At 70.2% G+C, this 57,275-nt stretch carries 51 protein-coding genes (2 of these 51 only partly in view); 18 read left to right on the top strand and 33 right to left on the bottom strand.

The annotated features are described in order from the left end of the window. On the bottom strand, positions 1-341 hold the 5' portion of the coding sequence (locus tag ACLBWP_RS09635; protein ID WP_243562382.1) for a sortase. It extends 208 nt beyond the left edge of the window; the window shows 341 of its 549 coding nt (coding positions 1-341); it begins with the start codon at positions 339-341; its stop codon lies off the left edge, out of view. 431 nt (positions 342-772) lie between these two features. Further along, complete coding sequence (locus ACLBWP_RS09630) at positions 773-2,590, bottom strand: DUF4012 domain-containing protein (RefSeq protein ID WP_447654996.1); 1,818 nt, start codon at positions 2,588-2,590, stop codon at positions 773-775. Between the two features lie 188 nt (positions 2,591-2,778). On the opposite strand from ACLBWP_RS09630, the gene ACLBWP_RS09625 reads away from it, so the two are divergent. Next, positions 2,779-4,032 (top strand): O-antigen ligase family protein, encoded by a 1,254-nt coding sequence (locus ACLBWP_RS09625; RefSeq protein WP_447654995.1) that lies wholly within the window; start codon positions 2,779-2,781, stop codon positions 4,030-4,032. Between the two features lie 411 nt (positions 4,033-4,443). Here the strand turns inward: ACLBWP_RS09625 and ACLBWP_RS09620 are convergent, their stop codons facing one another. The 3 genes from ACLBWP_RS09620 to ACLBWP_RS09610 form a co-directional block, all read right to left on the bottom strand. After that, complete coding sequence (locus tag ACLBWP_RS09620) at positions 4,444-5,415, bottom strand: GDP-L-fucose synthase family protein (protein WP_447654994.1); 972 nt, start codon at positions 5,413-5,415, stop codon at positions 4,444-4,446. Beyond that, positions 5,415-6,443 (bottom strand): GDP-mannose 4,6-dehydratase, encoded by a 1,029-nt coding sequence (gene gmd, locus ACLBWP_RS09615; protein WP_447654993.1) that lies wholly within the window; start codon positions 6,441-6,443, stop codon positions 5,415-5,417. Before gmd ends, ACLBWP_RS09620 begins: the two co-directional genes overlap by 1 nt. A gap of 120 nt (positions 6,444-6,563) precedes the next feature. After that, the gene (locus tag ACLBWP_RS09610; RefSeq protein WP_447654992.1) at positions 6,564-7,481 is read right to left on the bottom strand and encodes a polysaccharide pyruvyl transferase family protein; all 918 of its coding nucleotides are present in this window, start codon (positions 7,479-7,481) and stop codon (positions 6,564-6,566) included. Positions 7,482-7,661: 180 nt separating this feature from the next. Between ACLBWP_RS09610 and ACLBWP_RS09605 the strand changes: the two genes are divergently transcribed. Beyond that, entirely contained in the window at positions 7,662-8,498 is an 837-nt protein-coding gene (locus ACLBWP_RS09605; protein WP_447655134.1) for a glycosyltransferase family 2 protein, read from the top strand. A 73-nt stretch (positions 8,499-8,571) separates the two neighbouring features. On the opposite strand, the gene ACLBWP_RS09600 is transcribed toward ACLBWP_RS09605, so the two are convergent. The 8 genes from ACLBWP_RS09600 to ACLBWP_RS09565 all read right to left on the bottom strand — a co-directional run bounded on the left by ACLBWP_RS09600 (position 8,572) and on the right by ACLBWP_RS09565 (position 17,360). Next, positions 8,572-9,768, bottom strand: coding sequence for an oligosaccharide flippase family protein (locus tag ACLBWP_RS09600; RefSeq protein WP_447654991.1), 1,197 nt, complete (start codon positions 9,766-9,768; stop codon positions 8,572-8,574). Positions 9,769-9,834: 66 nt separating this feature from the next. Next, positions 9,835-10,977, bottom strand: a complete 1,143-nt coding sequence (locus tag ACLBWP_RS09595) for a glycosyltransferase (protein ID WP_243562368.1) — start codon at positions 10,975-10,977, stop codon at positions 9,835-9,837. After that, positions 10,974-11,540: a serine O-acetyltransferase gene (locus tag ACLBWP_RS09590; protein WP_243562366.1), complete on the bottom strand. Its 567-nt coding sequence runs from the start codon at positions 11,538-11,540 to the stop codon at positions 10,974-10,976. The genes ACLBWP_RS09595 and ACLBWP_RS09590 overlap by 4 nt, the downstream gene beginning before the upstream one ends. After that, positions 11,537-12,598: a glycosyltransferase family 4 protein gene (locus ACLBWP_RS09585; RefSeq protein WP_447654990.1), complete on the bottom strand. Its 1,062-nt coding sequence runs from the start codon at positions 12,596-12,598 to the stop codon at positions 11,537-11,539. The genes ACLBWP_RS09590 and ACLBWP_RS09585 overlap by 4 nt, the downstream gene beginning before the upstream one ends. 63 nt (positions 12,599-12,661) lie before the next feature. Then, entirely contained in the window at positions 12,662-13,288 is a 627-nt protein-coding gene (locus tag ACLBWP_RS09580) for a WecB/TagA/CpsF family glycosyltransferase (protein WP_243562364.1), read from the bottom strand. A gap of 171 nt (positions 13,289-13,459) precedes the next feature. After that, entirely contained in the window at positions 13,460-14,926 is a 1,467-nt protein-coding gene (locus ACLBWP_RS09575) for a sugar transferase (RefSeq protein ID WP_447654989.1), read from the bottom strand. Positions 14,927-14,939: 13 nt separating this feature from the next. Continuing rightward, positions 14,940-15,833, bottom strand: a complete 894-nt coding sequence (locus tag ACLBWP_RS09570; RefSeq protein ID WP_447654988.1) for a hypothetical protein — start codon at positions 15,831-15,833, stop codon at positions 14,940-14,942. Between the two features lie 72 nt (positions 15,834-15,905). Further along, entirely contained in the window at positions 15,906-17,360 is a 1,455-nt protein-coding gene (locus tag ACLBWP_RS09565) for a polysaccharide biosynthesis tyrosine autokinase (RefSeq protein ID WP_447654987.1), read from the bottom strand. 152 nt (positions 17,361-17,512) lie between these two features. Between ACLBWP_RS09565 and ACLBWP_RS09560 the strand changes: the two genes are divergently transcribed. The 3 genes from ACLBWP_RS09560 to ACLBWP_RS09550 all read left to right on the top strand — a co-directional run bounded on the left by ACLBWP_RS09560 (position 17,513) and on the right by ACLBWP_RS09550 (position 20,600). Further along, the gene (locus ACLBWP_RS09560; RefSeq protein ID WP_447654986.1) at positions 17,513-18,235 is read left to right on the top strand and encodes a CPBP family intramembrane glutamic endopeptidase; all 723 of its coding nucleotides are present in this window, start codon (positions 17,513-17,515) and stop codon (positions 18,233-18,235) included. Between the two features lie 44 nt (positions 18,236-18,279). After that, a complete protein-coding gene (locus tag ACLBWP_RS09555; RefSeq protein ID WP_447654985.1) occupies positions 18,280-19,629 on the top strand; it encodes a PP2C family protein-serine/threonine phosphatase in 1,350 nt (449 codons plus the stop codon). 83 nt (positions 19,630-19,712) lie between these two features. Continuing rightward, positions 19,713-20,600, top strand: coding sequence for an alpha/beta hydrolase (locus tag ACLBWP_RS09550; RefSeq protein ID WP_447654984.1), 888 nt, complete (start codon positions 19,713-19,715; stop codon positions 20,598-20,600). 605 nt (positions 20,601-21,205) lie between these two features. Here ACLBWP_RS09550 and ACLBWP_RS09545 read toward each other — a convergent pair. From ACLBWP_RS09545 to ACLBWP_RS09525, 5 genes are all read right to left on the bottom strand, one after another. Further along, positions 21,206-21,526: a hypothetical protein gene (locus ACLBWP_RS09545; RefSeq protein ID WP_447654983.1), complete on the bottom strand. Its 321-nt coding sequence runs from the start codon at positions 21,524-21,526 to the stop codon at positions 21,206-21,208. 196 nt (positions 21,527-21,722) lie between these two features. Then, on the bottom strand, positions 21,723-22,280 hold the full coding sequence (locus ACLBWP_RS09540; protein WP_447654982.1) for an arsenate reductase/protein-tyrosine-phosphatase family protein: 558 nt from the start codon (positions 22,278-22,280) through the stop codon (positions 21,723-21,725). A 2-nt stretch (positions 22,281-22,282) separates the two neighbouring features. Continuing rightward, complete coding sequence (locus tag ACLBWP_RS09535; RefSeq protein WP_447654981.1) at positions 22,283-23,572, bottom strand: adenylosuccinate synthase; 1,290 nt, start codon at positions 23,570-23,572, stop codon at positions 22,283-22,285. 163 nt (positions 23,573-23,735) lie between these two features. Continuing rightward, complete coding sequence (locus ACLBWP_RS09530) at positions 23,736-23,906, bottom strand: hypothetical protein (RefSeq protein WP_447654980.1); 171 nt, start codon at positions 23,904-23,906, stop codon at positions 23,736-23,738. Between the two features lie 131 nt (positions 23,907-24,037). Next, positions 24,038-27,664, bottom strand: coding sequence for a S8 family serine peptidase (locus ACLBWP_RS09525; protein WP_447654979.1), 3,627 nt, complete (start codon positions 27,662-27,664; stop codon positions 24,038-24,040). A gap of 153 nt (positions 27,665-27,817) precedes the next feature. Here ACLBWP_RS09525 and ACLBWP_RS09520 point away from each other — a divergent pair, with 153 nt between their 5' ends. The 4 genes from ACLBWP_RS09520 (at position 27,818) to ACLBWP_RS09505 (ending at position 32,481) form a co-directional block, all read left to right on the top strand. Beyond that, positions 27,818-28,468, top strand: a complete 651-nt coding sequence (locus tag ACLBWP_RS09520) for a TetR/AcrR family transcriptional regulator (protein ID WP_447654978.1) — start codon at positions 27,818-27,820, stop codon at positions 28,466-28,468. Beyond that, positions 28,465-29,193, top strand: coding sequence for a hypothetical protein (locus ACLBWP_RS09515; RefSeq protein ID WP_447654977.1), 729 nt, complete (start codon positions 28,465-28,467; stop codon positions 29,191-29,193). Before ACLBWP_RS09520 ends, ACLBWP_RS09515 begins: the two co-directional genes overlap by 4 nt. Then, positions 29,190-31,259 carry a YhgE/Pip family protein gene (locus ACLBWP_RS09510; protein ID WP_447654976.1) on the top strand — a complete coding sequence of 690 codons (2,070 nt, stop codon included), beginning with the start codon at positions 29,190-29,192 and terminating at the stop codon, positions 31,257-31,259. The genes ACLBWP_RS09515 and ACLBWP_RS09510 overlap by 4 nt, the downstream gene beginning before the upstream one ends. A gap of 223 nt (positions 31,260-31,482) precedes the next feature. After that, positions 31,483-32,481, top strand: coding sequence for a LacI family DNA-binding transcriptional regulator (locus ACLBWP_RS09505; RefSeq protein ID WP_447654975.1), 999 nt, complete (start codon positions 31,483-31,485; stop codon positions 32,479-32,481). Positions 32,482-32,545: 64 nt separating this feature from the next. Here the strand turns inward: ACLBWP_RS09505 and ACLBWP_RS09500 are convergent, their stop codons facing one another. Genes ACLBWP_RS09500 through ACLBWP_RS09485 form a run of 4 tightly spaced genes read right to left on the bottom strand, consistent with a single transcriptional unit; the run spans position 32,546 to position 34,974 of the window. Continuing rightward, positions 32,546-33,241, bottom strand: coding sequence for a TrmH family RNA methyltransferase (locus ACLBWP_RS09500; protein ID WP_447654974.1), 696 nt, complete (start codon positions 33,239-33,241; stop codon positions 32,546-32,548). 18 nt (positions 33,242-33,259) lie between these two features. Then, positions 33,260-33,544 (bottom strand): hypothetical protein, encoded by a 285-nt coding sequence (locus ACLBWP_RS09495; RefSeq protein ID WP_243562334.1) that lies wholly within the window; start codon positions 33,542-33,544, stop codon positions 33,260-33,262. A gap of 53 nt (positions 33,545-33,597) precedes the next feature. Further along, a complete protein-coding gene (locus ACLBWP_RS09490) occupies positions 33,598-34,263 on the bottom strand; it encodes a hypothetical protein (protein ID WP_447654973.1) in 666 nt (221 codons plus the stop codon). 36 nt (positions 34,264-34,299) lie between these two features. After that, entirely contained in the window at positions 34,300-34,974 is a 675-nt protein-coding gene (locus tag ACLBWP_RS09485; RefSeq protein WP_447654972.1) for a TetR/AcrR family transcriptional regulator C-terminal domain-containing protein, read from the bottom strand. A gap of 92 nt (positions 34,975-35,066) precedes the next feature. On the opposite strand from ACLBWP_RS09485, the gene ACLBWP_RS09480 reads away from it, so the two are divergent. Together ACLBWP_RS09480 and ACLBWP_RS09475 are read left to right on the top strand one after the other, a co-directional pair. Beyond that, positions 35,067-35,864, top strand: a complete 798-nt coding sequence (locus ACLBWP_RS09480; protein ID WP_243562331.1) for an HAD-IIA family hydrolase — start codon at positions 35,067-35,069, stop codon at positions 35,862-35,864. 2 nt (positions 35,865-35,866) lie between these two features. Beyond that, positions 35,867-36,655 carry a trans-aconitate 2-methyltransferase gene (locus ACLBWP_RS09475; RefSeq protein WP_447654971.1) on the top strand — a complete coding sequence of 263 codons (789 nt, stop codon included), beginning with the start codon at positions 35,867-35,869 and terminating at the stop codon, positions 36,653-36,655. Between the two features lie 7 nt (positions 36,656-36,662). Here ACLBWP_RS09475 and ACLBWP_RS09470 read toward each other — a convergent pair whose 3' ends face one another. The 3 genes from ACLBWP_RS09470 to ACLBWP_RS09460 form a co-directional block, all read right to left on the bottom strand. Then, positions 36,663-37,535, bottom strand: coding sequence for a L,D-transpeptidase (locus tag ACLBWP_RS09470; protein ID WP_447654970.1), 873 nt, complete (start codon positions 37,533-37,535; stop codon positions 36,663-36,665). Between the two features lie 137 nt (positions 37,536-37,672). Beyond that, on the bottom strand, positions 37,673-39,439 hold the full coding sequence (locus ACLBWP_RS09465) for a phosphatase PAP2 family protein (RefSeq protein WP_447654969.1): 1,767 nt from the start codon (positions 39,437-39,439) through the stop codon (positions 37,673-37,675). A 170-nt stretch (positions 39,440-39,609) separates the two neighbouring features. After that, positions 39,610-40,599, bottom strand: a complete 990-nt coding sequence (locus tag ACLBWP_RS09460) for a CPBP family intramembrane glutamic endopeptidase (RefSeq protein WP_447654968.1) — start codon at positions 40,597-40,599, stop codon at positions 39,610-39,612. A gap of 21 nt (positions 40,600-40,620) precedes the next feature. On the opposite strand from ACLBWP_RS09460, the gene ACLBWP_RS09455 reads away from it, so the two are divergent. Next, positions 40,621-41,310, top strand: a complete 690-nt coding sequence (locus ACLBWP_RS09455; RefSeq protein WP_447654967.1) for a metal-dependent transcriptional regulator — start codon at positions 40,621-40,623, stop codon at positions 41,308-41,310. 325 nt (positions 41,311-41,635) lie between these two features. On the opposite strand, the gene ACLBWP_RS09450 is transcribed toward ACLBWP_RS09455, so the two are convergent. Then, positions 41,636-42,928 (bottom strand): sodium/calcium exchanger protein, encoded by a 1,293-nt coding sequence (locus tag ACLBWP_RS09450; RefSeq protein WP_447654966.1) that lies wholly within the window; start codon positions 42,926-42,928, stop codon positions 41,636-41,638. 436 nt (positions 42,929-43,364) lie between these two features. After that, positions 43,365-44,009 (bottom strand): HEAT repeat domain-containing protein, encoded by a 645-nt coding sequence (locus ACLBWP_RS09445; protein ID WP_447654965.1) that lies wholly within the window; start codon positions 44,007-44,009, stop codon positions 43,365-43,367. A 90-nt stretch (positions 44,010-44,099) separates the two neighbouring features. Between ACLBWP_RS09445 and ACLBWP_RS09440 the strand changes: the two genes are divergently transcribed. Further along, complete coding sequence (locus ACLBWP_RS09440; RefSeq protein WP_447654964.1) at positions 44,100-45,053, top strand: aldo/keto reductase; 954 nt, start codon at positions 44,100-44,102, stop codon at positions 45,051-45,053. A gap of 143 nt (positions 45,054-45,196) precedes the next feature. Here the strand turns inward: ACLBWP_RS09440 and ACLBWP_RS09435 are convergent, their stop codons facing one another. Next, a complete protein-coding gene (locus ACLBWP_RS09435; protein ID WP_447654963.1) occupies positions 45,197-47,557 on the bottom strand; it encodes a septum formation family protein in 2,361 nt (786 codons plus the stop codon). Further along, the gene (pyrE, locus tag ACLBWP_RS09430; RefSeq protein ID WP_243562316.1) at positions 47,554-48,105 is read right to left on the bottom strand and encodes an orotate phosphoribosyltransferase; all 552 of its coding nucleotides are present in this window, start codon (positions 48,103-48,105) and stop codon (positions 47,554-47,556) included. Before pyrE ends, ACLBWP_RS09435 begins: the two co-directional genes overlap by 4 nt. A gap of 75 nt (positions 48,106-48,180) precedes the next feature. Between pyrE and ACLBWP_RS09425 the strand changes: the two genes are divergently transcribed. After that, the gene (locus ACLBWP_RS09425) at positions 48,181-49,794 is read left to right on the top strand and encodes a hypothetical protein (protein ID WP_447654962.1); all 1,614 of its coding nucleotides are present in this window, start codon (positions 48,181-48,183) and stop codon (positions 49,792-49,794) included. A 67-nt stretch (positions 49,795-49,861) separates the two neighbouring features. Further along, positions 49,862-51,211, top strand: a complete 1,350-nt coding sequence (locus tag ACLBWP_RS09420) for a M23 family metallopeptidase (RefSeq protein ID WP_447654961.1) — start codon at positions 49,862-49,864, stop codon at positions 51,209-51,211. Here ACLBWP_RS09420 and ACLBWP_RS09415 read toward each other — a convergent pair. Next, on the bottom strand, positions 51,208-52,032 hold the full coding sequence (locus ACLBWP_RS09415) for a phosphotransferase (RefSeq protein WP_447654960.1): 825 nt from the start codon (positions 52,030-52,032) through the stop codon (positions 51,208-51,210). The genes ACLBWP_RS09420 and ACLBWP_RS09415 overlap by 4 nt on opposite strands. A 97-nt stretch (positions 52,033-52,129) precedes the next feature. On the opposite strand from ACLBWP_RS09415, the gene ACLBWP_RS09410 reads away from it, so the two are divergent. Further along, positions 52,130-52,966 carry an exodeoxyribonuclease III gene (locus ACLBWP_RS09410; protein ID WP_447654959.1) on the top strand — a complete coding sequence of 279 codons (837 nt, stop codon included), beginning with the start codon at positions 52,130-52,132 and terminating at the stop codon, positions 52,964-52,966. Between the two features lie 522 nt (positions 52,967-53,488). Here ACLBWP_RS09410 and ACLBWP_RS09405 read toward each other — a convergent pair. Beyond that, on the bottom strand, positions 53,489-54,412 hold the full coding sequence (locus ACLBWP_RS09405) for an AEC family transporter (protein WP_243562309.1): 924 nt from the start codon (positions 54,410-54,412) through the stop codon (positions 53,489-53,491). 94 nt (positions 54,413-54,506) lie between these two features. Between ACLBWP_RS09405 and ACLBWP_RS09400 the strand changes: the two genes are divergently transcribed. Continuing rightward, complete coding sequence (locus ACLBWP_RS09400; protein WP_447654958.1) at positions 54,507-55,097, top strand: nitroreductase family protein; 591 nt, start codon at positions 54,507-54,509, stop codon at positions 55,095-55,097. Positions 55,098-55,241: 144 nt separating this feature from the next. Then, positions 55,242-56,012 (top strand): HAD-IIB family hydrolase, encoded by a 771-nt coding sequence (locus tag ACLBWP_RS09395; RefSeq protein WP_447654957.1) that lies wholly within the window; start codon positions 55,242-55,244, stop codon positions 56,010-56,012. Between the two features lie 56 nt (positions 56,013-56,068). Here the strand turns inward: ACLBWP_RS09395 and ACLBWP_RS09390 are convergent, their stop codons facing one another. After that, on the bottom strand, positions 56,069-56,692 hold the full coding sequence (locus ACLBWP_RS09390; protein ID WP_243562305.1) for a phosphoribosylanthranilate isomerase: 624 nt from the start codon (positions 56,690-56,692) through the stop codon (positions 56,069-56,071). 49 nt (positions 56,693-56,741) lie between these two features. Further along, positions 56,742-57,275 carry the 3' portion of a serine/threonine-protein kinase gene (locus ACLBWP_RS09385; RefSeq protein ID WP_243562304.1) on the bottom strand. The gene runs 519 nt beyond the window's last position, so 534 of the gene's 1,053 nt are visible here — the last part of the coding sequence; its start codon lies beyond the right edge, outside the window; the stop codon is at positions 56,742-56,744.

The following is a 57,275-nucleotide window of genomic DNA, read 5'->3' as shown; positions in this document are numbered from 1 at the left end:
GTGGCGCCGGTGGCGGTCAGGTTGTAGGTGCCCGACGCGCCGGCCGGGAAGGTGACGCGGACGACGAGCGAGCCGTCGGACGAAGCCGTGTAGGACTTCGAGACGGTCGTGGTCGGCAGCGCACCCAGGGTGACGGCGCCGGCGCCGGTGACCTGGACGTTGACGGTCTCGTTATCCTGGAAGGCACCCGGCGTGAAGCTCACGGCAGCGGTGCCACCGGCGGTGTAGCTGCCGGAGACGGAGACATCGGAGTCGGGCGTGTAACCGGCAGCGTTGGCGACGGCCGGCGTTGCGAGCAATGCGGCCCCAGCCAGCACGACCGCAGCAATGAGCTTCTTCATGAAGTTTCCCCTAGTGATCTGATCATCCAGACCCTGGAACCAGAGCCCGCTCCCCCGCCGCATCGTGCCCAGGCCGTTGGTGATGATGGCGGGCGTTATTGGCGAAGTTCACTCAATGTATCGGCTTTTCCCAGTTTGTTGTCATGTTCTGTGCGTCGATCGCGTTAACTCGAGGTCACAGTTCGGGCGCGTCGCCAGCGGCACGCACGGCGGCACCGACAGGTAGATCGAGGAAACCCCAGTTCACGGCAGGATTCTGCGAGAGATCGGTCGCCTCGGACCACCTGTGCGGAAGGTGAACAGATCGCTGTCCGATCGGCCAGGTTCACGCGGTCACCCCCGGAATGGGGGCATCGAACACCGCGCTCCGTGGACGAACACGACTCGTGGGAGCCCGTTGGGACTGCTGCGCGGGCCTATGGTTCGCGCCGTCAGCCCTTGGTCGGGTCGGCGCAGTCGAAGGTGAGCGGCAGGACCTTGCTCTGCCGGACGCCGGGCGTCGACATCGCCTGCACGCCGGCCTTGGCGTACTTCGCCTGGCCCAGGAACGCCACACGGAACGTCGTGCTCTGGCCTGGAGTCAGCAAGGTCTGCAGCTGCGCCACCGGGTGCCCGCCGTCGGTGGCCGTCTGCACGCCCACCTGCTTGCCGTCCTGTGTGGACCCGAGGTAGAGCGCGTTCGTGGGCGCGTAGACGGCGATCAGCGTCTTGATCGTGCCGGGCTCGGTGCCGAAGTCACCACCGCCGGTGACGTACTCGGGCAGGCTCGTGGCTGCGTCCGCAGGAGCGGTGTTCTTCAGTGTGACCTGAACGACGGACGTCGGCCGGCCGTCCTTCCGGCAGACCGAGGTGCCGACCGACACCGTCTTGTCGAGGTAGTAGTCCATCTTCGAGCCGGTGCCGTCGTTCAGGTAGACGCCGAACTGCCGGGTGGCCTTGGACACGCTCGGCAGGGCACCGGACACCGGGGTGCCGTCGATCAGCTGCTGCTCGCCGTCGTCAGCGCTCCACAGTCGGAGTCGGTCCTCGTCGGCGCCCTGGGTCAGCGCCGCGATGAACTGCTTCGTGTCGAAGGTGCCACTGGAGACCTTCTCGAACACCGCGCTGGCAGCCGAGGCGAAGAACGCGTCCTGCACCTTCGGGTCCGGGTACTTGCTGTAGACGTCGCTCAGCAGCAGCTTGACCGCGTTGTCCGAAGTCAACGTGTCGCCGGTCGGCAGCTGCACCGGACCGGTCGCCCGCAGGATGTAACTGAGCGTGACAGGGTCGATGGCCAGGACCCCGTCGACCTGTTCACCGAACTTCTGCTTCCACATCTCGCGTGCCAGCTGCGCTGACACGTCGAAGCGCGGGGTGAGCGTGACATCTTGGATGTACTCGCCCGTGATCGAGCCGTACAGGCTCTTCGTGTCGGGCTCGAGTGGCAGGACGGACTGGTCGAACTTCCCGAAGTCCGTGCTCGATGCCTGTGCCGCCAGGCTGATGTGCCCGTCTTCGACCTGCAGGCGGGCGACGGCTCCCGGGATCCCCCCGCCTGCGCGCAACTCGGCGTTGTTCTGGAACAGCAGCAGGTAGTTGCGGTCACCGTCGTGCCCGAGCATCACCGGAGCCAGCTGGACGATGCGGTTCGCGGTCGTGGCCTGGGTCGACGCGGACTGCAGAGCGTTCCGCAGCTGCCCGACCGCGGTGGTGATGGGAGAGAGGGTGTCGCTGGTGTCGATCGCCTGGGCGTCCCGCTCCGCGTGCTGCAGGGTCGAGGTGGCCTTCGCGACCGCCGGCTGGGCGTCCTCGATCGGCTGCAGGTCGATCTTGCCGTCCTTCGGCGCGAAGCTGTCCGTGCCGAACTTGCCGACGACGCCCGACACCGGCGTGACCGCGTTCCGAGCGACGTCGTCGACGACCACGGAGACCTGGCGGACGGCGCGCAGGTTCGTCCCGAAGAACGGCACGTACTGCGACGCGCCCCAAATCGGGTCTCCGGTCAGCGACCGGGCCGCACTCGCTTCGTCCTGCAGATGCTTCGCGGTCTTCTGCACGGCAGCGGTGTCGCCGCCGGTGAGCTGGGACCGCAGGGTGTCGACGTCGCCGACCGCGCGTTCCAGGTGCCCCTTCGCCAGGACACCACGGATGCCCACCCACGCGACGGCGAAGATCAGCAGGAGGACGAGGGCGAGGACGACCCACAGGACAACGCGGGCCCCAGACCCCCGACGTGCTGCAGTGCGTCCGGACTCGGGCTGGTCGGACATGAGATCAGCTTAGGTCGTACCCCGAGGTCTCTCGGTAGTCCGTGGCCCTAGGCGCTTCTACTTGACGCGCGCTACCGAATCTTGGCCCCGTACCCGGCGCAGGCCGCCGCCAGATCCGGCGGCATCACTGGCCGACGTCAATCGAACTTAACCCCCGCCGGCCACCGAGACGCTGGTACTGTCCGACGGTGACCGAAGTCCTTCCGAAACCGCGTATCCCGGTCGCGCTCGGGATCGCGATGATGTTCATCATCGTGCAAGACACGTTGAACACGATTTTCAAGGTGCAGGGCGAGGTTACGATCGCGGTAGCTGGCGTGCTCGGCCTGGTCGGAATCGCAACCTTGGCTAGCAGCCGGTCAGCACTCTCGACCCGAGCGGTGCCGCTTCCGATGCAGCTGTTTGTGATCTGGGCGGCGGTTCGATTTGGCATGGCGCCCTCGGTTATCGGTCTGCAAAACCTTCTGGTGTGGTTCATATTCCCGGCGACAATCGCGGTTGTATATGCCCGAACTGAGTCAGGCACCTTCGAGCGCGCGTACCCGTGGTGGAAGTGGCTCGCGGTCGCCTCCGCCGCCCTCTACCTCATCGAGGTAGTCAGGGATGGAATCGGTGCAGGCACCTTCCCTTACTCAGCGCGCGGGGCAGGTTGGCTGAGCGTCCTGGCACTCGTCCTCGTCGTGCCAGTGACCGTTGCGGCACGATCGTCGTGGGTGCCGACCGTCATGCTCGTCCTTGTGATCGCACTCTCGCTCTCGCGCACACCTCTAGCTATTGCGGCCATTTTGCTGATCATCGTTATAGCATTGCGCCCGTTCAAAAAGCAGCGGCCTGGTGGCGCGCGTATAGTCCTGCGGCTCTTCCTGATGACCACCGTCGTTGCAGCAGGAGCGTACGTACTCATCACGCATGTGGCGGCGATCCGGGACCGGTTCATAGACGGCGACGGCTACTCAATCGGTGGTATCGAAATCAACTCCTCCGGGCGTTCGGTCCTCTGGGGCATGACGATCGAGCAGTGGCAGCAATCACCTTGGATCGGTCACGGTCCAGGCGCTGCTCAGACGCTGATTTCCAATCGATTCCCTGGATGGATCGCACATCCACACAACGAGTACCTTCGCATTCTCGATGACACCGGTATTGTTGGTATGACCTTATGGGGCCTTGGCATGCTGATGTTGCTCGCGCGGGCCGTGCGAGCCGTACTCCAAGCAGAGAACATACAGGTCCGCGCCCTACACATTGGCGCTGCTTTATCCGTGATCGTCATTCTGCTTGGGTCGATCACCGACAATCTCACCATTAGCGTGTACGCCGTAATGATCGCCGGTTCGGCGATCGGTCTGAGCGCTGCCAACACAAAGACTCCCCGCTCACAAGGGACAGAACCACTCTCTAGTCGACCAATCCGTTACTACTCAACTCCGCCGCTTTCTTGATCTCCCAATCCCGTCTCAAATAGCCCGCGAAAGCATAGGCTGGCATCGCTTTGCAATACCCTTCAGTGCTGGTGATGCAGAAGTCGCAAGACGGCCTAACGCACCGTGCGAGGAAGTGAGTTTGACCATGATGGTCTGCAGCAGGCCCCGTGGCCGTGACAGCGGCAGGAGGAACCCTGTTGCAACCCATTGGCACACAACGCTCGCCTGTCCCGCCCCAAGCTCCCGGCAGACGCAAAAATGCATCCACCTGAGCCACTTACGCCGCTCCCAGCTCTTGAGAGCACCGCGCATCATCACTCAAGGTTCAGCGATACTCGGGCGCCTGCAATTCGGATCGCACGAAAAGACAGAATAGAGGTCTTCGAAGGAGCAGGGCACGCTTACAACCAGACATCCAGAAGGACCGGCTCACTGCCGTACACGCCCCGCGTTCTCGCGATACCAAGCGACCGTACTGCGGAGTCCGTCCTCAAGTCCGATCTGCGACGTCCAGCCCGCGTCAGCAAGCTTGGAGACGTCGAGGAGCTTCTGCGGCGTGCCGTCTGGCTTGCTGGTGTCCCATACCGTCTCGCCCTCGAATCCGACGATCGCCGCGATGGTCTCGGCGATCTCGCGGATCGTCACGTCGGAGCCGGTGCCGACGTTGACCTGGTCCGGGCCGTCGTAGCGCTCCAGCAGGTGGAAGACCGCCGCTGCCATGTCGTCGACGTGCAGGAACTCACGCCGAGGCGTCCCGGTCCCCCAGTTCTCGACACGGTCAGCACCGGACCGCGCGGCCTCGTCGTATCGACGGATCAGCGCGGGGAGCACGTGCGAGCCCTGCGGCGAGAAGTTGTCGCCCGGACCGTACAGGTTCGTCGGCATCGCCGAGATCCATGGCAGGCCATGCTGGCGACGCACCGCCTGCACCTGCAGGATGCCCGCGATCTTCGCGATCGCGTATGCGTCGTTCGTCGGCTCCAGGTACCCCGTCAGCAGCGCGTCCTCGTGGATGGGCTGCTCGGCGAGCTTCGGGTAGATGCACGACGAGCCGAGGAACACCAGGCGCTTGACGCCGTACTCGACTGCGGCGTCCATCACGTTGACCTGGATCTGCAGATTCTCGCTGAGGAAGTCGTGCGGGTAGGTGTTGTTCGCCATGATCCCGCCGACCTTTGCCGCAGCGAGGACGACGTGCTTCGGTCGTTCCTCGGCGAAGAACCGGAAGACGGCATCGCGGTTCTTGAGGTCCAGTTCGGAGGACGATCGTCCGATGACGTCAGTGAAGCCCTCGGTGTCGAGCTTCCTTGCAACGGCTGAGCCGACGAGCCCGCGGTGGCCGGCGACGTAGACCCGGTCACCACGGTCCACCGGACCAGGGGTGAAGTCGATGTCGGTCATCAGGACTCCCAGCTCTGCAGACGAACGGTGTCGATCCACGGCCGACCTTCGTGCTCGAGGGCCTCGATGTCCGCGTCGACCATGATGCGGGCCAGCTCGGCGGTGTCGACCGTCGCCTCCCAGCCGAGCTTCTCCTTCGCCTTCGATGCATCGCCGACCAGAGCGTCAACCTCGCTCGGGCGGAGGTAGCGCTCATCGAATCGGACGTGGTCCTCCCAGTTCAGGCCGGCGTGCGAGAACGCGGTGGACAGGAAGTCCTTCACGGTGAAATCGCCACCGGTGGCCAGCACGAAGTCGTCCGGCTCGTCGACCTGCAGCATCCGCCACATGCCCTCGACGTACTCGGCCGCGTAGCCCCAGTCACGCACCGAGTCGAGGTTGCCGAGGTAGACGTGGTCCTCGATGCCCGCCTTGATCCGAGCCACGGCACGGGTGATCTTGCGGGTGACGAAGGTCTCGCCACGACGTGGCGACTCGTGGTTGAAGAGGATGCCGTTCACAGCGAACATGCCGTAAGCCTCGCGGTAGTTCCGCGTCACCCAGTAGCTGTAGACCTTCGCGGCGCCGTACGGAGAGCGCGGCCAGAACGGCGTCTCTTCGTTCTGCGGCGGCGGCGTCGCGCCGAACATCTCCGACGACGATGCCTGGTAGAAGCGCGTGTGGATACCGGAGACCCGGACGGCTTCGAGCATGCGCATCGTCCCGACACCCGTGACGTCACCGGTGTGTTCGGGCTCGTCGAACGAGACACGCACGTGCGACTGCGCGGCCAGGTTGTAGACCTCGTCGGGCTTGAGGTCGGCGAGCAGGCTCACCAGACGTGCTCCGTCGCCGAGGTCCCCGTAATGCAGGTAGAGCTTCGCGTCGGGGTTGTGGGGGTCGACGTAGAGGTGGTCAATCCGCGCGGTGTTGAAGGTGGACGCACGCCGAATCACGCCGTGCACCTCGTAGCCTTTCCGAAGCAGAAGCTCGGCAAGGTAGGACCCGTCCTGCCCGGTGATGCCCGTAATGAGTGCGCGCTTGGTCATGAGTCCCCGAGTCTGATCTCCCACAATCGAGACAGTCCTCAACGTGGCCGGAAGTAACTAGCCCTCAGCATAAGGGTGTTTCGGCCGGCGCCTCGCCGCGGGCGTCTCGTGCAACGCTGTTCAGCGCGCCGGGTCAGCTTCCCTCAGGTCAAGCTGACTACCAAAGCCGGTGAGCCACGTCTCTGCGTACGCGGAGAGCTTCCCGTAGCTGTTATCAGTCGCCACCACCCTCCGCCCCATCTGCAGGCCCAGCAGCATCGCATGTAGGCGATCAGTAACGATCGTCTCGCCCTGAGAAAGGTAAGCGATTCCCCGAGCAAGTCGACGCTCCGCCTTCTCCATCCAAGTGGCCGGCTTCCGCTGGAAAAGATTCTTGATCGGCGGCACCTCGGCCGAGCGGTTTGCCCACCAGCGCAAGACATTCAGATCCCAAGGATCCGGCGGCCAGTCCAGTCCATCGATGAGTCGACCAGTGGACTCACCGTCGTTCCGACGCAAAGCTACCTCCTTTTGAATGGGATCCGGCGACGGAAGGAAACCAAGCATGTGCACGGGATCCGGGCTGAGCACGACCCCATCCATGAGGAGACTCAACGTTGCCAGAGTGGCATGATCCCGCCCTGCGATTCTCGTATTGGGTCGAGAAGCGAACCGATCCTCGAACTCTCGGCGACTGGACTCCGAAGCGAAATGGACGGTCTGAGGCTCTTGGATGAGTAACGTCTGAGACGGCAGCTCGGCCGCCAGGCGATACCGGTGAGCGTCAGAGTTCGGGTAGAGCCCGCCAAGATTACCACCCCCGTTTATCGCCACCGCTGTCATCGAATGAAGGGTCGATCGCGTCAGGGTCGGCTGACTCTGAACCTTGGTCAACTCCACGCCCGACTCGTCCCAGAAGCGGCGCTGCCCAAGCGCGATCGCGGAGTCGCCAATATTCCCGTAGTCGGGGAAGTCGGTGAGGACAACACTTGTCACACCCGCATGGAGCACTTGCAGGCGCTCCTTCGTTCGCTGTTGCAGTGCGGCGACCGGTCCCATAGGTTCTCGCTTCCTGAGGTTTCCTAAAGAGTCTAGCCCACTCGGGCAACCCAGAATCGCGGCGCGAAATATCAGCCATCGGGCGACCGGCCTGTAAGGTCCTAGGCATCGCTTACTCACTCAATCGAACCCTTGGCGTCACTCAGAGAAATCAGACCGGACTTGCAACTCTCCATCCTCATGCCAGCGCGCGATGCTGCGGTGACTCTGAGACACGCACTCGTGTCGACACTTCGCTCTGCTCCACGCGACACGGAACTACTCGTCATGGACGATGGAAGCGAGGACCGTACAGCTGAAGTTGCGCGGAATGTCGACGACCGCCGAGTTCGCGTCCTCCGTTCGGCTCAGGGATTGGGGGTTGCGAGCGCCCTCAACGCGCTGCTCGACGAAGCCCGAGGAGAGTATGTTGCGCGAATGGACGCCGACGACGTGTCTCTTCCGGGTCGGTTCCATGGCCAGCTCCAGCGCCTCAAGTCAGGCGTCGACTTCACCTTCGGGGGCGTAATTCACTTCGGCAAAGGGCTCCCCATACCGTACCCTTCGCCTCTGCTCTCGATTTCGACTTCGGCATTTCCCGTCGCTCTTCTCATCGAGAATCCGGTGGCTCACTCGACCATGGCAGCGCGGACCGACGCGTTACGCACCCTCGGTGGATACAGAGCCTGCCTCGCCGAAGACTACGACCTTTGGCTGCGCGCCGCTGGGATCGGTTTGAGTCTGGAACGAGTGTCACGGCCGCTTGTCGCCCTTCGACGCCACCGTGGCCAGGTGACTGCGTCGAGCAGCTGGGCAGAACGAGCGGCGACGGAGGCTGAGTGGCAGGACGCGTACTCAACACTCGTATCGGTCCTTCATCCAGGACTCGAGGACTCACAAGCCATCGCGATTAGGGCCGCCGGTTCACCCTCTCGGAAAAATGCGCTACTCGGATATCACTTCCGCAAGGTACAGTCAAGATTCGGCTTCAAAGACCGTGTTGCGTTATCCGTACTGAGAAACCGCCGATCCGACTAAGTCGGCGGGATTCGACGATTCGGCGCCTCGCAGATGCCAGCCGGTGCCGCCAAAAAGCAAAGCCTCCATTGGTTTAGAGAAGCCGGAACAGGAGTGCGCCGAGCGCCGCGAGGACGAAGGTTATGACCGTCGCTCGTACCGGCGCAGCTTTGCCACAGGCGACAATGAGCAGCGCGAGCAGCACAATTTCTCGAGCGAGGAAGAACCACGCCGCGAGGACAATGCTATGGGCGGCAGCAATAGCGATCGGCACTGCAAGAACCACCCCGACAACTTTGATCGGCGCTCCCCACTGCAAACGGCCACGCGCCATCAAAACCGGGGCAAGTGACCATGCGACAGTGGTAATGAGGATACTCAGCGAAGCGGGGAAGACCGCTTCGAGCGGCTTCGACCACGATTCGTCGAGGAGGGGACGGAGAACGAAACGGGTCCCGAGGTCCAACGCGACGATCAAGACCACCGAGAGCGCTACTGCTCGGATCAGCAGGTGGTCAGCCTTCGTGCGGACCTCGCGAAGCTCCTCGACCCCATCGAGTCGCACTCGGAGAACGTTCGCGGTCGACGAGGACACCGCGTCACCCGGATTGCGCGCGACCGCCATGGCGAGGTTGTAGGACCCGAGAGCCGCAGTTCCTGCCACCGCGCCGAGAAGAATCCGGTCCGCCTGGCCCTGCAACCACCCAAGGATGAAGAACCACGACGCATGTCGGAACTCCGCCGCCAGGGTGCGTCCCGCACCGATAGTGCGCAAGTGCTGAAGCATTCCAAGTCGTACCGCGGATCGATGCGCGAATACCGCGAAGAGCAGTTCCGCCAGGAGCACCTGAAGGGCCGCGCCTAGCAGGCTCTTCGTGAGGAAGAGCACCGGCAGCGACACGACGAGCGAGAGTCCCGCAACCCCCAGCTGCAGGTTCGCAAGGCTCCGCCAGCGATCGGCGCGCTGCAGGAAACCGAGAGGGATGATTGCGTACGAATTGGCCACAGGCACAGCGATCAGTGGGAGGAGAGCGACGATCTGCGGATGCAGGCTAGTTGGGAACACCAGCCAGAGGACGGCGAGCGTGGCCGTCATTGCGACCACGCCGCAAATGCTCGCCCACCTCCTGTACCGCAGCAAGAAGTCGTAGGAGTTCTTGTTGGAGAAGCTCGGGACCACGACCTGACGGATGGCACCGTCGAGAGCTGAGTAGTAGAAGGTCAAGACAAGCATCGGCCATGCGTAGAGACCGACGACAACGGGAGTCACGTACTGCGCCAGCAGCACCATGAGGAGTGCGCTTGCTAGTCGCGGGAAGACTCGCTCGATGAGCGACCAGATCAAGCTGCGCACAGATCAGCTCACAACTTTGGTGGTCAAGCCGTCGCCATACAACACGAGCTCCCATGCGTCGGCGCCGGCACTGACTGTGCGATGACCATCGAAGAAGGACGAAGCGTTCTCTCCCTGTCGCGCGACAGCTGACGAGTCGGCAAGCAGCGAGTCGAGGGCACGTCCGATGCTGTCAACGTCACCCGTCGGCACCACGACTCCAGCGTCGGCGCGCATGACGTCGAGCGCAGCCTGGCCCGAGGCTGAACCGAGGTGGAAGACTCCGCGCCCAGCTGACATGGCGGCGTACACCTTGGACGGAACGCAGGTTCCGGTCATCTCTTCGGACAACGCAACGACGTGAAGGTCGGCATCTCCGTACGATCGCTGGAGTTCCGTCTCAGGAACAAAGCCCCCGATCGTGATGTTGCTTGCGGGTCGAACTGCGAGCCAGTCCCGAGCACGGTCGACTTCGGCGCCGGAGCCGCTGATGAGGAGTTCAACGCCGGGTCGGTCAGCAACTGCGGCAATCAGCCCCTGCAGAGGGTGGAGCTCCCGAGCGGAGCCCGAGTAGAGCAGACGGAGCGGCTCACCGGACTGTCGAAAGCGTGCCTGCCGCTCCATCTGGCGATGCCACAGCGGGATGACATCAGCTGGGCGATGTGCCAGTCTCTCTATTCGCGAGGCCATGCAAGATCCGATCGTCACGATCTCGGCGGTCGTCCGCAGGGCGATGAGCTCTACGGATGTTCGAGCGCGGGTCAGGATGTTCTTGCTCGGTCCGGCCAGCCGGTACAGGTCCATCACCCAAGCAACGTCGCGGACCCGCCCCCGGCTGAGACGTCGCGCGAACAGCCCGACCAGCGGCAGGCCAGAGGGTACATCGACGCTCACGAAAGCCTGGAGGCGATGGCCCTTCCGCACGACGACGCCCAGGAGCCTGAAGATGAACGACAGTTCGCTTCGCAACCGGCGAATCTTCTCAAGCCCGTTTCCACCCGCGGAGACGATCGACTCCGCGGGTATACCGATCACGCTCACATTCCGTCCGCGACGACGCAGTTCAGATGCAAGCTCTCCGATGACCCGGGCCACGGCGTCTCGCTCTGAAGCCGCGTAGGCGTAGGCAAAGACCACCAGATCTCGTTCAGGTCGGCCACGGGTCATGGGTTGACGCTCCGAGCCGGATTACCGACCACCGTGTCTCCCTCACGAACGTCTCGAACGACGACTGCCCCTGCTCCGACGCTCGCACCTCGGCCGATGGTGACTGCTCCGACGATGAGCGCTGTGGTCCCGATGTCGACGAAGTCGCGCAGGAACGGCGCGTGCTGCTCAGGACGCTTGTGACCGATGACCACCCCGTTGCGCAATACAACTCCCGTCCCGATCAGCGCGCGATCATTCACAACTAGTCCTGTTCCGTGAAAGATTGTGAGCCCCGGCCCCACGCGCGTCTTCGGTCGGAGTTCAATACCGAGGATGAATTCGGTCGCGAACCGATACATCGCTACAGCTGGGTAGGACCGCCGACGTGGATGCGCTCGGTCTCGGATGAGGTACTGACAGATCCGGAATCCGATGAGCACGACCCGCGATTTCGGATCCCCTCGATTGGCACGCAGATCGGCAGCCAGCGTCTCACGCATGCCGCGGAAGGACCGGAACGCCACCAAGGCAGCCCGCTCCTCGTCTGTGCCGATCCCTACCAGCGGAGCTGACTGATTCACGCTGCGTCCTTCTGCACGGACTCGATGACGTCGTTCCAGGCCGCACGGAAAGTGGCTCTGGAGTACTTCTGATCGAACGCTCGTCTCGCGCCCTCAGACGCGAGCCGGTGACGCTCGGGGTCGGTCGCGAGCAGCGAGACCGCTCGCACCGCCTCGTCGACCGTCGCCTCTGACAACAAATATCCGTTCTCTGGGCCAACCATCTCGCCTATAGCCCCCACGTCGGAAGCAACCACAGGCACGCCAAGGCTGAACGCCTCGACGATGGTCAGCGGTTGCGCCTCGAAACGATACCGCGACGGGAACACCAGGAGTTGCGCTCCTGCGAGCACGTCCCACTTGTCCTCGCCGAATCTCGGCCCGAGGAACTGCACGCGCGAGGCGTGGCCCGAGCGCACGACGCGCAGCTGTAGCGCGTCCGCCAGCGTTCGGTCTGCCGGCTGCCCCACGAGGGCAAACGTCAGCTGATCAGAACGGTCACAGAGAGTGATCGCCATATCGACGAACACGTCCGCGCCTTTCTCTTCCAGCAGGTTCGAAAGGAAGAGGATCGGCCCGCTCGTGTTCATACCGTCAGGCCGCCGACGTGTTTCGGCAAAGCGGTCAGGACGGTCGTCGATCGTGTTCGCGATGACGACGATCGTTCGCTTACCGACAAACGGCGCGATGTCGGCGACCAACGAATCAGCAAGGCAGACCGTTGTTGCTCCGTGCGACAAGAGACGTTGCACCATCCACCGCCAGACCTTCCCGCGGGCCGCAAGGTCGGAGTAACCGCTGGTGTGCACGTAGTTGACAGTCGGCACACGGAACAGCCGAAGCACTTCACCCAGCACGACGTCCACGAGGAAAGAGAACGATCTGTTCGTGCAGAAGAAGATGCAAGCATCGGGACGGCGGACGACAGCCAGAGCCAGCCGGAGAACGAGTGACGGCACTGCGACGATCTTTCGGAGCGACAGCGCACCAACCTCGTCCACCGCTCTGCTGAAGCGTCGGTCAACGAGCTTCGTCCGGCGGCCGTCCTCTGCCAGGACCTCCAGGAGGATCTTGGTCATGATCGTCGAGCCGTGCGTCGGCGGTGGCACCTGGCTGATGACGACGACCTTCTTCGTACCCAATTAGTGGTCCCGCAGGACGGCGCCGAGGAAGACGAAGTTCCCGATGAGGTATCGACGCCAGAGTCTCTTGGGCTCGGACAAGAGGCGGTAGAGCCACTCGAGTCCTGCTGAGGTCATCCACACGGGCGCCTCTCGCTTGGTGCCAGCGGTGAAATCGAAAGCCGCACCGACCGCGCAAGCAACGCTCCCGAGTTCAAGCGCAAGTCGCTGAACCTCATGGTCTTGCTTTGGCGTCCCGAGCCCGACCCAAACGATGTCCGCACCAGACTCCCTGATCAAGGTGTCCTGAGTCGCAACTTCGTCGCTCGACAGCGTGCGGAACGGTGGGCTGTAGACTCCGACAATCTGGACGCCCGGAAACTTTGCGCACAGATTCTCTTGCAGCTTCACGAGAAGGTCGTCGGACCCTCCGAGCAGGAAGTGTCTGACATCGGCGGCACGGCCCGTGTCCATGACGTCGAGGAAGAACTGGGGCCCACGAACTTGGTGGAGACGCCTCTTCGAGAACCGAGTGACCCAGCTCAACGGCTTCCCATCGGGAAAGTTGCACGCGTCCCCTTGCAGTGCGCTTCGGAATCGATCATCGCTCTGAGCGAGAGCGATTGAGTAGGCGTTCAGCAGATGCACGGCTGCACCATTGTGTTCCGACCTGCTCAGTGCCACGACCGCCCGAGAGGCGTCCTCTGGGGTTGCGATCAGGAGTGGGAGACCGCCGAGCGACCGGGTTTGAAGTTCGCCCAGCGGGCCAGGATGGCGTTGCGGCATTTCGCGACTTTCTCGATTGGACAAGGCGGGTGCTCAGTAAGCACCGTCGCTACGGACAACGGCTTTGATGGTGCGCCAGAGAATCAGCAAGTCGCCCACCAGCGACCAGTTCTCGACGTAGAACAAGTCGAGACGTACCGAGTCTTCCCACGAAAGGTCAGACCTACCGCTCACCTGCCACAGACCTGTCAGCCCGGGCTTCACCAAGAATCTACGGTGGACGTGGGTTTCGTACCGCGCGACCTCGGCGGACAACGACGGGCGCGGCCCCACGAGGGACATCTTGCCCTCGACCACGTTGAACAGCTGCGGCACCTCGTCCAGGCTGTAGCGCCGCATGAACGCCCCGACACGGGTCACCCGGGGGTCGTTGCGCATCTTGAACAGCACGTCGTTGCCCTCGGCACGGTCGAGTGCACTGAGCTCCTGCAAGCGGTCCTCGGCGTCGACGACCATCGAGCGGAACTTGACCATGTGGAAGGTGCCACCGTTCAGCCCGACGCGCTCCTGCAGGAAGAACACCGGCCCGGGCGAGGTCGCCTTCACGAGCAGGGCCAGGACCAGCAGCACCGGCGACAGCACGATGATCAGCAGCGCCGACCCGATCAGGTCGAACGCACGCTTGGTGTAGAGCTTGCGGCCCGAGTAGGTCGGCGTCTCGACGTGGATCAGCGGCAGTCCCTGCACCGGGCGCGTGTGGATGCGCGGACCACCGATGTCGGTCAGGCTCGGGGCGACCACCAGGTGCTGCCGGCCGGGCTCGAGCGACCAGCTGAGTTCGCGGACGCGCTCAGGGGGCAGGTCGTCGGAGCTGGTGATGACGACGGTGTCGGCGCCGGTCTCACGCAACGCCTCGCTCACGTCGTCGAATCCCCCGTGGCTCTGGATCGTCGAGCCGGGCAGCAGTCCGCGCAGCCCGGTGGACACCGCGGCGCCGACCACCTGGTAGCCGGCCTCGGGCGAACGGCCGAGTTCCCGCCCGATGTGCAGCACGCTCGCCGGCGATCCCACGAGCAGGACGCGCGCCGAGTACGCCCCGCGCTTGCGCTGCGCGACGAGCCATTGGCGCCACATCCAGCGCGACACCAGCAGGACGAGGATGCCGATCGGGAACGCGATCAGCACGTAGCCGCGGGCCAGGTCGACGTGCAGCAGGAACGCGGCGATCGCCAGCAGCCCGAACACCCGGACGCTGGAGTCGGCGACCAGCCGGTACTCGGCGCTGCCGACACCGATCACGCGGTCCCCGCGGGTGTCGTACAGCGCCAGTGCGCTCATCCACACGACGATCACCAGGATCGAGATGCCGAAGTAGCTCAGGCGCAGATCAGCGGTGTTGGTCGCCAGGTTCGACCCGAGCCCGAGCCAGGCGATCTGCACGCCGAACACGACCCAGATCAGGGCGAGCAGGTCCGTGAACAGGACGCCGCGCGAGTAGCGGCGGCTCCAGTCGTCGGTCGTGCCCTGCGCCTGCGGCGTCCGGACCGCGTCGGCGGTCATCCCGGGCTCACCGTCACCACGACGCCCCGCCGTCCGCCGACACGGCAACCGTGTCGCCGGCCCACGCCCACAGGCTCGTGCCCGCCAGGTCGATCGCGACCGATCCGCTGCTCGTCCCCTCGGTCCAGCACCCGACCGGGCTGACCGCCGACGACGCGGTGACCTTGACGGCCGGCAGGCTCAGGACCTCGACCCCGGCGCAGGTGGCCGCGCCGGTGCGCGCGAGCGTGTAGGTGTTGCCGGCGTCGGCGATGGACTGGATCCCCGCGATCGGTGCCGTCACCCACGCGCCGGTCCCGCTCCGCCAGGCGACGCTGTCCGAGCACGCGACCAGGGTCGTGTACTGCCCCTGGTAGGCGTCGACGGGGTCGGTGCACGGCGACGCGATGCGCCCGCTCTTCAGCTGCAGCGCCGTGTCCGTGACCCCGGCACCGGCACCGCCGGGCTGACCGGCTGCCCAGGTCGCACCGTCGTCGGCACTCGTCCGGACGGTCGCGGCGCAGTCGTCACCCACGCCGACCAGGACCGAGACCCCGGTCGTGGTGGCGCGCAGCCCCGTCAGGGCGCGCACGTCGTCGCCGAGCGCGACGGCGACCCAGGTCGCCCCGCCGTCCACGGAGTGCTCCAGCACCGCCTTGCCGGCGGAACACGACGTCCTGGAGGCTCGCCATGCCTCCTTGCCGTCGACGGCGGACAGCAGACGGCTGGCTGACGCATCGTCTGCCGCACCTGCCGACGGCGTGGCCGAGGCGCTGGGCGTCGGTGTCCCGCTGGGCCGCGCGGAGCTCGAGAACGTCGGGATCGGCCCGGCCGGACCGTTCTGCGCGGTCGCGGTGCGACCGAGTGCCAGCGAGACCAGCACGACGTCGACGACGATCAGCGCGACCACCGCGACGGCGACCCACACCAGTGTGGTCCGCGGCAGTGACCGGCCGAGGCCTCGGGTCCCCCGGCGAGCATCCATGTCCCCCAGCTCCGATCAGCGTTCCGCGCGGCGCAGGGCGTTGAGCTTCCTGCCGATCCGCTTGGGCGGCCGGACCGCGTCGGGAGCGGCGGCACCGTCTTCTTCGTTGGTGCCGTACCCGTAGCCGTACCCGTAGCGGCCGTAGCCGTAGGCGCCCGGACCCTTGACCGGCATCATCGTGATGACGAACCCGGCGATCGGTGCGCCGACGTTCTCGAGCGAGGCGACGGCGGCGGCGAGCTGGCCCTTGTGGGTCTTGCCCGAGGCAACCGCCAGGATCGCGCCCGAGGCCTTCTTCGACAGGATCGCGGCGTCGGTGACGGGCAGCAGCGGCGGCGCGTCGAACAGGACGTAGTCGAACTGGCCCTCGAGCCGCTCGATCAGTTCCTGCATCGACCGCGAGCCCAGCAGCTCGGACGGGTTCGGCGGGATCGGGCCGGCGGGCAGCACGACCAGGTTGCCGCGACCCCAGGGGTGTGCGACGTCCTCGAGCTCGGCGCGACCGATCAGCACGTCGGTCAGGCCGGCGCTGCCCTCGACGTCCATGTACTCGGCGACGCGGGGACGGCGCAGGTCGGCGTCGATCAGGATGACGCGGAAGCCGGCGCTGTCGAGCGCGATGGCCAGGTTGGCGACCGTGGTGCTCTTGCCCTCGGACTGCATCGACGAGGTCATCACGAAGGTGCGCGAGCCGGTGCCCAGGTCCAGGAACTGCAGGTTGGTGCGGAGCGTGCGGAAGGACTCGGCACGTGGGCTGCGCGGGTCGACCTGCACGATGAGCGGACGCTCCGAGGCCTTGCTGTCGTAGGCGATGCCGCCGACCACCGGCTTCTCGCTGATCTTCTCGACGTCGAGCTCGGTGCGCACGCGGTTGTCGAGCGTCTCGCGCAGCACGGCGATGCCGACGCCGAGCGCCAGCCCGACCAGCAGCCCGAGGGCGACGTTGACGGGCACGTTGGGGCTGATCGGCTTGCTCGGCACGTCGGCCTGCTTGACGCGGGTGAGCTTGACCGTGCTCGAGCCGTTGGCGTCGGTGGCCTCGATGTCCTGCACGACGTTGGTCAGGCTCTGCGAGGTCGCGTTCGCGATGTTCGCCGCCTGCACCGGGTCCGTGTCGTTGACCGAGATCGAGATGAGCGTCGTGCTGGTCGGCGCGGTGGCACTGACCATCGTCGCCAGCTGGTCGGCGTTCATGTCGAGCTTCAGCGTCGAGATGACGGGCAGCAGCACGATGGGCGTCGACACCAGGTTGGAGTACGTCAGCACGCGCTGCTGCGTGAAGGTGTTGCCCTGGGCCAGGTCACTGGCGCTGCCGGAGGTCTCCGTGGAGACGAACACCTGCGCTGATGCGGAGTAGACCGGCTTCTTGACGAGGGAGAACCCCGCCGCTGCTGCCACTCCGACGAGTGCGAGCACCAGGATGAGGACCCATCCCTTGCGCAGCACTGTGATGTAGTCGCGTAGCTCCACGCGCCTGCCTTCCCCGATCCGAACCGTTCCTGTGGTCCCGACACAGGCAGACCGGGATACTCCCAGCACACGGCATTCAAATAGTGCCACATGTCCGAGGGGTTCTCGGGAGTTCACCGCGCCAGGCGGCCTCGGTCCTCTACGGTTGCCGCATGAGCTCCGAGCCGGCCCGCCCCACCACCGAGCCCTCGACCACCCGCCAGCGCGAGCTGATCGTGCTGCTCGTCGCCCTGGGTGTCGCGGTCGTCCTGGCCCGGGTCGTCGGCGGGTTCACCCGGTCTGGTGGCATCCCGTCGCCGGTCCTGCAGGTGCTCGCCGCGGACCTGGCGGTGTGGGTGCCGCTGGTGGTCGGTGTCGCCTGGGTCCTGCGCCGCAGCGACCGCTCGACGTTCAGGTCACGCTTCCGTCTCGATCTCGGCGACGCGGTCTTCGCGCTCGGCATCGTCATCATCTGCCGCGTGGTCGACGTCGCACTGTCGATCGCGTTCACGGGGACGACCGGCCTGACGCCCGCTCCCTCGCTCGGCGAACCGCAGGTCGGACTGCTCGTGACCTCGGCGATCGGCGTCGTGCTGGTCAGCCCGGTGCTCGAAGAGGTCTTCTTCCGCGGGGTGTTCCAGCGGCGGCTGGCTGCCGAACTCACCCCGCGCACCCGGTTCCTGGCCGTCCTGCTGACCGCGTTCCTGTTCGGGCTGCTGCACCTGCTGCTCGGCGCGGCGACGACGACCAACGGTGGCGTGCAGGTCTTCGTCACGACCTTCCTGCTCGGCACCCTGACCGGCACCCTGGTCGCGATGACCGGCCGCATCGGGGGCGCGATCCTGGCGCACGTGCTGTTCAACGCCGTGGCCGTCGTCGCGACCTGGCCGCGCTGAGCATCACGGCGGTGGACGTCCCGTTCCACTAATCTGGCCTGAGCATGTCTCGCCCAACCAGCATCACCGACAGCGCCCTCGTCCGACAGGTCCCGATCAGCGTCCTGCTCGCCGTCGCTGTGCTGGTCAGCGCCCTGGTGCCGACGATGCAGGCCACGGACACCGGGACCTTCCTGACGAGCATCCTGGTGGCAGCGGTGGCCACCGTCGTCGCAGCCGTCGCCGCCGCGATGCCGCGCGTGGTCTGGCTGGTGCCGGTCGTCCTGGTGCTCGACTTCGCCGCGATGGCACTGCTGCGGACGGGAACGGGCGCGAACACCTCCGTCTTCACCTCGCTCGTCGTGCTGCCCGTGGTCTGGTGGGCGTCGCTGTCCGGCTGGCGCACGATCCTGTGGTCGGTGCTCGGTGTGGTCGCGGTGATCCTGGCCCCGTACGTGCTGCTGCCGTCGATGGTGCCGAGCATCAGCGAACTCGTCCGCCTGGGCATCACCGCGACGGTGTTCGGCACGGTCGCCGTGGTGGTGCACGAGCTCGCCCGACAGGCCCGGTCGAGCGTGCGGCGGGCCGAACGCCGCGAGAAGACCATGGCGGCCGAGATCGCCCGCGCCGCCGAGGTCCAGCGATCGCTGCTGCCCACGCGCACCGGTTCGGGCGTGATCCCCGAAGCCGCGCCCGACGACGACGCGATCCGGGTCCGCACCGCCGGTGACCTCGACGTGGCCGGCGCATGCCTGCCCGCACGGAGCGTCGGCGGCGACTTCTTCGACTGGTACGCCACCGAGCACGGCCTGGCGGTCACGCTCGGCGACGTGATGGGCAAGGGCGTCGGTGCCGGGCTGATCGCCGCCGCCGTCCGCACGACCCTGCGGAGCGCCCGCACGGTCGACGACCCCTCCGAGGCCCTGCGCCGGGCGTCGGACGGGCTGAGCGCCGAGGACGGCGGTGGCATCGTCGCGTTCACGACCCTGTTCCACGCGCGGCTCGACGACGACGGCACCCTGCGCTGGGCGGACGCCGGCCACGGGCTGAGCTTCGTGCTGCGCGCCGACGACGGGGTCGAACGACTGCGGTCGGTGGACCTGCCGCTCGGACTCGGGATCCGCGACGAGTGGGCGACGACCGCGGACCGTCTGGAGCCCGGCGACCTGCTCATCTCGTTCAGCGACGGGGTGCTCGACCTGTTCGGCGGACGCGACGATGCCGTCGATGCCGTCGCAGCGATCGCCCGTCGTGACGGTCACCGTGAGCCGGCCACACTCGTCGCGGCGCTCTCCGACCTGGCGGACGAGGTCCCCCACGACGACGACGTCACGGTCGTGGTGCTCCGGCGGCAGCCGGCGCACGCCGAGCTCCGGGCCGTACTCGGCCCGGTGGCGGCGACCACCACGACCTGAACGTCCCCACCGTCTGCGCTGGCGATCCGCCCAGACCCGGCCCCGGGCCTCCCGTCCGGTCCTGCGGCTCGTCAAGATGAGCTGTGCCCACCTCGCTGACCCGACGCGCCCTGCTCGCCGGCGCCGGTGCCGTCGCTCTCGGCGGCGCCACCGTCGCCGCGGTGGACCTGCGCGTCGTGCCGGGGCGTTCGACGATGTTCCGCGTGCTGGGCCTGGACGGCACGGACGGCACCGTGCCGGACGTCACGCCGACGCCGACCGCCTCGGGGTCGTTCGTCTCGCACGCGCGCCAGGGCCGGACGGTGGGCTGGAGCATCACCGCGCCACCGTCCGAACACCCGCTGCCCGTGGTGGTGGCGCTGCACGGGTACGGCGACGACCACCGCGAGTTCACGAGCAGCTCGCTCGGCTACGACCGGTTCCTGGCGCAGCACATCCACCGCGGCGGTGCACCGTTCGCCATCGCGGCCGTCGACGGCGGCAACCGGTACTGGCACCGGCGCGCGGACGGCGAGGACCCGGCCGGCATGGTGGTCGACGAGTTCCTGCCGCTGCTGCGCGACCAGGGGCTCGACGTCGACCGCCTGGGCTTCACGGGCTACTCGATGGGCGGCTACGGCGCGCTGTACCTGGCGGGAGCGCTCGGCTCCGGGCGAGTGCGGGTGGCATCGGCGCTGAGTCCGGCGCTGTGGAAGTCCGCCGGCGACACGGCCCGCGGAGCGTTCGACGACGCGGCGGACTTCCAGCGGAACACGGTCCTGGGGCGACAGACGCGACTGCAGGGAGTGGCGGTGCGGGTGGACTGCGGGACGGGGGACGGCTTCGAGCCGGCAGTGCGCTCGTACGTGGCCGGGTTCGCGGCCGGGCACCGGCCGGCGGGTGGCTTCGAGCCGGGAGGCCACACCCACGGCTACTGGCGCCGTCTGGCTCCGGCGCACATCGCGTTCCTCGGCGCGCACCTGACGGCGTGAGCGGGTGCGGCCGGCGCGGGGCCGGCCGGGCTTGCGCTCGGTGCGAGGTTGACGGGCCCGTGCGGGGCAACAAGCCCGCACCAGGCGCGCAGCGCGGCACCACTCACCAACCGCGCACGGTGCGCGCTGGTGCCGCCCACCACACGATGGGAGGCCCGGCGCACGACGCGAGCACGGCCTCCAGCCCGGTCCGTGCGAGGTTCACGGCCCCGTGCGGGGCAACAAGCGCGCACCAGGCGCAGAGCGCCGCACCACCCACCAACCGCGCACGGTGCGCGTTGGTACCGCCCACGACACGACGGGAGGCCCGGCGCACGACGCGAGCACAGCCTCCAGCCCGGACCGTGCGAGCTTCACCGCCCCGTGCGGGGCAACAAGCGCGCACCAGGCGCGCAGCGCCGCACCACCCACCAACCGCGCACGGTGCGCGCTGGTACCGCCCACCACACGACGGGAGGCCCGGCGCACGACGCGAGCACGGCCTCCAGCCCGGTCCGTGCGAGGTTCACGGCCCCGTGCGGGGCAACAAGGCCGCACCAGGCGCGGAACGCCGCACCACCCCCGCGCCGCAGCGCGTGGGACGCGCGGGACGCGCGGGACGCGCTCTAGTCGACGGAGCGGATGACCGGCGGCAGCATGACGTGCAGGCGCTCCGCCAGGTTGGTCTGGGCGTCCTCGAGCGATGCGAAGTCGCCGACGACCATGCCGAACGTGTCCGAGGCGACGTAGCGGCCGCCGAGCTTGTCGACCGAACCACCGAAGTAGCCGCCGTAGTTGGCGATCCACTCACCGTCGGACTCCTGCGTCCAGGTGAGCTTCGCGCGGGCCGCACGGGTGCTGGTGGCGGCCACGGCGTCGAGCACGGCGATGGTGTCCACCGTCTCGGTGTCGAGGGTGAGTTCGCGCTGGGTCGTGGTGGTGCTCATGGCCGTGCTCCTGTCGCGGTTCGGGGTACGTCGTGCGGTACCCCGAACCTAGGGCGTCGACCACGGTGTCCGCCATGCAGCCCCGTGGATTCACGGCTCCCGTTCACCGCCTGTTCGCGCCGGGCCCGCATTCCGCGGGACAACGGGCCACGGTTCGGGGTACATGTCCCCCACGGGGATGCGCAGAACGGCCGCGTCAGGCGACGGCGCGCAGTGCGTCCGCGATGATCGTCAGCGCCCGGTCGATCTCGTCGGCGACCCGCTCGTGCGTCGCCGTGGAACGACGGTAGGGGTCGTCGACGTCGTCGTCCGCGGGGTCGGCCGGCGGCGGCACCGTGCCACGCAGCCGGGCGACGCGCTCCACGAGTGACTGGGGCGTCGTGACGTCGGCCAGGTCGCCGGGCTCGAGCCCCTCGAGCACCCGCGCGAACTGCTTGATCGTGAACGTCCGCTTCGAGGCCCGCGGCGCGAGCTGCACCGCCGCGGCACGGTGCGAGCGCTCCGCCGTCAGCACCAGGTCGGCGCCGTCGACGATCGCCGGCGTCAGGTAGCGCGACGCGTGCGCCGACGGGTCGCCGCCGAGCCGCACGGACTGCTCGGCCGCGGCACCGTCCATCGCTGCCCCGTCGTCGGCGATCGTGCCCGCCGACTCGACGACGAACGACGGTGCCGCCGCACCCAGGCGCGCACGCAGGACCTGGGCCCCGAGCGGCGACCGACAGATGTTGCCGCTGCAGACGAACAGGATCCGCACGCTCACGACCCCAGCAGGTCGTGCCGGACGACGATCGCGTCGCGCCCGGGGCCGACACCGATCGCCGAGATCCGTGCGCCCGACATCGCCTCGACCGCCAGCACGTAGTCCTGGGCGTTCTGCGGCAGGTCCTCGAACGACCGGGCGCCCGTGATGTCCTCGGTCCAGCCGGGGAACTCCTGGTAGATCGGCTTGGCGTGGTGGAAGTCGGACTGGTTGACCGGCACCTCGTCGACCCGCTGCCCGTCGACCTCGTACGCCACGCACACGGGGATCGTCTCGAGCCCGGTCAGCACGTCGAGCTTGGTGAGCACGAAGTCCGTCACGCCGTTGATGCGCGCCGTGTACCGGGCGATCGGGGCGTCGTACCAACCGCAGCGCCGCGGACGCCCGGTCGTGGTGCCGAACTCGAAGCCGTTGGCGCGCAGGAACTCGCCGGACTCGTCGAACAGCTCGGTCGGGAACGGACCGGCGCCGACACGCGTCGTGTACGCCTTGACGATGCCGATGATGCGCTCGAGCTTGCCCGGGCCGATGCCCGAACCGGTGGCCGCCCCGCCCGCGGTGGCGGACGACGAGGTCACGAACGGGTAGGTGCCGTGGTCGACGTCGAGCATCGTGGCCTGGCCGGCCTCGAACAGCACGGTGTCGCCCCGCTCGAGCGCCTGGTGGATCTCGAGCGCGGTGTCGGCGACCATCGGGCGCAGGCGGTCCGCGAACGACAGCAGCGACTCGACGACCTCGTCCACGTCGATCGCGCGGCGGTTGAAGACCTTGACCAGCAGGTGGTTCTTCTGGTCGAGGGCGGCTTCGACCTTCTGCCGCAGGATGTTCTCGTCGAAGATGTCCTGGATGCGGATGCCGACGCGGTTGATCTTGTCGGCGTACGTCGGGCCGATGCCGCGGCCGGTGGTGCCGATCTGCCGCTTGCCCAGGAACCGCTCGGTCACCTTGTCGATGGTGCGGTGGTAGTGCGTGATGACGTGGGCGTTCGCCGACACACGGAGCTTGGAGACGTCGACCCCACGGGCCTTGAGCGCGTCGAGCTCTTGGAACAGCACCTCGATGTCGACGACCACGCCGTTGCCGATGACCGGGGTGACGCCCGGCGTGAGGATGCCGGAGGGCAGCAGGTGCAGCGCGTACTTCTCGCCCCCGACGACGACCGTGTGCCCGGCGTTGTTGCCGCCGTTGAACTTGACGACGTAGTCGATGCGGCTGCCGAGCAGGTCGGTGGCCTTCCCCTTGCCCTCGTCGCCCCACTGGGCGCCGATGATGACTGCTGCGGGCATCTGGTTCTCCTCACGTTGGCGGAGGACCGCACGCGACCGTTGGTCGGTGGTCCACCCGAGTCTATCGGACGGCCATCTGCTGGCCACCCGCCACAGGACAGACAGGAGGCCCGGTGCCAGCTGGCACCGGGCCTCCCGTCCGTCAGATGGTGACGAGCGTCACTCAGCCGCGGAAGAAGTCCGCGTAGCTGGGGTCACCCACCAGCTGGCTGTGGCCCGGCTGCGCCAGACGTTCCTCGACCATGGCCTGGATCACGTCCGGCGGGGTCAGTCCGCGCCGACGCCACTCGATCGGGTTCGCGCGGAGCTGGGAGAGGTCGTTCTGCGGTCGCATGGGACCACCGTGGCAGCACTTCACTAGTTTGTCTAACTACTTGTCCGCTCACCGCACACAGCGCCGCGCAGAAGGACAGAAGACGCCGGATCCCGAACGGGACCCGGCGTCTTCCGGAGCGTGCCGCGCGACTAGCGGCGGGTGACCTTCGCGGTCTTCGCGGAGGTGGCGGAGCCGGTCTGGTAGCCCTTCGCCGTTGCCGTGACCGTCACCTGGAAGCGGTGGCCGACGTCGGACGAGCCGAGCTTGTACCCCTTGCCGTCGGCACCCTTGACCGCCTTGCCGTCACGGAGCCACTGGTACGAGTACGTCACACCGCGGGCGTTCCAGTCACCGTGCTGCGCGGTCAGCTTCTTGCCGACCAGCGGAGAGCCCGACACCGTGACCGCGCTGCCCGGACGGAGGGCCAGGACGGGCTGCGCGACCGAGGTCCCGAGCGTGTCCGCCTGGTCGCCGACCGCGTTGTGCAGGTGCAGCAGCAGGATGCGCGGGGTCGACGTGGTGTCGGCGGCGCGGGTCACCTGCAGCGATCCGGCGTCGGAGAACAGCACGCCGGCGGTGCCACCCTGGGCGAAGGACAGCGACGGGGCGGACGGGTCGAACGTGGCCGTGCCCGTCTCGTCCACCACGGACGAGCCGTCCGTGGCGCGTGCCGGAGCGTAGGCCGACTCGGTCAGCACCGAGTAGTCGAACGCTCCCGTGACGCCGATCGCGTCCTGCGACACGGTCAGCACCTTCACCGCGCTGTCGAACGTGTTGACGTCCTGTCCGGGCGCCCCACCGTTCAGCGGCTGGGCGTCGAGCGTCTCGCCGGTGGCCAGGTCGATCGTCGTCGCGAACGTGGCGTCCACCGCGGCCGACTTGGCGTCGTACACCAGGTAGTCCGGCGTGCCGTCACGGTCGGCGTCGATGAGCACCTCGACGTTGGTCACGGCGCCGGGGTTGGCGTCTGGACCGGCCGTCTGCACCCCGAACGCCAGCGTGCCGTCGGCCGCACTGGCTCCGAAGGCGCGGACGTCAGCGGCCTGCAGCGACTGCTTCGCCGAGCCGTCCGCGAACGTCTCCTGCGGGTCCGTCCCACCGAGCACGAACGGTGCCACCAGGGCTCCGGTCACGCCGCGGCCCGTCAGGGTCACGTCGGCGCTCGTCGTGTCGGCAGCGAAGGTGACGTCCCCACCGTGCACCGCGCTGACCGCCTTGGGAGCGGCGTAGGTCGCCAGCCGCAGCGGGTTCAGCTTGCTGTCGGTCGGGGTGAAGGTCACCAGCCCGGTGGCCGCGGCGACGAGCTCCCGCTCGTAGCCCTGCTGGACCGACTCCTGCGTGGGGTCGATCGTGCGGGTGAGCTTGGTCGGGTCGGCGATCGTCATCGTCAGCGTGACGGTGGCGGTGCCGTGCGGGACGACCGTGACGCGCTGCTTGTCGACCGTGAACGCGACACCCGTCTGGGCGACCCGCGACTGGTACGCCACGTCGTACGTGTGCGGCCGGCCGTCGGTGTTCTCGATCTGCAGGGTGCGCTTCTCGGTGGTCGGCGAGGCGACCTCGACGACACCGAACGACGCCGTCACGAGCTGGTCGTTCTCGACGCTGCGCACCGTGGTGCCGGCGGTGACCGCCTGCAGCGCGTCGACCCGGCCGGTGCCCTGGCGCAGCAGGGTGGCGTTGCCGTCACCGTCGCGCACGTCGTGCGTGGCGGTGTTCATGAGCGTCGCCTTGACGTCCGGAGCGGACCACGTCGGGTGCGACTCGAACGTCAGCGCGGCGATGCCGGCGACGTCCGGGGTCGCCATCGAGGTGCCGCTCATCGACATGCGGCCGTCACCGGTGCCGTTGGCCGCCGAGATCACGTTGACCCCGGGACCGGCAACGTCGGGCTTGACGATGTCGTCGAACGAACCGTGCACGCCGCGGCTGGTGAACGACGCGAGCGTGTTCACGGCGTCGGCGTCGGTCGCGAGCTGGAAGCCCTTGAGCTCGTCGGCGAACCGCACGTGCAGGGTCCCGGCCTGGGCCGCGGACTGGAGGCTCGCAGCACTGTCACGGGTCAGCTCGGCACCCGGGATGGTGGCGTTGCCCGCGATGCCCGAGTCGAAGGTGTTGATCGTCCCGGCGAGCAGGACACCGACACCGCCGGCTGCCTGCACGTTGCTGAAGCGCACGCCGGAGCCGCACTCCAGCTGCGCGTCGGTCCACTTGAGCCAGACGACCTTGCCCGCGATCGCCGCCGCGTCCTCGGCGCTGAACGCCGCACACCCGTCGACGTTGCTGGTCGGGACGACGACGTCGCCCTCGACGGGCAGCGTGCCCTGGTAGTTCTGCGAGTACTGCGCGCGGTACGTCTTCGCGACGTCCGCCGGAGCGGTCGCCTGGACGCCGTCGTACAGGCTCTGGCCGGTGGCGCTCGCGGCGACCGTCAGGGCACCCTCGGCGTTCCCCGGCGAGCCACCGATGTCGGTGAAGTCGTCGGCGTTGCCCGAGGCGATGACGGGCAGGACACCGCGGGCGGTGAGCGCGTCGATCTTCGCGTTGTCGGGGTCGTCCGGTGCGCCGTAGTCCGAGCCGAGCGACAGGTTCAGGACGTTGATGTCCTTGCCCTCGGTCAGCGCCTGGCCGACCCAGTCGAGCGCAGCGCCCGTGACGTCGGTCGAGCCGCCGTTGTCGCCGAAGACCTTGAGCGCGTACAGGCCGGCCTCGGGCGCGGTGCCCGGGCCGATCCACATGTCCTGCACGGTCTGCGTGGTCAGCTTCTTGTAGTTGCCCCGGAAGGTCTTCTTGTCGGCGTCGAGCCCGTAGCCGGCGATGGTGCCCGACACGTGCGTGCCGTGGTCGCCGCCCTTGCCGTCGATGGGGTTGTCGTCCGGTGCCGGGGTCGGGTCGTAGTCGGGGCTCGACGGGTCGGCGTTGTACGTGGGGCCGGCGAAGTCGTAGCCGCCCAGGAACTTCTGCGGGTCGTACGAGCCCGCTGCCGGAGCGCCCGTGTTCGCCAGCGCTGCGGCGTAGGCGTCCGCGGTGCCGGGGCCGCCGAAGTCCGCCTGCGTGTAGTCCAGGCCGGTGTCCAGCACGGCGACGTTGACGCCCTTGCCGGTGTGGCCGGTCTGCTGCCAGGCGTCGAGGGCCCGCGTGTAGACGTCGCTGGCCGCGTTCTTCGGGGTGACGCCGTCCGCGCCCGGCTTGACCAGGTCGGGGTCGACGCCGCTCGGGGCCGCGGTGGTGCTGTCGTTGACCGTCGGCTGGACGATCTTCTTCGGGGTGAGCGGGATGACGCTCGCGACGTCGGAGCGCTCCGCGACCTTGCGGAGTGCTGCGACGTCCGCCACGACGGCGACACCGGGGACGGTGTACTCGGTCGTGTACAGCTCGGTCGCGTCGCCGTCGGCCGACTGCACCGCGGCCGTGACCTGGTCGGTCGTCGACGTGATGGCCGACACCCGCTGCTTCGCGGCGCTCGACTGGGTCGTCGACTTCGTCAGGTCGCCGCCCTTGGCCTTCGCGTCCACGGCGAGGGCGCCTTCGCCCGTCGTCCGAACGAAGGCCGCGATCGTGCTCTGCGGCTTGGCGTCACGCAGGGGCTGCGCGAGCTTCAGGTCCGCCGACGACAGGCCGGTCGGTGCTGCGACGGCTGCTCCACCGACGGCGAGTCCGCCGCAGGCCAGGGCGCCGGCTGCCACCAGGGCGGTCGCGACGCGGGTGAAGCGGCGGGTGTTCGGGGTCCTCGGGTTCTCGGGTTCGTTCGGTGTTGCACGGGTCACTGGGGGCACTTGGAGCTCCGTCCGTGTTGCTGGGGAATTGCCCCGAAGCTATGTGCTTCCACTCAGGCGGGGGAGTCGGCACTTCGGGGGACGTCCCCTGAACAGGGGTACCCCGAACCTCTGATCTTGCACAGCAGTGTGCACGTTAGTACGATGGGGTGCGTGACCACTCCCGAGCCCTCGACCCGTGCCCCGCGGCGCGACGCGACCGAGAACCGCGCTGCGCTGATCGACGCCGCGAAGACCGTGCTGCAGCGGGATCCGGACGCCTCGCTCGAGTCCATCGCGACCGCCGCCGGGCTGTCCCGCCGTGCGGTCTACGGACACTTCCCGTCGCGTGACGACCTGGTCCGCGCCGTCGTCACGGCCGGCGCCGCCCGTGTGGCGGGAGCGATGCCGACGCCGTCCGACCTGCGCGACCTGCCCCCGGCAGCGCGCATCGCGGCCATCGCCGTCACGCTGTGGTCCGAGGTGTCGCACGTCCGTTCGATGGCGCGCATCGCCGTCAGCAGCCCGTACAGCGAGTCCGTGGCGCAGGTGTTCGCGTCGCTGCGGGCCCAGGTGCGGGACGCCTGCGCGCTCGGGATCGCCGACGGCTCGATGCGCAACGACGTCTCCGCCGACTCGCTCGGCCGCCTGGTCGAGGACGCGTGCATCGCCGTCCTCGACGAGGCCACCCGGTCGGGCACCTCGGACCACGACGGCCGGCGCATGGTCGTCGTGTCGGCGCTCGGCATCGCGGGCATCGACTGGCGCACCGCACTGCTCAGCGAACCCGCCGACACCACCACCCCCACGGAGGCCCCCGCGTGACCACCATCGAGATCCAGGACGCCGGCATCGGGGACGAACCGGGCGCGGCACTCCCCCGCGTGTCCGCCGTGGCCGGTCCGTACCGCCCGGGCATCGTCGCCGTCGAGACCGAACAGGCCCCGGTGCTGGCATCGCTCGTCGCCGGCGGGCGGATGCACGCCGAACACGGGCGGGTGCTGCTCGACGGCCACGAGGACCCCGCGGCGATGCGCCGCACCGTCGCCCTCGTCGACACCCCGGGCGTCGCCGAACCCTTCCCCGTGATGACGCTCCGCCGCATCGTGCGCGAAGAACTCGCGTTCGCCGGGCAGCGCCCCTCGCGCCAGCACGTCGACACCGTGCTCGACGAACTCGGCATGACCACGTACGCCGACACCGCCGTGCAGCGCGTCCCCACCGCGGTGCGGGTCCGGCTGCTGGTCGAGCTCGCCCTGCTGCGGGATGGCGTGACCGCGCTCGTCATCACCGCACCCGAGCGCCACGGCGGCGCGGTCGACAGCTGGTTCGCCGTCGTCCGTGACGTCGCCGCGCGCGGCATCACCGTGCTGCTGGTCACCTCGAAGGCCGCGGCCGAGACCGCCGAGCGGCTGCTGGCGACCATCCCGGTGCCGCACGACGGCCTGCCCGACGAGGGCAGCCCCGAAACCCCCGGTCCCGACGACGCGACCCTTCCCGACGGAGACGCCCCGCGCCTCCAGACCGCTCCTGTGGAGAACCGCTCGTGACCACCACCTCGCTCGTCCGCGCCGAACTCGCGCGCCTCACCGCCACCCCGCTCGCCCGGCTGGCGTTCCTCGCCCTGATGATCGTGCCGCTGCTGTACGGCGGCGCGTACCTGTGGGCCAACCGCGACCCGTACGCGGCGCTCGACAAGGTGCCCGCGGCAATCGTCAACCAGGACGCCGGCGCGACCCTCGACGGCAAGCGCGTGGACTACGGCACCGACGTCGCAGACCGTGCGATCGACGGTGCCGACTTCGCGTGGAAGCAGACCACCGCGGCCGACGCCCGCTCCGGGGTGCGCAACGGCACGTACGACTTCGTCGTGACGATCCCGCACGACTTCTCGGAGTCGCTGGTGTCCGCGCAGTCGGACGACCCGAAGCGCGCCGAACTCGTGATGACCACGGCCGACACCAACTCGTACCTGGCCTCGACCATCGCCGAGCAGGCGGGCAAGACCATGCGCACCGCCGTCGCCGAGCAGGTCGGCAAACAGGCCGCCAAGACCCTGCTGGTCGGGCTGGCCGACGTGCGTGACAGTCTGGGCGACGCGGTCGACGGTGCTGGGCAGCTGGCGTCCGGCGCAGCCTCGGCGTCGTCGGGAGCGGACCAGCTGGCGTCCGGCAACGCGGCGCTCGCGTCGGGTGCGGCGTCGCTGGCGTCGGGTACGGCGTCGCTGCCGGCGCAGACCACGAAGCTCAACAGCGGGGCACAGCAGGTCGCTGCCGGGGCGTCGTCGTTGTCGAGCGGGTTGCAGTCCGCGGCTGACCAGACGGCGGCGTTGCCGGCGCAGACGGCGCAGCTCAACGGTGGCGCGAAGACCCTGTCCGAGAACCTCGCCGTGCTCGCGGGAACGACGGACCCGGCGCTCGACGCGGTGAACGCACTCACTCCGGAGAGCGTGTCCGCAGCGATCGAGCAGGCCGTCACCGACCAGGGCGTGACGCTGACCCCGCAGGCGAAGGCCGCGATCGAGAGCGGCGTGAAGACCCGCCTGGACGACCCCGTGACCCAGAAGCGACTGGCCGACGCCAAGACCGGCCTGCAGGGCATCGACAGCCTGCGAGACGGGTCAGCCCAGCTGTACGCGGGCACGCAGCAGCTCGCCGCGGCGGCGCCCACGCTGTCGAACGGGATCGCGTCGGCGGCGTCCGGCGCCTCGTCGCTGTCGAGCGGGGCGTCGCAGGTCGCGTCCGGCACCTCGGCGCTGGCCGCTGCCGCACCGAAGCTGTCCGACGGGGCGGCGCAGTTGTCGACCGGAGCCGCGACGGCGTCCTCGGGTGCCGACTCGCTGGCGTCCGGGCTGCACACGCTGCAGGACGGCTCCACGAAGCTCGCCGACCAGCTCGACCAGGGGCGCACGAAGATCCCCGCATCGACGGCCTCGCAGCGGAACGACCAGGCGTCGGTGATCTCCGACCCGGTCAAGGTCGGCGACGACAACGTCGCGGCGGCGGACAACTACGGCGCCGGCCTGGCACCGTTCTTCATCTCGCTGGCAGCCTGGATCGGCATGTACGCGCTGTTCCTCATCCTCAAGCCGATCTCGAAGCGGGCGATCACCGCCGTGCGGAAGCCGCTGTCGATCGTCCTGGGCGGGTGGTTCACCCCCGTGGTGCTCGGGATCGTGCAGATGGTGGCGCTGTTCTTCATCGTGCGGTTCGCCCTCGACCTGGGTGTGCAGCTGCCCGTCGCGACGATCGGCGTGATGGTGCTGGCCTCGGCGACGTTCGCGGCGATCCTGATGGCGCTCAACGTGCTGCTCGGGTCGGTCGGACAGTTCCTCGGCCTGGTGCTCATGCTCGTGCAGCTCGTCACGGCTGGCGGCACCTTCCCCTGGCAGACGCTGCCCGGGCCGTTGGCAGCGCTGCACTTCGCCCTGCCGATGACGTACTCCGTCGATGCGCTCCGGCAGACGATGTACGGCGGGTCGATGAGCGCCGCGTGGTCGGACGCTGGCGTGCTGGCGTGCTGGATGCTCGGCGCGCTGCTGGTCAGCTTCGTGGTGGCCTCCCGTCAGGGCCGCGCCCGCACGCTGCGCGACCTGCGCCCGAGCCTGATCGGGTAGCGCGCGCGGCCGCGCTCCGCCGCGCTCCGCTCGCGATCCGCGGATCGCACCCCGTGGCGAACATCGCGCTCCGTTCCCGCGGGGCGCGATGTCTGCAACGGGGTGCGAAGCCGCGCGGCGCGAGCGTGCGAGCGGGACGCGCCAGCACGACTGACGCACCCTCACGAAGCCACCAGCGACGCACCGATAGCATCGAGGGACGAGCTGGAGGTCGATGCCGACGATGCCTGACGCGAAACCCGCGACGATCTACGACGTCGCTGCCCGCGCGGGGGTGTCGAAGTCGCTCGTGTCCCTCGTGCTGCAGCGCTCCCCCCGTGTCAGTGAGCAACGCCGGGCTGCCGTGCTGCAGGCCATCCAGGAGCTCGACTACCGTCCCTCGACCGCGGCCGTCTCCCTCGCCGGCACCCGCAGTCGCACGATCGGCGTGGTGCTCGACGACTTCCGCAACCAGTGGTTCGTCGACCTGCTGACCGGCCTGCGCGAGTCGCTGCAGGACCAGGGGCACCGGCTCGTCGTCGCCGACCGGTTCCTCAACACGGGTCTCGACGCCTCACCAGTCGAGGGCTTCCTGTCGATGCGCGTCGAGGGCATCGTCATCGCCGGCGAGCCCGACACCGACCTGGCGATCCCCGCCTCGATGCCGCTCGTCATCGCCGGCGGCCGCGTGTCGATCCCCCGCGCCGACACCGTCGCGAACGACGACCGTGCCGGAGGCCGCATGGCCGCCGACCACCTGCTCACCCTGGGCCACCGCACGCTCGGCTTCGTCGGGGCGGGCTCGGCCGCGTCCCTGGAACGTCGCGCGGGGTTCGAGGCCGGCGTGGCGGACAGCGGGACCGACGCGACGGTCGTGACCACGATCCTCCCGGGCGAGCTGACGGAGGACGCCGGCCTGCACGCCGCACGAACGCTGTTCGAGGAGCACCCGGAGGTCACCGCGCTGTTCGCAGCGAACGACGTGATGGCACTGGGCGCCATGTCCGCATTGACCGAGCGCGGGCTGCGAGTCCCCGAGGACGTCTCCGTCATCGGCTACGACGACACCCCGGTGGCAGCGACGCGCTACGTCGGCCTGACGAGCATCGACGACCGGTCGGTGGAGATCGGCCGTGGGGCGGGCGAGCGACTGCTCGCGCGGATCGCGGACCCGTCCGTGGTTGCGCAGGAGTACCTGGTCGAGCCGCGGCTGGTCGCGCGGCGCACGACCGCCACGCGCTGACGCGGCCTGGAGGCCCGGCTCGGCCCCGGTGCGTCAGCCCGGCTCACCCTCGGCTCGGCTCGGCTCACGACGACGGAGGCGGGGGCGGGGGCGCTGCGTGCTGGACGATCCAGCTGTGCATCACGATCGCAGCGGCAGCCGAGGCGTTGATGCTGCGCGTCGACCCGTACTGCGCGATCTCCAGGTGCGCGTCCGCGCCGGCGACGGCCTCGTCGGTCAGGCCCGGCCCCTCTTGTCCGAACAGGAACACGCAGCGCTCGGGCAGCTCGGTCGACTCGAGCATCGTCGCACCCGGGGTGTTGTCGATCGCGATGACCGGACGGCCCTCGTCACGCATGGCCTGCAGGAACGCGTCGACGTCGGGGTGGTTCCGCACGTGCTGGTAGCGGTCGGTGACCATCGCTCCGCGGCGGTTCCAGCGCCGGCGCCCGATGATGTGCACGGTGCCGGCCAGGAACGCGTTGGCGCTGCGGACGATCGACCCGATGTTCAGGTCGTGCTGCCAGTTCTCGATCGCCACGTCGAACCCGTGCCGACGGGTGTCGAGGTCGGCGACGATGGCCTCCATCGACCAGTACCGGTAGTGGTCCAGCACGTTGCGGGTGTCGCCGTGCTCGAGCAACTCGGTGTCGAGTCGGGCATCGTCGGGCCAGGGCCGGGGGTGCGGTCCGACGCCGTTCGTCGTGCGCTCGTGCGAGGGCTCGGGCAGCGACGGCTGTGCCGACGGTGACGGCTGCGACGGCTGGGGCTGGTCGGTCACCGGTCCAGCGTAGGGCGCTCACGGTGACGCCCTCGGCCTGCCGCTGAGCAGGAAGCCGGCGAGCGCTCCGATCACCCCGACGACGAGCGGCGCCAGGACCATGCCCGCGCCGCTCACCACCGTGACCGAGCCGTGCCCCTCGATCGTCCGGAGCATCGTGCCGAGCCGCACGAGCGGATCGCCGCGGAACGCTGCACTGAACGCCCACGCCACGAGCGCCAGGTCCACGACGACCCCGGCCACGAACCCGAGCACCCCGCCGGCGACCACGACCTCGGTCTGCCGCCCTGTTCGCTGCCGCATGACCCCTCCTGAAGTGTGATGTTCCACACTCTGCCAGACGGTCGGACAGAAGGTCAACCGAACGGCGTCATCGAGGTCAGGTCAGCGCCTCCGAGCACGACCACACCCGCCGCAACGACGATGAGCAGCAGCGCGGCCCGCACCCACCATCCGCGCAGCGCCGACACGAGCAGCAGGAGCACCCCGAGCCCGACGGCGCCGAACAGCACGATCGTCGCCGTGATCTGCGCTGCCGAGAACGCCGCCGGATGCCCGAGGAACGCCTGCACGAGCGTCACACCCAGGCCGATCGCGAGAGCCGGGCCGACGAGGACCGCCGCGACGATCCCGGCGGCGATGGCGAGTTCGTCCGCGACCCGATGGCGGCGCCGACGGAACTGGTCGGAGCACGACGGCAGTGCCTGTGCGACCTCGGGAGGCAGCGCCCCGGGGATCGCCAGGTAGGCGCGGAACTCCCCCTCGGACGCAGCGCGCGCCGCTGCCCGATGCAGGATGCGACGCTCGCGTTCGTCGAGCAGCGACGGCTCGGATGCACCCCACCGGGCGGACTGGTCGAGGTGCCCGGCGGCGCGGTACGTCGTCACCAGGGCGCGTCGGTAGGCGGGTTCGCCGGGTTCCCTCCGCGCCATCGTCCGGAGCGACTCCCACGCAGCGCGACGGTCACCGCGCTCGAACGCAGCGAGCGCCCGCTGCACGCGTTCTTCGGCTGTCAGTCCCACAAGAGCAGAACGGTAGCGCAGCGATCGCGACGGCCGTCAGGACGCCTGCGGCAGCCGCGCCTCGATGCCCGCCAGCAGGATGTCCAGCCCCAGCTCGAACCGGGTGCCGTACGAGTGTGTGCCGAGGATCTCCCCCACCAGCGCGTGCCGCTCGGGCTTCCCCGCCTCGGAGTCCCCCCGGCCGACCAGCACACCGGCGTGCCCGACCACGAAGTCGTACACGACGAAGAACGTGTACATCGCCTCGACGTCGTCGAGCCCGCCGTCACGCAGTGCCCCGACGACCTTGGCGACCACCGCGTCGGACTCCGACGACACGAGCGGCGCGCGCTGGCTGTGTGACTCGAGCACGAGCGGGTGGGTGACCATCAGGTCGCGGAAGGTCCTCGCGAAGGTCCGGACGACGTCCTGCCAGTCGGTGGGCCACACGAAGGTGGCGGTGAACTCGTCGACGGTCTTGCGCACGAGCTCGGCGTGCAGGTCGTCCAGGCCGCCGATCGTCCGGTGCACGGTCATCGGTGCGACGCCGAGTCGCATGCCGAGCGCGCGGAAGGACAAGCGGTCGAGCCCGTCCTCGTTGGCGATCGTGGTCGCCGCCTCGATCACCTGCTCGCGCGAGAGCGAGTTGGGCCGTCCCCGGCGTCGGGGTGCGGCGCCAGTAGCGGCACCCGCCACGGCCGCATCGTCGGCGGTGTTCGGTTCGACGAGCACGGGGCCTCCTGCTTCCGGTACGTGTCCCGCAAAAACCCTACCGGTGCTCGGTGTTCCCGGGTGCCCCGAGGCGCGCCGACTAGTCTGACCGCATGGCATCCCGCGACGAGGTCGAGTGCTGGCTGACGGACATGGACGGCGTGCTCGTGCACGAGAACCAGGCCCTCCCCGGCGCTCCGGAACTCATCCAGCAGTGGCTCGACGAAGGCACCGAGTTCCTGGTCCTGACCAACAACTCGATCTTCACGCCGCGCGACCTGAGCGCCCGCTTGCGCTGGTCCGGCATCGACGTGCCCGAGGACCGCATCTGGACGAGCGCCCTGGCCACGGCCGACTTCTGCAAGTCGCAGATGCCCGGCGGATCGGCGTTCGTGATCGGCGAGGCCGGCATGACGACGGCCCTGCACGAGGCCGGCTTCATCATGACCGAGACCGCCCCCGACTACGTCGTCGTCGGCGAGACCCGCAACTACTCGTTCGAGGCGATCACCAAGGCCGTCCGCCTGATCCGCGACGGCGCCCGCTTCATCGTCACGAACCCGGACGCGACGGGTCCGAGCGCCGAGGGCGTCCTGCCCGCCACGGGGGCGATCGCCGCGATGATCGAGAAAGCCACCGGCAAGCAGCCCTACGTGGTCGGCAAGCCGAACCCGATGATGTTCCGCTCGGCGATGAACCGCATCGGGGCGCACTCCGAGAACACGGGCATGATCGGCGACCGGATGGACACCGACGTGCAGGCCGGCATCGAGGCCGGGCTGCACACCGTCCTGGTCATGACGGGCATCAGCGACCAGGCCGAGATCGACCGCTACCCGTTCCGTCCCAGCGAGGTCATCTCCGGCGTGCACGAGCTCGTGCGCACGGAACCCATCGAAGTGGAGATGTAGCGGTGCGCTGGGACCCGACGCGGTACGCCGCGTTCCAGGACGAGCGGTCGCGCCCGTTCCACGACCTGGTCGCCCAGATCGGACTGGAGGCCCCTGGTCGCGTCGTCGACCTGGGCTGCGGTCCCGGGGCCCTCACCGCCGCCCTGGCCGAACGGTGGCCGTCGGCTCGCGTGGTCGGGATGGACTCCTCGAGCGAGATGTTGGCGGACGCGGCTCCCCTGACCGAGCGCTTCCCGAACCTGTCGTTCGAGCTCGGCGCGATCGAGGACTGGGCTCCCACGCCCGAGGACGACGTCGTCGTCACGAACGCCGCGCTGCAGTGGGTCCCGTCGCACACGGAGCTGCTGCCCGGATGGCTCGCCGCGATGCCCGAGGGCTCGTGGTTCGCGATGCAGGTGCCCGGGAACTTCGACTCGCCGTCGCACGCGCTGATGCGGGCCGTCGCGGCCGAGGGCCCGTGGGCATCGGCGCTCGACGGGGTCCTGCGCGCCGACCCCGTGCTCGATGCTCCTGGCTACCTCGAGCTGTTCGAGGACAACGGCTTCGCGGCCACCGCGTGGGAGACCACGTACATGCAGCTGCTGCCCGGCGAGGACCCGGTCCTCACGTGGGTCCGCGGCACCGGACTCCGCCCGGCACTGGCTGCGCTCGACGCGGCCGAGCCGAGCGGCGAGCTGACCCGCGCGTTCGAGGCCGCGTACGCCGAACAGCTGCGCCAGGCGTACCCGCGAGGCCGACACGGCACGGTGTTCCCCTTCCGCCGCGTCTTCGCGGTCGCCCACAAGCGCTGACCCGCAGCTACTCGACCGTCACCAGGGTGCCGAGCGGCAGCGCGTTGATCGCGGCCACGGCGTCGGCGTCGAGCCGGACACACCCGTGCGAGATCGCCCCCGCGGTGGCGGCGTTCCAGTGCATGCCGATCAGCCCGCCGTCGTGCCCGCCGTACGGCTCGTCGGCAGCGCTGGAGTGCAGCGAGGTCAGCTGGATCGGGTGGTCGCCGGTGCCCTGGGACGCGTCGACGTAGCGCTGCTCCAGGTAGCCCGTCACGCCGGTCGGCGTCGGGGTGTCCGTGGTGCCGACCCCGGCCGAGAACGACTGCTGCACGGCGCCCGAGGCGGACACGATCGACACGTGCTGGTCCTTCGTCGAGATGACCACGCGGGACGTCGGCGTGGATGCGGGCTCGAGCGCGGCGACCGGCACCCACGCCGAGGTCTGCGCGGCCGCCCCGGACGCGCCTGCGGCGGACGGCAGCTGCTGACGCGCGGGAGTCAGGACGAGCTCCCACGCGCCCTGACGGCGGAGCCCCACGACGGTGCTCGGCTGCTGCAGGAAGTCGGTCGCGGCGAACCGGGCGACGGGGGTGTGCCGGTCCGAGCCGAACAGCGGGGCGTCGGCGCGCAGGTGGAAGACGGTGTCGCTCGTGACCGTCTGCGCGAACGGCATCAGCCCGGCGACGACGGCGGAGTACTGCGCCTCGGGCAGCGCGGCGACGGCCTGCGCGCTGACGGACGGCACCGCGGGCGCAGCAGCCGTGGCGGACGCCGAGGCCGACGGGTGCGCGGCGGGCGACGGGCTCGTGCCCCCGAGCAGCGGGACGGCGAGCGCGCCGGCGGCGACGACTGCCGCAGCGGCGATGCCGACGGTGGTCCAGAGGGTGCGCTTCTGCAAGGGGGAACTGGCTTCCTGGGAGACGTGCGGTGCGGGGCGGAGGCGGGTCGAGCCTCCAGGCCGTCGACAGACCGACGACCCAACCGGTGCGGGCCGACCGACGCTGGGTGCGCCGGCCGGCCCGCGGGTGGGATGCGTCAGCCGCTGACGACGGGCAGGTGGATGCCGGTCGGCGTGGTGACGGTGGTGCCGGACCCGGTCGTGCCGGTGCCGGTGGTGCCGCCCGTGGTGGGGGCAGCGGTCACGGTGATCGCGAGCGGGTCGACGACGGCCGAGGCGCCCGAGGCGTCGACCAGGTCGACGGTGTGCGATCCGGCCGCGGTGCCCGCCGGGATCGTGACGCTGCCGGTGACGGCACCGTTCGCGTCCGCGGTCAGCGTTCCGACGACCACCGGGTCGCTGTGCAGCACGACCTGGTAGGTCGCGCCGGCGGTCAGACCGGTGCCGGCCAGGGCGAGCTGCGACCCGGCCTGCACGGTCGTGCCGTTCGGGGCGGTCAGCACGCCGGAGACGACCTTCGCGGTGCCGCCGGTCGAGACGACCTTGACGGAACCGTCGGCAGCGACGTCGACCGTGGCGCTCGTGGCAGCGGCCAGGTCGATGCGCTCCCACGAGCCGTTCGGGGTACCGGACTGGTCGAGCGGGTCACCCGAGGCGATCTCGGTCTGGGCGAGCACGGCCGTGCGCTGGGCGTCGGTCAGGGTCGGGAACGTGCTGAGCAGCAGGTTCTCGGCACCGGTCGGCACGCTCGGGGCCAGGCCGGTGGTGCCGGTCTTGGCGAACCCGTAGTCCATGCGCTCGTTGTAGACCTTCACGGCCGAGGCGCGGTCGGTCACGATCTGCGACGTGCCGCCGGGGATCGCCTTCCCGCCGTACGGGTCGTCCTGGTACGGCTTCTCGGCGGCGATGCACTTCGCCAGGGTGTTGCCGCACTTCGCCTCGAGGTAGCTGACGAGCTCCTTGCGGGCGGGCTCGAGCACGTCGGTGCGGAACGCGGTGTCGGACCAGCGGGCTGCCAGGGCGGCCTCGCCGTCCATGCGACCACCCATGATGTCGAGCGGGTAGTGCACGCCGAGCACGATGCGGTCGTTGCCGTTCTCGGACGCGCGGGCCAGGATCTCCGGCGCGAGCTCGGGGACCAGCGTGGCCAGGGTGATGCCGGCCTGGTACGCGGTGGTGGTGTGGCCGCTCGGGTACGACCCGCCGGTGCAGATGCCCTGGGTCCCGTAGCCCGGGTCCAGGACGACGTCGCTCGGCGAGAACTCGTGCGTGGTGTCCGTCTGCACGGGCACGCGCGTGATCGTCAGGTTGCCCTTGGCGTCCGCCCAGGTCTTGCCGGTGCGGTTCGCGGCGAGCGAGGACGCGTTGACCTTGGCGGGTGCGCAGTTGACCTGGTCGTCGCCGGCCGGCAGGGTCGCCGAGGCGTCCGTCGGCAGGTACGGGCGCGGGTAACTGAAGTGCGCCTTCGCGGTGCCGGTGCTGACGTACGCGCCGGTCGTACCCGTGTTGCTGTTGATGAGCGCCTCGGTCAGGGGCAGGTCGCCGTTCTGCCGGCCCTGCAGGTAGAGCTTCTCGAGCGCGTCGCCGAGCCCCTGCCCCACGGTCGACGACTGGTCGTACCCGGCCGGGGTGTTCTTGTACTCGGAGTCCTGCAGCGCGGTGAACTGCTGCGCCTTCGTGGCGTTCTGGTTGATCCACGAGGTCAGCTGGTCGTTCTGCGCCAGGGTGGCACCGCTGACGACCGTGCCGTGCAGGTCGTTCGTGCCGCTGGACTTCCAGAAGGAGTCGTAGCCGCTCAGCAGCGAGACCAGGTCGGGCTTGGCGGAGTCACTGGGGTAGGTCGCGGCGTTCGCCACGAGCGGGTTGCCGATGACCAGGGACGTCGCGATCGCTGCGACTGTCACCCCTGTGGCCATGGCGCGTGCGGATGTGCGCATGCGTGGTTGCCGCCCCGGTCGGGGCGACGCTCCTTCCTGTGGTCCGGCCGGCGACGGTGTCCGGACGGGCTCGGTTCCCGGGTTGGGATCGCAGTGACGGTAAGGAGGCCCGGTGACCGTCCGAGGAACAGGTGCCGTCAGGCAGGTGAACCGGACGGGGTGTCTGTGTGGGTTCGCAGGTCGTTCCGGTCCGGAACGGGTTCGGGGTGTCCGGCAGGCGCTGCGGTGTCACCGTGGGCGTCCACGCGCGTGGGGTCGCTCCGCGCCGCATCGTCGCGGGCGGCGTCCGCGCGCTGCCCGTCGCGGGGCGGGACGTCGCGCCAGCGTCGCCGCAGGCGTCGGGGCCGGTCGTCGCGCCAGGCCACCACCCCGCCGGCCACCACGCCGAGTGCCAGGACCGCGAACGCGAACAGCCCGATCACGCCGGCGACCGCGATGTCGTCGAAGCCCTGCCGCGAGGTCGCCGACACCGCGATCGAGCCGAAGTCCCAGAACGCGTGCAGCAGCACGGGCAGCAGCAGGTTGCCGGTCAGTCGGCGGGCCAGGTACAGCGTCGACCCGAACGACGCCGCGAACACCACCTGGATCAGCGTCGGGCCGATGCCCGCGCCGGCCAGGGCGTTCAGCAGGTGCAGCAGCCCGAACAGCACGCACGAGGCGATCCACACGCCGAACTCCGGCAGGCGCCGACGCAGCCCGACCAGCAGCACGCCGCGGGTCAGGAGCTCCTCGAAGACCCCGACGAACAGCACACCGATGCCCAGCAGCGCGAAGTAGTGCCAGGGCAGCGCCGTCCAGTCGACCAGCGGCAGGCGCGCCAGACACACCACGGCGATCAGCGCGGGAGCCACCCACGTCCACCGCGGACGACCGCGAGTGGGATCGACGGTCGCGATGCGCCACCACCCGAGCCCGGTGACGACCACGGCGAGCGCCATCGCGGCGATGCCCTCGGGGACGACGAGCGCGCGCAGGACGCTGTCGACCGTCAGCCCGAGCGACGGGTAGTCGTCACTGGGCCGTGCGCGCCAGGCACTGACCGCCGCGAAGACGACGACCGGGGCGACGCCGATCAGCAACGACGGCGAGACAGGCCAGCGGCGACGACGGCGCGTGGGTTCGGGCATCCCTGTTTGTACCATTGGGGCATGCGCCTCCCTTCGCTCTCGACGATGGCCGAGGACTACGTCAAGCTCATCTGGAAGGCGCGCGAGCGTGGGGACGACGGCATCGCCACCCGGGACATCGCCGCCGCGCTGAAGGTGTCGGCGTCGACGGTGTCCGGCAACCTGCGCAAGCTCGACCGCGACGGCCTGATCGAGCACACCCCGTACTACGGCGTCGTGCTCACCCCGCTCGGGCAGCAGGTCGCCGTGGCGATGGTCCGACGGCACCGGCTGATCGAGTCGTTCCTGGTGTCACGCCTGGGCTACTCGTGGGACGAGGTGCACACCGAGGCCGAGGCGCTCGAGCACGCGGTCTCCGAGACCTTCCTCGACCGGGTCGACGCCGATCTCGGCCACCCGACGCACGATCCGCACGGCGACCCGATCCCGCGCGCGGACGGCACGGTGCCGGACTCCCCCGGCGCGCTGCTCGGCACGATCGCACCCGGTTCATGCGGCACCGTCGACCGGGTCTCCGACGACGACCCGTCGCTGCTGCGCTACTTCGACGAGCTCGGCGTCGGGCTGGGGACCCACCTGCGGGTGGAGCAGGTGCGGGACTACGCGGGCGTCATCGCGGTGTCCCGGCGTTCCCCGGACGGCACCGAGTCGCTCGTGGACCTGCCGTCCGCCGCCGCCGCCGCGATCTGGCTCGCTCCCGACGCCGACTGACCCGCCCCCCCTCGCCGCGGCGCCCCGCTGTCGGGCGCGCCCCGTCCTTTGGTGCTGCCCAGCCCGACCGGTCACAACACCCCGCTCACGTCCCCCGACCGGTCGCATCCCGTCGCTCGCCGACGCCCCCAGCGACGTTCTCCGACCACTCGACGATGGCCGGACGGGGTGTTGCGACCACTCGAACCATCACCCAACCGCCCCGGTACCGCGCCGCCGCACCCCCGCACCCCCGCACCCCCGCACCCAACCGCCGAACCGCCCCGGCACCGCACAACCACCGCACCGCAGGACCGCCGCACCCAGCACCCAGCACCGCCAACCCTCAGCGCAGCGCCGGGCTCGACGGGCGCCGGAACGGGGCCGTGATCGTCGGCACGATGTCGCGGCGGTTGATCCACAGCACGACGAGGGCCACCGCCACGTGCACCCCGCTCAACACCCACCGCCCGCCGGTGTCCGTCACGACGAACTGCACCGCGAACAGCGCCACGAGAGCGATCGCCGACCACCGGTGGAAGCGCAGCGCGATGATGATCGCGACGCCGAGCACGGTCTGCGACGCGGTCAGCATGAACTCCTCCACCTGCCGAGCGTCGAGCGGCAGCCCGCCCGTGGTGCCACCACCCAGCACGTGCGCGATCGGCAGCGACCCGACCAGCAGCGACCACTGGTTCACCTTCGAGGCGATGAGCGTCCCGATGGCTGCCCCGCCCATGCCCCGCAGGGCGAAGAGGGCGGCGACGATGAACTCGGGCGCCTCGGTGGCCAGGGGGGCGAGCCACTGCACCAGGAAGTAGCTGTCGATGCCCAGTGCGCCGCCGGACTGCACCAGGGCGTCGGCGAACGGCTCGGCCGAGGCCAGGATGACCGCGGCAGCCACGACGAACAGCGCGACGATGGTCCACCGTCGAGGGCGCTGCCCCATCGACGCCAGGTTTCCCGCCATGCCGACGAGTTCTTCGTCGTCGTCCTCGTCGTCGGACGTCTTCGAGGCCCGCCACAGGTACAGCACGAACGCGGCGAGCATGGCGAACCCGAACCACAGCGGGATCGAGCCCATCGCCGGGATCAGGAACGCGACCAGTGCCAGCAGCGCCAGGAACCCGATGTCCACGCGCGACGAGCGTTCCAGTTCGAGCACCTTCGTCGCCGCGGCGGGCATCGCGCCCGTGCGGACGAACCGGCGGGCGACCAGCAGCGAGATGATCACGACGAGCGGCCAGCCGAACCCGAGCAGCAGCCGGTTGGAGCCGGTCATGTTGGCGGCGGCGAACTGCTCGTACGCGGGGTCGGAGCCGGAGCGGAACGCGTAGTACAGGTCGACGGCGTACTCGGGCAGCACGGCGATGAGCGCCAGGATCGCGATGGCGAGCGCGCCGGCGATGTCCTTCTGCGCGGCCTCGGCGGCCCAGGCGAGCAGGAACGACGCGGCGACGACGGCTGCGCCGAACACGAGCAGGTCGACGACGGGGTGCGGCGCGAACCCGGTCACACGGAAGGCGACGGCGGGCAGGGCGATGGCGATGCAGATCGCGATCCGGCCCCAGGCACTGGCGCCCATGCGGGGTGCGGGCGCCGCCGGGGCGGGCGCCTGCACGGCGATGGTGTCGGTCATGGTGGTCCTCGTGATCGAGCCATGACGCGGCACACACACTGCGAGCGGCTTCGGCCATGGCGGAACGGCCGAAGGTCTCGCTCGCTCCGGCTGCCCGCGACCAGGCCGACCGGAGTGGTGCACCGGGCCGATCGTCGTGATGGCCAGTGTGTCGATGCACGCGCTGGGAGCTACTCCCCTTCGGCACCCATGCTGGCGCGCTCCGATCCGCCTGCGCAAGCCGATCGGCCCTGTTCGGCAACCCGAATCGTCGGGCTCGCCCGCCCGCCCCGGAACCCCGCGGCACCCACTGGAGGCCCGTGGCGACCCCGCCACGCGCCTCCCGTCCCGACCGCGACGCGCTGGTGCGCGTCTGGTCGCCTGGTGCTCGCTTGTTGCGCTGCACGGGCCGCGCAACCTCGCACCGGCCCGGAAGTCAGCACCGTGCGCGGCCGGGTCAGCCCTTCGCGGACCGCGTCCGGCCCAGCGCCACCTCGCGGCGGGCTCGCTCCCGGGCGAGCTCCGACGCGGCGTCCGGGTCGCGCAGCAGACGCTCGGTCTCGGCGGCGTGCTCGCGGACGGCCGCCGACCGGTGCGCCGAGGCGTCCCGCAGCACGGGCTCGACGACGGCTGCGCCGAGGCCGACGAGCGCACGGCTCAGCGCCAGACGGGTCTCGCGGTCCCCCTGTCCGAGCTGCACGGCGAGCGCCCGCGCCAGGGACTCCCGCGACCCCTCGGGCACCAGCACCACGGCCGCACGCCAGGCGGTCCGGACCACGCCGGGGTCGTCGTCCCCGAGCCGCGCGACCACCTGCGGGTACACCGACCCGTCGTGGATCTTGGACAGGGTGTGCAGTGCCTGGCTGCGAGCCTGGGCCTCGGGTCGGTCGAGCTCGGCGAGCACGCGGGGCACCACCATCGCAGCGGGCAGCCGGATGAGCGCCCAGGTCAGCATCTCGCGCACCTGCAGGTCGGGCTCGTCGCGGCACTGCTCCACGAGCAGCTCGAGGTCGTCGGTCGAGGGCGAGGTCCCCGCTGCCATCACCGCCCGCAGGCGCACGGTCGGACGGGGGTCGGCGAGGTACGAGGTGAGCGTCGGCATGTCCCCCACAGCCCACCCCGACACCACACCGATGTCAAGGCGCGCGGCCTACCGTGGGCCACGAACCGTACCGCGACGAAAGGACCCCGCATGCCCCGCATCGGAACCAGCGACCTGCACGTCTTCCCCCTCGCCCTGGGCGGCAACGTCTTCGGGTGGACCGCCGACGAGTCGACCTCGCACCAGGTCCTCGACGCCTACACCGCGGCCGGCGGCGACTTCATCGACACCGCCGACGTGTACTCCGCCTGGGCGCCCGGCAACTCCGGCGGCGAGTCCGAGACCGTGATCGGCTCGTGGCTGGCGAAGTCCGGCAAGCGCGACGACGTCGTCATCGCCACGAAGGGCTCGCAGCACCCCGAGTTCAAGGGCCTGTCCGCGGACACCGTCGCGAAGGCCGCGCGTGCCAGCCTGCAGCGTCTTGGCACCGACCACATCGACCTGTACTACGCGCACTTCGACGACCAGGACACCCCGCTCGAGGAGACCATCCGCGCGTTCGACCAGCTCGTCAAGGAGGGCCTGGTCCGCTACACCGCGATCTCGAACTACTCGAAGGAGCGTGCCGCGGAGTGGATCCGCATCGCCGACCAGCACGGTCTGGCCAAGCCCGTCGCGATCCAGCCGCACTACAACCTGGTCACCCGCCAGCCCTACGAGTCGGACATCGCACCCCTCGCGCACGAGCACGGCCTGGGCGTCGTGCCGTACTTCGCGCTGGCCGCGGGCTTCCTGACGGGCAAGTACCGGACCAAGGACGACTTCGCCGGCAAGGACCGCGAGGGCCAGGTCGCCGGCTACTTCACCGACGCCGGCCTGGCCGTCGTCAACGCGCTCGACACGATCGCTTCGGCGCACGACGCCGAGATCGCCTCGGTCGCGCTGGCCTGGCTGCAGGCGCAGCCCGACGTGGTCGCGCCGATCGCGTCGGCGCGCAACACGGAGCAGCTGCCGGCGCTGCTGGCCTCGGCCGACCTCGAGCTCACGCAGGACGAGCTGGCGACGCTCAGCCACGTGTCGTCGACGGTCCCGGTCACGGCCTGAGACCCGGCCACACCACAGACGGGAGGCTCCCCACCGGTCCGGTGGGGAGCCTCCCGTCCGTCTGGGGTCGGCTGGCCGTCTGGGGTCGGCTGGCCGTCTGGGGTCGGCTGGCTCTCTGGGGCCGGCTGGCTCTTTGGGGTCGGCTAGGCCGACGGCGCCAGGGAGCCGGTCATCGTGCCGCCGCCGGAGCGGGTGACGAAGCACGACCAGAAGCGGTCGCCGCGGTTCCACGAGGCGTCGTCGGGCGGGTAGACGCTCTGCACCTGGACGTCGCCGTAGGCGGATGCCGCTGACACGTCGAGTGCGCCGTCGGACTGGCACTGGTCGGTCGCTATGCGTTTCGCCTCGTCTGCACCCGGGAACGCGTCCGCCTCCATCGCACCGCGCCGGGTGAGCTGCGCGGCGTGTGCGGAGCCGCAGTCGACGACCGTGAAGTCCTCGGCCCAGGCGTTCGTGAACGGGGTCAGGCACTCGCCGCCCGCCAGCTCGTACCAGGGGTGCTGGCCGGGTGCCGCGGCCGTGGTGGCGAACGCGATCGTCGGGGCCGAGGCCGGGGGCGCCGCGGCCTGGGGCGCCGGGGTCCTGCTGGTCTGCACCGAGGCCGATGCTGCCGCCGGGGACTTGGTCGGCGTCAGCTTCTCGTCGATGTTGTTGCTCTTGATCCACCACGTGAGTGCGAAGACCGCCACGAGCATCACCAGGATGATCACGATCGCACCGCCGAACAGCAGCTGCTTGCCGCGCGTGCCCTCGCCGCGCAGCCGGGCGAAGCCGCGGTTGATGAAGTTGCCCGTGTCGGCCGGGGGCGGCACCGGAGCGCCGGACCCCGATGCGCTGGGGGACGATGTGCGGGGGGACGACGCGCGGGCCGGCGTCGGTGCGACGGCGGCGGGCATCATGCGCGTGCCGGTGTCGTGCGGGTCGTAGCCGGTGGCGCCGAGCTGGTCGACCGCCTCGGTGCCGAACAGGTCCTTGATGGCGCTCGTGTCGCTGGTCTCGCGGCCGTCCCACTCGGACTGGTCGAGGTCGTCGGCGCCGGGCGCTGCCGGTGGCAGGCCGAACGGGCTGCGGGTCGGTTGGACCAGCGGCGGAGCCTGCCGCTGGTCGGCAGGTGTCGGGGCCGGGCGCGGGGCCGGCTGCTCGGCGGGCGGCGGGGTCGGCTGCTCCGCAGGCGGCGGGGTCGGCGCCGGGCGCTGGAGTGCCGGCATCGCCTGGGTCGGGACGTCCGTGCCGGGCACGTCCGTCGACGAAGGGTCCGTCGTCGGGCGGTCGGTCGACGAGGGGTCGGTCGTCGGGGCGTCCGCCGGCAGGTCGTTCATGGGGAAGGGGGCGGGTTCGTCGGCCGCGGTGGGCTCGTCGGCGGCCCACCACGGGGTCTCGCCGGTGCGGACGGCTTCGTCGACCAGGGACCAGCTGCCGCTGTCGCTCGGGGCGTCGCGGCGCACCGGGTCGGTCGGCGGCGTGGGGTCCGGTGCCGGGGCCGGCGCAGGCATCGACGTCGGCAGGGGGACGGACGCGGCCGCGACGGGGGGAAGGGGGATCTCGCCCGACACCACGTCATCGTCGTCGTCGTGGTCGGCCGCCAGCGACCATGAACCGACGTCGAGCGTCGTCGTGTCGTACGAGGGTGACGTCAGCGCGACCGGCACCTCGCCCGTGGCGTCGTCGTGCACGGCCCAGTTGAAGGGCTTGTCCGCCTGGTCGCCCCCGGGGATGCGCAGCAGGTCGGTGAAGCTCGGCGGCTCGTCGCTCGTCGGCAGTGCGTTCGGCACCCCCAGCGGTTGCGCGACGGGGCCGGTCGGGGTCGGGAGGTCGCCGAGCCCGGGCGCGGGCGCACCGGTCGCGCGGCCGAGCCAGTCGACGTCGTCACGGCCCTCACCTCGGGGGTCGTTCCGGCGGCGCTCGGCCTCGATCGCGAGCACCTCGGCAGCGCGCTGCTCACGGTGCGTCATCGCCGACGGCAGCTGGATGGCGCTCGGGTGCGGCGCGGTGCTGTTCGGGGGCACGTCGGACGCGGCGGGGATCCGGCTGCTCAGCAGGGAGCGGTCGGGGTCGGACGCGGGCTGCGCCGGCTGCGAGGGCCGAGCGAGTTCCTCGGGCATCGAGATCGCCTGGGTGGCGTCGTCGGCGAGCGGCTCCGGCGCGGCGGGCTGCTCCGGTGCTGCCGGTGGCTCCGGCGCGGCGGGCTGCTCGGGTGCTGTGGGCGGCTCGGGTGCCGCCAGCGGCTCCGGCGCGGCGGGCTGCTCGGGTGCCGCGGAGGGCTCGAACGGCTCGGGGAGCGGCTGGCCGGTCTCCGCGGCCGCGCGCTCCGCCTCGCGGCGCTCGCGACGCGAGGGCCACTCGTCGGCCGTCCGCGGGGCACCGAAGATGTCCGCGGCGCTGCGGAGACCCGGGAACCGAGCGTCCGGGGCGGACGCGGGCGGAGCCTCCTGGTCGTCCGCCCCTGCTGCGGGGCGAGCGACGTCGTCGGGCTCGCGCGCGTCGTCCGGACGCTCCTCGGTCACGCGGACAGCCCCAGATCAGCCAACCCGATGGCCGCGAAGTACGGGTACCCGGCGGCCTCGATCTTCTCCTTGGCGCCGGTGTCGCGGTCGACCACGACGGCGACGGCTGCGACGATCGCGCCCTCGCGCTCGAGCGCTTCTGCGGCCTTGAGCGGGGAACCGCCCGTGGTCGACGTGTCCTCGAGGACGACGACGCGCTTGCCGCGCAGGTCCGGGCCCTCGACCTGCTTGCCGCGGCCGTGGTCCTTGGGTTCCTTGCGGACGACGAACGCGTCGTACGCCTTGCCCTGGGCGGCGGACTGGTGCAGGACGGCGCTGGCGATCGGGTCGGCACCCATCGTCAGGCCTCCGACGGCCACGACGTCGGGGACCTGGTCGACGAGCTCCGTCATGACCTGTCCGATCAGCGGTGCCACGCGGTGGTCGAGGCTCACCTTGCGGAGGTCGATGTAGTACGTCGCCTTCTTGCCGCTGGTGAGCGTGAAGTCACCGTGGAACACGGCCTCGGCCGTGATGTGGTCGATCAACTGCTGGCGCGCGTCCGTCACAGCGCACAAGGGTAGCCGTTCCGGCCAGGACGCGCTCATCGGCCAGGTCGGAGGGGCCGTGGGTACGCTCCCTGCATGCGTTCCGCCCGTCTCCGTGCCCTCGGGCACGAAGCCGTCGGCGCGGTCGTGGCACTGGCGCTGACGGTCGTCGCCCTGCGGCACGTGATCGCCTCGGCGCGGGTGTCGTTGCTCTGGTACGACGGCGACTCGGTCCTGCTCCCACTGGTCGTGCGGTCGATGCAGGCGGGCGACCCGTTCGAGTGGGCCATGTCCCCGGCGCTGTTCTTCTTCCCCGAGCTGCCGGTGTACCTGCTCTGCTCGCTCGTGACCGCGACGCCCCAGCAGGCCCTGGCACTCAACGGGGTGCTGGTGCTGCTCGGCGTGTACGCGCTGCTGCGGGCCGCGGCGAACGAGCTCATGCCCGCCGCCGGACGACCGGCGCGGATCGCGGTGTCGGGCATCGCGTTCGCGTTCCTGACGCTGCTGGTGCTCACAGAGTCGAGCGCGTCGGCGACGTCGCTCGAGCTCGCGTCCCTGCTCCTCACCACGACCTACTACTACGGCGTCGTGCTGGCGCTGCTGGCGACCGCCGTGCTCGTGCTCCGTGCGGTGCGCACGGGCCGCGCATCGGTCCCCGTGCTCGTCGTCCTCGGCCTGGTCGCCGCGGCCACGACCGCGTCGAACCCGCTCTACGTGCCGTGGTCCGGCGCCCCGGTGGTCGTCACGCTCCTCGTCCTCGCCCTGGCGCAGCGGGTGCCGTGGCGACCGGCACTGCTGGTGTCCGGCACGGTGGTCGCCGGTGCGGTCGTCGGGTACCTGGTGCGGATCCCGCTCCGGCCGTTCGTCTCGCTCGACCCGTCGACCTACGTGCACCCGGACCAAGCGGTCTCGACCCTCGGCTTCTTCGCGTCGCTCACCGACGTCCGCTCCGGCACGCTCATCGGTGACGTCGGGCTCGCGCTCATGCTGATCGGGGTGCTGCTCGCCGTCGGCGGGACGGTGTGGGCGTGGCGTGTGCGGGCATCGCGGACGGTGCTCGTCGCCTCGGCGCTGCCCGTCGTCACCGTCGTGGCGGTGTCCCTCGGGGTCGTCGCCGCCGGGTCGGAGACGCCGCGGTACCTGGAACCGGTCGTGGTCGCGCCCCTGCTGGCCCTGATCGCCGTGTGCGAGCTGGTCCGGGTCGCCGTGCGGCAGACCCGCGTGTACCGACCCTCGCGCGGCATCCGGGTCGGGCTGGCGATCGGTGCGGCCGTCGTGCTGGCCGCGGGCATCGCCGTCACGCCGAGCACCCTGCGCACCGTGCGGACCGCGTCGTACGCCCCCGCGGCGTGCCTGGACCGGTGGGCGGACGGCAAGCCGGTCGTGGGCGTCGGCCAGTTCTGGACCGTCCGGCCGCTCGCAACCTACGCATCACAGAACGTCCGCATGCTGCAGGTCCGCGACTCGTTCCAGGTGTACCCGTGGCTGGTCGACCTGGGCTCCTACCGGAACGCCGACCCGACGTTCGTCCTGGTCGGCTCCGGGGACGTGTGGCCGACCTCGGTCGAGGACCAGCTCGGCGCCCCCGTGTCGGTCACCCACTGCACCGGGTTCGACATCTGGGACTACGCCGGCACGGCCGGTTCGGCGACCCTGCGCGACCGCGTCGTGGACAGCGCCGCCCAGGTCCGGCGCGACCGGGGGTTCTGAGCGAGTTCTCCACAGGTGGTGCGTCGGCGTCGCGGTGACCCTGTGTGGATGTATAGGCTCGCTCCCGATGTCTCGTCCTGCCGCGCCCCACCAGCCCCAGCGTGTCCGCGCGCCCCGGCGCATCCGCGTGTCCGCGCGCCGTGCGGTCCGTTTCGCCGTCGCCGGGTTCTCGCTCGTCGGACTCGCCGGCGCGCTCGTGCTCGACGCCCCGCCTGCCCAGGCGGCCACCTACCCCTCGTGGGACGACGTCCTGGCCGCCCGCGGGCAGGAATCGCAGAAGAACGAGCAGATCTCCGGCATCGAGACCCTGATCGGCGACCTGTCGAGCAAGGCCGACGCCGCGGTCGCCGAAGCCGAGACCCGCGGCAACGAGTACGCCGAGGCCCAGCGCAAGTCGCAGCGCGCTGCCGAGAAGGAACAGCGGCTCCGCACCGAAGCCGAAGCGCACGCTGAAACGGCTGCCCAGAGCGCTGCCCAGGCCGGGCAGTTCGCGGCGCAGATGTCCCGCTCGGGTGGTGCCGACGTCACCTCGAGCGTGCTCACCGGCGGTGACGACTCCCGTGACCTGCTGTACGACCTCGGTGCGCTGAGCAAGCTGTCCGAACAGGCGGAACGCGTCGAAGCCGTCGCCAGCGCCGATGCCGCCGTCGCCCGTGCCCTGTCCGGCCAGGCCGACCGTGCCGCCACCGAGCTCGCCGAACTCGCTGCCGACGCCGAAGAACGCATGGCCGAGGCGCAGGCGGCGTCCGACCGCGCCCAGGCTGCGTACGACGAACAGCAGGACAACAAGGCGCGGCTCGAGGCACAGCTCGCGACGCTCAAGTCCGGTCGTGTCCGGACCGAGGCCGAGTTCGCCAAGGGTGAAGCGGAGCGCAAGGCAGCCGAAGAACGCGCCCGCGCGGCAGCAGCTGCGGCGGCCGCGCGTGCGGCAGCAGCGAGCTCCGGCGGCGGCGGCGGCGGCGGGAGCAGCAGCTCGGGCGGCGGCGGCGCAGTCGGGTCCGGTTCCGGGTCCGGGTGGGTCCGTCCCGCCGGCGGGTACATCACCAGCGGCTACGGCTCACGCGTGCACCCGATCACCGGCGCGGTCACCTTCCACGACGGCATCGACCTGGGCAGCGGCTGCTCCACGGCCATCGTCGCGGCGGCCGCAGGCACGGTGGAGTACGTCGGCTGGTACGGCGGGTACGGCAACTACGTGCGGATCGACCACGGCGGTGGGGTCAAGAGCGCGTACGGCCACATCGTCAGCGGTGGCTTCCGGGTCGCCACGGGCCAGCGGGTCGCTGCGGGCACCCTGGTCGCGCTCGTCGGGTCGACCGGCAACTCGACCGGATGCCACCTGCACTACGAGACCCACGTGGGCGGCGGCACCACCAACCCGGTGTCGTTCATGGCTGCGCGCGGGGTCGGTTTCTAGCCGGTCGGTGCGTCCGGGCCGTCGGTCCGGCTCCGCTCGTCGGTCTCGTCGGTCTCATCGACGCTGCAGTCCCACAGCGCCCGGTACCAGGCCGTCCGCTCCGGGTCCAGCGGGACGCCGTACGCCTGGTGGAACTCCTCGTCCCACCCCGGCCCGTAGTTCCAGCCGAGCGCCATCGTCGCCACGGCGATGTCCGCCCAGCGGTCCGCGACCCCGAGCGACCCCAGGTCGACGTGCCCGATCCAGCGGCCGTCGTCACCGAGCAGGGTGTTCGGCGAACAGGCGTCCCCGTGGCACACGACCAGCAGGTCGGGCTCGGGCGCGGGTCCGATGCGCTCGACGTCGACCCCGGCGGCACGGGCCCGGTCGAGCCGCATCGACGCCGACCAGTCGAACGGGCACTCCGCCACCGGCAGCCGGTCGTGCATCGCGCGGAGCCCCTCGGCGATCGCCACGACCGCTGTGAGGGGGTCGTCGCGCCACCGCGGGTCGACCGCACTCCACCCGGGCACGGCGCGGGTGCGCAGCCACGCCCCGTCGTCGTCCGTGCCGAGGTCCAGCACCTCGGGCACACGCAGCCAGTGCCCCGCCCAGCGGAGTCGTTCGGCCTCGGCGGTGACCCAGACCGTGTAGGGACGCGGGACCCACTTCAGGTACTCGTCGGCGGTGTCGGCGCCGCCGTCGCCCCCGACGCGGAAGGTCTTCCCGCCGATCTCGTTCACCCACACCGGCACCAGCGGACGCCCGGCGGCGAGACGGGCGATCGGACCGGGGACCTCGATGGCCTCGTCTGCGGCGGGGATCCCGTTCTTCGACGTCACACGACCAGCCAACACCAGACGCCCGGCCCGCACCCGGCACGCGCCGCGCGCCCCGCGGCGCTGCGGCCCGCAGGTCACGCCCGGTAGGTTCGACCCCATGCGCGTCGCGACCTGGAACGTGAACTCCGTCCGCACCCGAGTCGGCAGGATCGTCGACTGGCTCATCCGGCAGGACGTCGACGTCCTCGGCATGCAGGAGATCAAGTGCAAGCCCGAGCAGTTCCCCGTCGAGGCTTTCGAGGCCGCTGGTTACCACGTCGAGGCGCACGGACTCAACCAGTGGAACGGCGTCGCCTTCGCCAGCCGGCTGCCGATGGACGACGTCACGCGTGACTTCCCCGGCCAGCCCGGGTTCCTCAAGGGCCACGAGGGCCCGGACCTGCCGGTCGAGGCCCGCGCGATCGGGGTCACCGTCGACGGCGTCCGACTGTGGAGCCTGTACGTGCCGAACGGCCGCGAGCTCGGCGACCCGCACTACACGTACAAGCTCGACTGGCTCGCGCAGCTGGCTGACCGCACCACCGAGTGGCTCGAGGCCGACCCGTCGCTGAAGCTCGCGCTGATGGGCGACTGGAACGTGGCACCACTCGACCAGGACGTCTGGGACGTGCGGGTCTTCGAGGGCGCCACCCACGTCAGTGAGCCGGAGCGCGCGGCCTTCCGCACGTTCGAGGAGCGCGGCCTGCAGGACGTCGTCCGGCCTCTCGTCCCCTCCGGCTACACCTACTGGGACTACAAGTCGCTGCGCTTCCCCCGCAACGAGGGCATGCGCATCGACTTCGTGATGGGCTCGCAGGGCTTCGCGGACGTGGTGACGGGCGCGTCCATCCACCGCGACGAGCGCAAGGGCGATGCCCCGAGCGACCACGTCCCCGTCGTCGTCGACCTCGACCTCGAGACCTCGCTCGACGACGACCGCCCGATGATCTTCTGACCCCGGCGGGGCATCCCGCCCCGTGCGCCCCAGGCGCCGACCGGTCACAACACCCCGCTCACCTCCCCCGACCGGTCGCCCCGTCGACCCGACCCCCTCCCTGGCCGGTCACAACACCCCGCTCACCTCCCCCGACCGGTCACAGAACGTCGCCTGCGGCGCCGCCACCCGACGACCTCCGACCACTCGACGCCCCGCACCCGGGGTGTCGTGACCACTCGGGGCGCCACCGGACCCGCGGCCAGCCGCAGACCCACCAGACGGGAGGCGCGTGACGAGCAGCACCCGAGCCTCCAGTCCGGCCGTGGCCGGCCCATACCCCCCCCGCCCACCGGTCACAACACCCCGCTCACCTCCGCCGACCGGTCACAGAACGTCGCCTGCGGCGCCGCCACCCGACGACCTCCGACCACTCGACGCCCCGCACCCGGGGTGTCGTGACCACTCGGGGCGCCACCGGACCCGCGGCCAACGCCACCGGACCTGCGCCGAGCACCACGCCCCCGCCAAGCGCCGCGCGCCCTACGGGTGCAACAGCGCCGCGATCGCGACCAGCACCGGCACGGCCCCGAGCGTCGAGATGAGCACCACGTCGCGCGCCACCGGCACCGCGGCACCGTAGCGCTGCGCGTAGTTGAACACGTTCTGCGCCGCCGGCAACGCGCCGAGCGTCGTGAGCACGAACACCTGCTGGTCGCCGAGCCCGAACACGAACCGGGCGAGCACGAACGCCACGGCCGGCATCACCACGAGCTTGATCGACGACGCGACGATGACGTCCGTGCGGATCGACGGGTCCCGCAGCGGCGCGGCACCGTGCAGGCTCATGCCGAACGACAGCAGCACGATCGGCACCGCGGCAGCCCCGACCAGGGCGAAGGGCTGCAGCACCGGGTCGGGCAGCGTGATCCGGAACGCCGAGCACAGCAACCCGAGCAACGACGCGATGATGAGCGGGTTGGTCACCGGCCCGAGCACCCGGCGCTTCCACCCACCGCCAGAGGCGGTGGCGGCGTCCAGGATCGTCAGCGCGATCGGCGCCATCACGACCAGCTGCAGCAGGATCACCGGCACCACCGCGGTGGCCTGGCCGAGCACGTACACGGCGACGGGCAGCCCGATGTTGTTCGCGTTGACGTAGCTCGCCGCGAGCGCCCCCACGGTCGTGACGGTCACCGAGCGCCGCAGCACCAGGCGGAACACGGCAGCGGTGCCCAGCGCGACCACGGCCGCGCTCAGCAGCGACACCCAGAGCATCGGCGACACCAGCGACGCGATATCCGCGGTGGCGATGGTGTGGAACAGCAGGCACGGCATCAGCACGAAGAACGCCAGCCGGCTCATCACGAACTGGGCGTGCGGGCCGAGCAGTCCGGCGCGACCGACGCCGTACCCGGCCGCGATGATCGCGCCGATGATCGCGAAGCCGATCAGAACGCCACCCATCCCCTCCATCCTGGCAGGCACGTTCGGTACTGGCGCGACATGTGACGTCGTTCAGCTCGGAAATACGTGCGCGGTCGGCATCGTTCCAGGCAGCATGACCTCCGTGACGACCCTCACCCGTTCGACCGATGCGAGCCAGCCGCTCGTCCCCCTGCTCGACGAGCGCTGGAGCCCGCGCTCGTTCGACGAGTCGGCGACGATGTCCGATGCGCAGCTCGACGCCGTGCTCGAGGCCGCCCGCTGGGCACCGTCCGCCATGAACCTGCAGCCGCGCCGTTTCATCGCCGGCCGTCGTGGCACCGACACGTTCCGGAAGGTCAACGACAACCTGCTCGGCTTCAACGCCGCGTGGGCGTTCCGCGCCAGCGCGCTCGTGGTCGGTGTCCTCGAGACGGTGAGCGAGGACGGCGACGAGCGTCCGTTCGCCCAGTACGACCTGGGGCAGTCGCTGGCGGCGCTGACGGTCCAGGCACACGCCGAGGACCTGCACGTGCACCAGATGGCCGGCATCGACGCCGAGGGCCTGCGGGCCGCGTTCGACCTGCCCGAGCGGTTCCTGCCGTACACGGTCACGGCGATCGGCACCGTCGCGCACCCGGACCAGCTCGACGACAAGGCCGCCGAGCGTGAGGTCGCCCCGCGCACCCGCATCCCCCTCGACCAGGTCGTGCTCGTCAAGGAGTAGCCACACCAGCAGCCGCACCGGCCGCCGCCGCCGCCGCAGGAGCCACAGCAGCCGCCGCACCGTGCGGTCGGTTTCCCGCACACCTCGCGGAACCGACCGCCGCTGGCCCCTGCCCGTCGAGGGCACCATGGCAGAATCGGCGGCATGACCGCACCACGCCTCGTCGCCTTCGATCTGGACGACACCCTCGCCCCGTCGAAGTCCTCGCTCGACCCCCGCATGCTCGAGACCTTCGCCGCGCTGCTCGAGACGGTCCCCGTCGCGGTGATCTCCGGCGGCAACTTCCAGCAGTTCGAGCAGCAGCTGGTCACACCGCTCAGCCAGCGCGCCGGCCTGACCCTCGACGACCTGCACCTGCTGCCCACCTGCGGCACGCGCTACTACCGCTGGGCCGGCGACGACTGGGCGCTGCAGTACGCCGAGGACCTCACCGACGACGAGAAGGCCCGCGCCCTCGCCGCCGTCGAGGCCGTCGCGAAGGACGCCGGCTACTGGGAGTCCGAGACCTGGGGCGACATCCTCGAGGACCGCGGTTCGCAGATCACGTTCTCGGCGCTCGGGCAGCGCGCCCCCGTCGACGTCAAGAAGGCGTGGGACCCGACCGGCGCCAAGAAGGACGACCTGCGCCGCCGGGTTCAGGCCGAGCTGCCCGACCTCGAGGTCCGTTCCGGCGGATCGACCAGCGTCGACATCACCCGCAAGGGCATCGACAAGGCGTACGGCATGCAGCGGCTGGCCGAGATCACCGGCATCGCGCTCGACGACATGCTGTTCGTGGGCGACCGCCTGGACCCCGAGGGCAACGACTACCCGGTGAAGGCGCTCGGCGTCCCCTGCCACGCGGTCGAGGGCTGGGAGGACACGAACGCGTTCCTGACGACGCTGATCCCGATCCTGCGGGTCGCCTCGGTCTGACCGCCGGTCCGACACAGGCCCGCCCGGCACCGTCCTGGAGGCCCGGCTCGGCCCCGTCAGCCCAGGCTGCGGACCGCCTCGACGAACGCCCGGATCTTCGCCGCGTCCTTGACGCCGCGCTCGGACTCGACCCCGCTCGACACGTCGACGCCGTCCGGGTCGAGGGACTGCACGGCCGCGACGACGTTCGCCGGCGTCAACCCACCCGCCAGGATCCAGGCTTCGTCGACGGCGCCCTGCATGGTCGCGGGGTCGATCAGCTGCCCGCTGCCGGGTTCGGCGGCGTCGAGCAGCAGCAGGTCGTGGTCGTACGCGGCGCGTTCGTCGGGCGTCTCGCGCAGGTAGTCCGCGGCGGCGACGGCCCGGATCGTGAAGAAGCCGGCATCGCGCGCGCGGGCGAAGTCGGTCGCGGACTCGCCGCCGTGCAGCTGCAGCGTGGTGAGTCCGACCGCCGAGGCGATCCCGACCACTTCGTCGATGGGCTGGTCGCGGAACACGCCCACGGCATCGACGCCGTCGGGCACCCGCTCGACGAGCTGCTTCGCCAGGTCGGCGGTCACGGTGCGGGGGCTGCCCGCGGCGAAGACGAACCCGACCGCGTCGGCGCCCGCGTCGACGGCGACGTCCACGGTGTCGGGCGTCGACAGGCCGCAGATCTTGATCCAGCGCTGGTCGGTCATGCGGTCCATCCTGCACGAAACCGCCGACGCGCGGGGGCCGGCCGGTCGATCAGTGGAGGGTGCCCGCGATGTAGCTCAGCACGCATGCCAGCAGCACCCCACCGGCCGCGACGGACCCCGTCACCATGTTCCGTCGACGCCACCGGTTGACGGCCTCGAACGTGCCGCGACGGGCGTGCCGGTGCGCCGCCCGGTGCATGCGGTGGTCGCGCTTGTGCTTGGTCCGGGTGGGGCCGAGCGGCACCGGTCCGGTGATCTGGGTGGACCCGCCGCGCAGGGCGTTCGCGACCGCGACGGCCGTCGGGCGGCGTGCCGGGTCACGGTCGGTCATGCGGAGCAGCAGGTCGCTCCAGTCGGGTCCGACCGACTCGGGGATCTCGGGACTGCGGCGCAGCCGTGCGAGTGCCGCTTCGACCAGCGTGCCGGAGTACTCCTGCTTGCCGGTCAGTACCTCGAGCAGCACCAGCCCGAGCGAGTACACGTCGGTGGCGTAGCTGATCGGTTCGCCGGCGACCTGCTCGGGGCTGAGGTACGCGGCGGTGCCGATGATCGTGCCGTCGTTCGTCAGCCGCGACCCGTCGAC

The organism is Microbacterium sp. M1A1_1b (assembly GCF_053345565.1).
The sequence above is the reverse complement of the archived record's forward strand: the minus strand, read 5'-3'. Positions and strand labels throughout refer to the sequence as shown.

What these genes read in the sequence shown, in the direction of transcription:
- ACLBWP_RS09630 (WP_447654996.1), bottom strand. Translation starts at nt 2,590, where the DNA reads ATGTCCGACCAGCCCGAGTCCGGACGCACTGCAGCACGTCGGGGGTCT.
- ACLBWP_RS09620 (WP_447654994.1), bottom strand. Translation starts at nt 5,415, where the DNA reads ATGACCGACATCGACTTCACCCCTGGTCCGGTGGACCGTGGTGACCGG.
- gmd (WP_447654993.1), bottom strand. Translation starts at nt 6,443, where the DNA reads ATGACCAAGCGCGCACTCATTACGGGCATCACCGGGCAGGACGGGTCC.
- ACLBWP_RS09610 (WP_447654992.1), bottom strand. Translation starts at nt 7,481, where the DNA reads ATGGGACCGGTCGCCGCACTGCAACAGCGAACGAAGGAGCGCCTGCAA.
- ACLBWP_RS09605 (WP_447655134.1), top strand. Translation starts at nt 7,662, where the DNA reads ATGCCAGCGCGCGATGCTGCGGTGACTCTGAGACACGCACTCGTGTCG.
- ACLBWP_RS09600 (WP_447654991.1), bottom strand. Translation starts at nt 9,768, where the DNA reads ATGGTGCTGCTGGCGCAGTACGTGACTCCCGTTGTCGTCGGTCTCTAC.
- ACLBWP_RS09595 (WP_243562368.1), bottom strand. Translation starts at nt 10,977, where the DNA reads ATGACCCGTGGCCGACCTGAACGAGATCTGGTGGTCTTTGCCTACGCC.
- ACLBWP_RS09585 (WP_447654990.1), bottom strand. Translation starts at nt 12,598, where the DNA reads ATGACCAAGATCCTCCTGGAGGTCCTGGCAGAGGACGGCCGCCGGACG.
- ACLBWP_RS09575 (WP_447654989.1), bottom strand. Translation starts at nt 14,926, where the DNA reads ATGACCGCCGACGCGGTCCGGACGCCGCAGGCGCAGGGCACGACCGAC.
- ACLBWP_RS09560 (WP_447654986.1), top strand. Translation starts at nt 17,513, where the DNA reads ATGAGCTCCGAGCCGGCCCGCCCCACCACCGAGCCCTCGACCACCCGC.
- ACLBWP_RS09555 (WP_447654985.1), top strand. Translation starts at nt 18,280, where the DNA reads ATGTCTCGCCCAACCAGCATCACCGACAGCGCCCTCGTCCGACAGGTC.
- ACLBWP_RS09545 (WP_447654983.1), bottom strand. Translation starts at nt 21,526, where the DNA reads ATGAGCACCACCACGACCCAGCGCGAACTCACCCTCGACACCGAGACG.
- ACLBWP_RS09535 (WP_447654981.1), bottom strand. Translation starts at nt 23,572, where the DNA reads ATGCCCGCAGCAGTCATCATCGGCGCCCAGTGGGGCGACGAGGGCAAG.
- ACLBWP_RS09530 (WP_447654980.1), bottom strand. Translation starts at nt 23,906, where the DNA reads ATGCGACCGCAGAACGACCTCTCCCAGCTCCGCGCGAACCCGATCGAG.
- ACLBWP_RS09505 (WP_447654975.1), top strand. Translation starts at nt 31,483, where the DNA reads ATGCCTGACGCGAAACCCGCGACGATCTACGACGTCGCTGCCCGCGCG.
- ACLBWP_RS09495 (WP_243562334.1), bottom strand. Translation starts at nt 33,544, where the DNA reads ATGCGGCAGCGAACAGGGCGGCAGACCGAGGTCGTGGTCGCCGGCGGG.
- ACLBWP_RS09480 (WP_243562331.1), top strand. Translation starts at nt 35,067, where the DNA reads ATGGCATCCCGCGACGAGGTCGAGTGCTGGCTGACGGACATGGACGGC.
- ACLBWP_RS09460 (WP_447654968.1), bottom strand. Translation starts at nt 40,599, where the DNA reads ATGCCCGAACCCACGCGCCGTCGTCGCCGCTGGCCTGTCTCGCCGTCG.
- ACLBWP_RS09455 (WP_447654967.1), top strand. Translation starts at nt 40,621, where the DNA reads ATGCGCCTCCCTTCGCTCTCGACGATGGCCGAGGACTACGTCAAGCTC.
- ACLBWP_RS09450 (WP_447654966.1), bottom strand. Translation starts at nt 42,928, where the DNA reads ATGACCGACACCATCGCCGTGCAGGCGCCCGCCCCGGCGGCGCCCGCA.
- ACLBWP_RS09445 (WP_447654965.1), bottom strand. Translation starts at nt 44,009, where the DNA reads ATGCCGACGCTCACCTCGTACCTCGCCGACCCCCGTCCGACCGTGCGC.
- ACLBWP_RS09440 (WP_447654964.1), top strand. Translation starts at nt 44,100, where the DNA reads ATGCCCCGCATCGGAACCAGCGACCTGCACGTCTTCCCCCTCGCCCTG.
- ACLBWP_RS09425 (WP_447654962.1), top strand. Translation starts at nt 48,181, where the DNA reads ATGCGTTCCGCCCGTCTCCGTGCCCTCGGGCACGAAGCCGTCGGCGCG.
- ACLBWP_RS09420 (WP_447654961.1), top strand. Translation starts at nt 49,862, where the DNA reads ATGTCTCGTCCTGCCGCGCCCCACCAGCCCCAGCGTGTCCGCGCGCCC.
- ACLBWP_RS09410 (WP_447654959.1), top strand. Translation starts at nt 52,130, where the DNA reads ATGCGCGTCGCGACCTGGAACGTGAACTCCGTCCGCACCCGAGTCGGC.
- ACLBWP_RS09405 (WP_243562309.1), bottom strand. Translation starts at nt 54,412, where the DNA reads ATGGGTGGCGTTCTGATCGGCTTCGCGATCATCGGCGCGATCATCGCG.
- ACLBWP_RS09400 (WP_447654958.1), top strand. Translation starts at nt 54,507, where the DNA reads ATGACCTCCGTGACGACCCTCACCCGTTCGACCGATGCGAGCCAGCCG.
- ACLBWP_RS09395 (WP_447654957.1), top strand. Translation starts at nt 55,242, where the DNA reads ATGACCGCACCACGCCTCGTCGCCTTCGATCTGGACGACACCCTCGCC.
- ACLBWP_RS09390 (WP_243562305.1), bottom strand. Translation starts at nt 56,692, where the DNA reads ATGACCGACCAGCGCTGGATCAAGATCTGCGGCCTGTCGACGCCCGAC.